General features: G+C 67.7%; 42 protein-coding genes (1 of these 42 only partly in view). 28 read left to right on the forward strand and 14 right to left on the reverse strand.

Annotation, left to right across the window (positions count from 1 at the left end; translation table 11 throughout):
* On the reverse strand, window positions 1–731 hold the 5' portion of the coding sequence (gene kbl / locus AC3WON_RS01765; RefSeq protein ID WP_492319111.1) for a glycine C-acetyltransferase. 469 nt of this gene lie to the left of the window's left edge; the window shows 731 of its 1,200 coding nt (coding positions 1–731); its start codon is at window positions 729–731; the stop codon falls past the left edge of the window.
* Window positions 732–835: 104 nt separating this feature from the next.
* Here kbl and AC3WON_RS01770 point away from each other — a divergent pair, with 104 nt between their 5' ends.
* Window positions 836–1,432: a helix-turn-helix domain-containing protein gene (locus AC3WON_RS01770; RefSeq protein WP_010813494.1), complete on the forward strand. Its 597-nt coding sequence runs from the start codon at window positions 836–838 to the stop codon at window positions 1,430–1,432.
* Between the two features lie 35 nt (window positions 1,433–1,467).
* Here the strand turns inward: AC3WON_RS01770 and AC3WON_RS01775 are convergent, their stop codons facing one another.
* Genes AC3WON_RS01775 through AC3WON_RS01810 form a run of 8 tightly spaced genes read right to left on the reverse strand, consistent with a single transcriptional unit; the run spans window position 1,468 to window position 10,182 of the window.
* Window positions 1,468–2,637 (reverse strand): xanthine dehydrogenase family Fe-S subunit, encoded by a 1,170-nt coding sequence (locus tag AC3WON_RS01775; protein WP_492350982.1) that lies wholly within the window; start codon window positions 2,635–2,637, stop codon window positions 1,468–1,470.
* A gap of 9 nt (window positions 2,638–2,646) precedes the next feature.
* The gene (locus AC3WON_RS01780) at window positions 2,647–3,474 is read right to left on the reverse strand and encodes an FAD binding domain-containing protein (protein ID WP_492350983.1); all 828 of its coding nucleotides are present in this window, start codon (window positions 3,472–3,474) and stop codon (window positions 2,647–2,649) included.
* 3 nt (window positions 3,475–3,477) lie between these two features.
* On the reverse strand, window positions 3,478–5,874 hold the full coding sequence (locus AC3WON_RS01785) for a xanthine dehydrogenase family protein molybdopterin-binding subunit (protein WP_492350984.1): 2,397 nt from the start codon (window positions 5,872–5,874) through the stop codon (window positions 3,478–3,480).
* Between the two features lie 33 nt (window positions 5,875–5,907).
* A complete protein-coding gene (locus AC3WON_RS01790) occupies window positions 5,908–6,534 on the reverse strand; it encodes an N-carbamoylsarcosine amidohydrolase (RefSeq protein WP_492319107.1) in 627 nt (208 codons plus the stop codon).
* Between the two features lie 2 nt (window positions 6,535–6,536).
* On the reverse strand, window positions 6,537–7,592 hold the full coding sequence (locus AC3WON_RS01795; RefSeq protein WP_492319106.1) for a 2,5-dihydroxypyridine 5,6-dioxygenase NicX family protein: 1,056 nt from the start codon (window positions 7,590–7,592) through the stop codon (window positions 6,537–6,539).
* Between the two features lie 16 nt (window positions 7,593–7,608).
* Window positions 7,609–8,436, reverse strand: coding sequence for an alpha/beta fold hydrolase (locus tag AC3WON_RS01800; protein ID WP_492319105.1), 828 nt, complete (start codon window positions 8,434–8,436; stop codon window positions 7,609–7,611).
* Window positions 8,437–8,445: 9 nt separating this feature from the next.
* Window positions 8,446–9,198 (reverse strand): maleate cis-trans isomerase family protein, encoded by a 753-nt coding sequence (locus AC3WON_RS01805; protein ID WP_492319104.1) that lies wholly within the window; start codon window positions 9,196–9,198, stop codon window positions 8,446–8,448.
* A 21-nt stretch (window positions 9,199–9,219) separates the two neighbouring features.
* Window positions 9,220–10,182 (reverse strand): amidohydrolase family protein, encoded by a 963-nt coding sequence (locus AC3WON_RS01810; protein ID WP_492350985.1) that lies wholly within the window; start codon window positions 10,180–10,182, stop codon window positions 9,220–9,222.
* Window positions 10,183–10,621: 439 nt separating this feature from the next.
* Here AC3WON_RS01810 and AC3WON_RS01815 point away from each other — a divergent pair, with 439 nt between their 5' ends.
* From AC3WON_RS01815 to AC3WON_RS01860, 10 genes are all read left to right on the forward strand, one after another.
* On the forward strand, window positions 10,622–12,226 hold the full coding sequence (locus AC3WON_RS01815) for an MFS transporter (RefSeq protein WP_492350986.1): 1,605 nt from the start codon (window positions 10,622–10,624) through the stop codon (window positions 12,224–12,226).
* Window positions 12,227–12,397: 171 nt separating this feature from the next.
* Entirely contained in the window at window positions 12,398–13,615 is a 1,218-nt protein-coding gene (locus tag AC3WON_RS01820; RefSeq protein WP_492350987.1) for an ABC transporter substrate-binding protein, read from the forward strand.
* Window positions 13,616–13,622: 7 nt separating this feature from the next.
* On the forward strand, window positions 13,623–14,429 hold the full coding sequence (locus AC3WON_RS01825) for an ABC transporter ATP-binding protein (RefSeq protein WP_492350988.1): 807 nt from the start codon (window positions 13,623–13,625) through the stop codon (window positions 14,427–14,429).
* The gene (locus AC3WON_RS01830; RefSeq protein ID WP_492350989.1) at window positions 14,426–15,163 is read left to right on the forward strand and encodes an ABC transporter ATP-binding protein; all 738 of its coding nucleotides are present in this window, start codon (window positions 14,426–14,428) and stop codon (window positions 15,161–15,163) included. Before AC3WON_RS01825 ends, AC3WON_RS01830 begins: the two co-directional genes overlap by 4 nt.
* Before the next feature lie 11 nt (window positions 15,164–15,174).
* The gene (locus AC3WON_RS01835; protein ID WP_492319098.1) at window positions 15,175–16,059 is read left to right on the forward strand and encodes a branched-chain amino acid ABC transporter permease; all 885 of its coding nucleotides are present in this window, start codon (window positions 15,175–15,177) and stop codon (window positions 16,057–16,059) included.
* The gene (locus AC3WON_RS01840; protein ID WP_492351005.1) at window positions 16,059–17,105 is read left to right on the forward strand and encodes a branched-chain amino acid ABC transporter permease; all 1,047 of its coding nucleotides are present in this window, start codon (window positions 16,059–16,061) and stop codon (window positions 17,103–17,105) included. Before AC3WON_RS01835 ends, AC3WON_RS01840 begins: the two co-directional genes overlap by 1 nt.
* 82 nt (window positions 17,106–17,187) lie before the next feature.
* Complete coding sequence (locus AC3WON_RS01845) at window positions 17,188–17,493, forward strand: non-heme iron oxygenase ferredoxin subunit (protein ID WP_013952434.1); 306 nt, start codon at window positions 17,188–17,190, stop codon at window positions 17,491–17,493.
* A gap of 11 nt (window positions 17,494–17,504) precedes the next feature.
* Window positions 17,505–18,785 (forward strand): NAD(P)/FAD-dependent oxidoreductase, encoded by a 1,281-nt coding sequence (locus tag AC3WON_RS01850; protein WP_492319097.1) that lies wholly within the window; start codon window positions 17,505–17,507, stop codon window positions 18,783–18,785.
* A 12-nt stretch (window positions 18,786–18,797) separates the two neighbouring features.
* Window positions 18,798–20,087 (forward strand): aromatic ring-hydroxylating dioxygenase subunit alpha, encoded by a 1,290-nt coding sequence (locus AC3WON_RS01855; RefSeq protein WP_492350990.1) that lies wholly within the window; start codon window positions 18,798–18,800, stop codon window positions 20,085–20,087.
* A gap of 36 nt (window positions 20,088–20,123) precedes the next feature.
* Window positions 20,124–20,639 carry an aromatic-ring-hydroxylating dioxygenase subunit beta gene (locus AC3WON_RS01860; RefSeq protein ID WP_492350991.1) on the forward strand — a complete coding sequence of 172 codons (516 nt, stop codon included), beginning with the start codon at window positions 20,124–20,126 and terminating at the stop codon, window positions 20,637–20,639.
* 37 nt (window positions 20,640–20,676) lie between these two features.
* Here the strand turns inward: AC3WON_RS01860 and AC3WON_RS01865 are convergent, their stop codons facing one another.
* Window positions 20,677–21,207, reverse strand: a complete 531-nt coding sequence (locus AC3WON_RS01865) for a MarR family winged helix-turn-helix transcriptional regulator (protein ID WP_492350992.1) — start codon at window positions 21,205–21,207, stop codon at window positions 20,677–20,679.
* Window positions 21,208–21,282: 75 nt separating this feature from the next.
* On the reverse strand, window positions 21,283–21,954 hold the full coding sequence (locus tag AC3WON_RS01870) for an ankyrin repeat domain-containing protein (protein ID WP_492319094.1): 672 nt from the start codon (window positions 21,952–21,954) through the stop codon (window positions 21,283–21,285).
* 265 nt (window positions 21,955–22,219) lie between these two features.
* Here AC3WON_RS01870 and AC3WON_RS01875 point away from each other — a divergent pair, with 265 nt between their 5' ends.
* From AC3WON_RS01875 to AC3WON_RS01925, 11 genes are all read left to right on the forward strand, one after another.
* Window positions 22,220–22,687 (forward strand): nucleoside deaminase, encoded by a 468-nt coding sequence (locus AC3WON_RS01875; protein ID WP_492319093.1) that lies wholly within the window; start codon window positions 22,220–22,222, stop codon window positions 22,685–22,687.
* Window positions 22,688–23,052: 365 nt separating this feature from the next.
* Entirely contained in the window at window positions 23,053–23,262 is a 210-nt protein-coding gene (locus AC3WON_RS01880; RefSeq protein ID WP_035819482.1) for a hypothetical protein, read from the forward strand.
* A 66-nt stretch (window positions 23,263–23,328) separates the two neighbouring features.
* Window positions 23,329–24,024, forward strand: coding sequence for an intradiol ring-cleavage dioxygenase (locus AC3WON_RS01885; protein ID WP_492319092.1), 696 nt, complete (start codon window positions 23,329–23,331; stop codon window positions 24,022–24,024).
* 387 nt (window positions 24,025–24,411) lie between these two features.
* Entirely contained in the window at window positions 24,412–25,455 is a 1,044-nt protein-coding gene (locus AC3WON_RS01890) for a TRAP transporter substrate-binding protein (protein WP_200872559.1), read from the forward strand.
* 25 nt (window positions 25,456–25,480) lie between these two features.
* Window positions 25,481–26,110, forward strand: coding sequence for a TRAP transporter small permease subunit (locus AC3WON_RS01895; RefSeq protein ID WP_492319091.1), 630 nt, complete (start codon window positions 25,481–25,483; stop codon window positions 26,108–26,110).
* Window positions 26,107–28,020, forward strand: a complete 1,914-nt coding sequence (locus AC3WON_RS01900) for a TRAP transporter large permease (RefSeq protein WP_492350993.1) — start codon at window positions 26,107–26,109, stop codon at window positions 28,018–28,020. Before AC3WON_RS01895 ends, AC3WON_RS01900 begins: the two co-directional genes overlap by 4 nt.
* Window positions 28,021–28,064: 44 nt before the next feature.
* Window positions 28,065–29,531, forward strand: coding sequence for an MFS transporter (locus tag AC3WON_RS01905; protein WP_492319089.1), 1,467 nt, complete (start codon window positions 28,065–28,067; stop codon window positions 29,529–29,531).
* 515 nt (window positions 29,532–30,046) lie between these two features.
* Window positions 30,047–31,426 carry an HlyD family secretion protein gene (locus AC3WON_RS01910; protein WP_492319088.1) on the forward strand — a complete coding sequence of 460 codons (1,380 nt, stop codon included), beginning with the start codon at window positions 30,047–30,049 and terminating at the stop codon, window positions 31,424–31,426.
* A gap of 27 nt (window positions 31,427–31,453) precedes the next feature.
* Entirely contained in the window at window positions 31,454–32,806 is a 1,353-nt protein-coding gene (locus AC3WON_RS01915) for a hypothetical protein (protein ID WP_492350994.1), read from the forward strand.
* Between the two features lie 2 nt (window positions 32,807–32,808).
* Window positions 32,809–34,770: a glycosyltransferase gene (locus AC3WON_RS01920; RefSeq protein ID WP_492319086.1), complete on the forward strand. Its 1,962-nt coding sequence runs from the start codon at window positions 32,809–32,811 to the stop codon at window positions 34,768–34,770.
* Between the two features lie 39 nt (window positions 34,771–34,809).
* Window positions 34,810–36,597: an efflux transporter outer membrane subunit gene (locus AC3WON_RS01925; RefSeq protein WP_492350995.1), complete on the forward strand. Its 1,788-nt coding sequence runs from the start codon at window positions 34,810–34,812 to the stop codon at window positions 36,595–36,597.
* Window positions 36,598–36,626: 29 nt separating this feature from the next.
* Here the strand turns inward: AC3WON_RS01925 and AC3WON_RS01930 are convergent, their stop codons facing one another.
* A complete protein-coding gene (locus AC3WON_RS01930; RefSeq protein WP_492319084.1) occupies window positions 36,627–37,844 on the reverse strand; it encodes an acetyltransferase domain-containing protein in 1,218 nt (405 codons plus the stop codon).
* 2 nt (window positions 37,845–37,846) lie between these two features.
* Entirely contained in the window at window positions 37,847–40,030 is a 2,184-nt protein-coding gene (locus AC3WON_RS01935) for a TonB-dependent siderophore receptor (RefSeq protein ID WP_492350996.1), read from the reverse strand.
* Between the two features lie 99 nt (window positions 40,031–40,129).
* Here AC3WON_RS01935 and AC3WON_RS01940 point away from each other — a divergent pair, with 99 nt between their 5' ends.
* Together AC3WON_RS01940 and AC3WON_RS01945 are read left to right on the forward strand one after the other, a co-directional pair.
* Window positions 40,130–40,552, forward strand: a complete 423-nt coding sequence (locus AC3WON_RS01940; protein WP_010814233.1) for a Fur family transcriptional regulator — start codon at window positions 40,130–40,132, stop codon at window positions 40,550–40,552.
* Window positions 40,553–40,684: 132 nt separating this feature from the next.
* Window positions 40,685–41,560 carry an EamA family transporter gene (locus tag AC3WON_RS01945; protein ID WP_492319082.1) on the forward strand — a complete coding sequence of 292 codons (876 nt, stop codon included), beginning with the start codon at window positions 40,685–40,687 and terminating at the stop codon, window positions 41,558–41,560.
* On the opposite strand, the gene AC3WON_RS01950 is transcribed toward AC3WON_RS01945, so the two are convergent.
* Window positions 41,561–42,142: a GNAT family N-acetyltransferase gene (locus AC3WON_RS01950; protein ID WP_492350997.1), complete on the reverse strand. Its 582-nt coding sequence runs from the start codon at window positions 42,140–42,142 to the stop codon at window positions 41,561–41,563.
* 78 nt (window positions 42,143–42,220) lie between these two features.
* On the opposite strand from AC3WON_RS01950, the gene AC3WON_RS01955 reads away from it, so the two are divergent.
* The 4 genes from AC3WON_RS01955 to nirD all read left to right on the forward strand — a co-directional run bounded on the left by AC3WON_RS01955 (window position 42,221) and on the right by nirD (window position 47,382).
* Complete coding sequence (locus tag AC3WON_RS01955; protein WP_492319080.1) at window positions 42,221–42,706, forward strand: winged helix-turn-helix transcriptional regulator; 486 nt, start codon at window positions 42,221–42,223, stop codon at window positions 42,704–42,706.
* Between the two features lie 319 nt (window positions 42,707–43,025).
* Window positions 43,026–44,345 (forward strand): MFS transporter, encoded by a 1,320-nt coding sequence (locus AC3WON_RS01960; protein ID WP_492350998.1) that lies wholly within the window; start codon window positions 43,026–43,028, stop codon window positions 44,343–44,345.
* Between the two features lie 65 nt (window positions 44,346–44,410).
* Entirely contained in the window at window positions 44,411–46,972 is a 2,562-nt protein-coding gene (nirB, locus tag AC3WON_RS01965; RefSeq protein ID WP_492350999.1) for a nitrite reductase large subunit NirB, read from the forward strand.
* 26 nt (window positions 46,973–46,998) lie between these two features.
* Entirely contained in the window at window positions 46,999–47,382 is a 384-nt protein-coding gene (gene nirD, locus AC3WON_RS01970; RefSeq protein ID WP_492319077.1) for a nitrite reductase small subunit NirD, read from the forward strand.
* The last annotated feature ends 65 nt before the right edge of the window (window positions 47,383–47,447 follow it).

Raw genomic sequence — 47,447 nt, forward strand, 5'->3', positions numbered from 1 at the left:
AGCGTGCCGGTGATGATGTCGATCTTGCCGAACACGCCGCGCGCCTCGTGCGTGCCGCGCCCGCGCTGGCCCATGAAACCGGTGGCATGGCATTCGTCGATGCCCAGCAGCGCGCCGTACTCGTCGCAGATCGCGCGCATCTCATCGAGCCGCGCCACGGTGCCGTCCATCGAGAACACGCCGTCGGAAAACACCAGCATGTAGCGCGCGCCGTCGGCCCGCGCCTGCTCCAGCTGCACGCGCAGGTCGTCCATGTCGTTGTGCTGGTAGCGGTAGCGGCGCGCCTTGGACAGGCGGATGCCGTCGATGATCGAGGCATGGTTGAGCGCATCGCTGATGACCGCGTCTTCCGCGCCCAGCAGCGTTTCGAACAAACCGCCATTGGCATCGAAGGCCGAGCCATAGAGGATGGTGTCCTCGGTGCCGAGGAAGGCCGACAGCCGCGTCTCCAGCGTCTTGTGCAGGTCTTGCGTGCCGCAGATAAAGCGCACCGAGCTCAGCCCGAAGCCATGCGTGCGCAGCGCTTCATGCGCGGCCTCGATCACCTGCGGGTGCGATGACAAGCCAAGGTAGTTGTTGGCGCACAGGTTGATGACCTCGCGGCCGTCGGTGGTGCGCACCCGCGCACCCTGCGGCGTGGCGATCACGCGCTCGTTCTTGAACAGCCCCGCCGCGCGGATGCTTTCGAGTTCGGTACGGATGGATGCATAGAATGCCTCGGCATTCGACATGGCTTGGCTCCCGTTGGTGTGCGAGGGATGTGCTAGGATTCGATCGATAAATCGAACACGTTCTGTATATCGAACATTTTGCGCAATATAGCGAACATTAATCCATGACGCAAGCCCTCGCCCAGACCCCGCAGGCCGATGGCCCGCCCGCCGTCGGCATGGCGCTGCAGGCGCTGCGCCAGCAGCAACGGCTGTCGCTCGATGAACTGTCGCGCCGTGCCGGGGTTTCCAAGTCGATGCTGTCGCAGATCGAACGCAACCTGGCCAACCCCACCGTGGCGGTGCTGTGGCGCCTGGCCAATGCGCTCGGCGTGAACCTGACGGACTTCCTCGCCGGAGGCGCCGCTGAGCGCCCCGCCGGCGGCATCACCGTGGTCCAGCCGCACGCGATCCCGTCGCTGAAAAGCCCCGATACCCGCTGCGACCTGCGCATCCTGGGCCCGATCGACCTGGCCGGGCGCTTCGAGTGGTATGAGCTGACCATCCAGGCCGGCGGCGTGCTGGCCTCCGAGCCGCACGAGGCCGGCACCCAGGAACACCTGTCGGTGCTGAGCGGATCGATGACGGTGCGCGCGGGCGCCGATGAGAAGAAGCTGAGGCACGGCGAGACCGCGCGCTATGCGGCCGATGTCGCACATGCGATCTCCAATGGCGGCAAGACCACTGCCACCGCACTACTGGTTGTAGTGCATCCGGGCTGACGCGGGCAAGGGGCGCAGCAGCCCGGCGGGCGGGTTCAGCGGGCGCCGAACCACCGTTTGACCCGCTCCCACAGCACGCCGAAGAACATCGCCACGGGATTGAGGCGTACCGCCTGGTTGCGTTCGGCATCGCTCAGCGTCGGGTCCATCCGGCGCGCCACCGACTTGCCGAAATCCGCAATCATGCGCCGCACGAAATCGCGCACCAGCCCCGACCGCGAGAACTGCGCCAGCGGCCCCTGCAGCGAATACTGCAGGTCGACCGCGACTTCGGTCTCGTGCCCGGCAAGCGCCTTCAGCTGGTAGGCGATGTCGCCCGCGGCTTTGGAATTGCTGAGCGAGTCCTGCCCCGCCCCCTTCAGCACGCCGCGCTTGTTCGCGTCGTCGCGCTGCAGGCGCGCGGCGCCTTCGAACCTGGCGGACATCGGGCCGAACTTGATGGCGATATGGCCCTTGACCTTCTCCCCCTCCATTTCAGTCAGCACGGCGCCCGGCAGGCAGCCCGCCACGGCCGGCAGGTCGGCCATGAAGGCCCATACCGCGTCGAGCGCGTAGGGAACGGTGAAGCCGCCTTCGATGCGCGACCAGCCCTTGCGGTCGGCTGACCGTTCCGCCTCGGCGCCGGTGCCGGCGGCCAGGTGCGGCAGCGTGCCGAGCGCTTCGTCGGCAACCGCAAAACCGGTGAACGGCGCTTCGGCCGGTGCCGCGCCCGCGGCGTGCCGCGCAATCACGCCGGCTGCGGCGCGGCGTGCGTCCAGTACCGAGCGAATGGCGGCGACGATCCCCATATAGCCAGTGCAGCGGCACAGGTTGCCCGACAGCTCGTGACGGATGGTGGCGTCGTCGGCGTCGGGCACGCGCAGCACGATGTCGCGCGCGGTCGCCAGCATGCCCGGCGTGCAGAAGCCGCACTGCAGCGCGTGGTGCTGGTTGAAGGCCGCGCGCAGGTCGGCCATCACGGCATCGTCCTGGTAGCCTTCGACGGTGACGATGTCGGCGCCCTGGCAGGCAGCCGCGAAGGTGATGCACGAGCGCACCGGCTTATCGTCGAGCAGCACGGTGCAGGCGCCGCACACGCCGTGCTCGCAGCCGAGGTGGGTGCCGGTCAGCCGGTGCGTGTCGCGCAGGAAGTCGCCCAGGTGCGTCCGGTCCGCGCACGCGCCGGAAACCCGGCGGCCGTTGACATTGAATTCGATGGTCTGCACGGGCGCTCCTCAGTTCAGCATTTGCGTGACGCAGCGCATCACGACGGTACGGTAAAGCTTGCGGTCGATGGCGTCCTTGCCGGGCGCGGCCTGCGCCACCGCTTCGTCCACGGCACCTGCGGTGAGCGCCGCGGCGCCTTGCGCGGCGACCGCGCGCGTGAGGCCGCGCAGCACCACCGGCGGCCCGTCCAGCGCGCCGAGCACAATGCGTGCGAAGCGGCGGCTGGCATCGAAGTACGCGGCGCAGCTGGCTTCGGCAAACTCGCCGGTCTTGCGGCACAGCTTCTGGTAGCCCCAGCGGCTGTGCGCCGTGGCATGCGGCACGCGCACGGCGGCGATCAGCTCGCCATCGGCCAGCACCGTGGTGTAGGCGCCGATCATGAAGGCTTCCATGGGCACCTCGCGCGTGCCGGTGCCGGACGCGATCTCGATGCGCGCACCCAGCGCGGTCATCGCCACTACCCAGTCCGCGGCCGGGTCCGCATGGGCCAGGCTGCCGCCCACGGTGCCGCGGTTGCGGATCGCACGATAGGCAATGCCGCCCGCCACGGCCTGCAGCATGGTGCCGCGCAGCGGCGCGAACACGCCGTCCTCGATCTGCGCATGGGTCACGCAGGCGCCGATGCGGATGCCATCGGGGGTGGATGCGACTTGCCGCAGTTCGGCCAGCCCCGACACATCGACCACCGTGTCGGGACGGGTCAGCCGCAGGTTCAGCATCGGGCCGAGCGACTGGCCTCCGCCCATGGTCTTGGCCACGTCGGTGCCCGCGCCAAGGCGGGCCAGCGCGTCCGGCAGCGAGCCGGGCGCATGATAGGAAAAAGCGACGGCTTTCATCGGTCAGGCTGCCTTCTTGCTTTGTGCGCCGGCCACTGCCGCATCCAGCGCTTCAAGGATCTTTCTCGGGGTCAGCGGCGTTTCCTGAAGTTCGACGCCGAAGTCGCGCAAGGCGTCGTTCACCGCATTGAAGATCGCCGCCGGCGGTGCGATGGCACCGCCCTCGCCCATCCCCTTGGCGCCGAATTCCGTATGCAGCGACGGCGTCTCGAAATGATGGATGCGGATCGACGGAATCTCGGTCGGCCCGGGCAGCATGTAGTCCGCCAGCGTGGAGGCCAGCGGCTGGCCGTTGCCGTCATAGCGCATCTCCTCGAACATCGCGGTGCCGATGCCCTGCGCCACGCCGCCATAGGTCTGGCCCTCGACCACCATCGGATTGATCATGGTGCCGCAGTCTTCCACCACCACGTAGTCCAGGATCTCGACATGGCCGGAATCGATATCGACTTCCACCGCGACCGCGTGGGTTGCATAGGTGAAGCTGCCGGTATCGACCGCGGGCTTGAAGCCCATGGTGACCTCTAGCCCTTGCGCATCCACATCGGGCGGCAGCAGGTGGGGATTGATGTACCAGGCGTCGGCAATGCGGCCGATATGGATGACGTTGGCATCGCCTGCACGCACTGCGCCGGCTGCGAACGTCACCGCCTCCACCGGCTGCCCCAGCATATGCGCGCCAATCTTCCGCAGCCGCGGCAGCAGCGCCTTGCACGCCCGCGACACCGCGCCGCCCGACATCACCAGCGAGCGCGAGGCATAGGTGCCGGTGGAGAACGGCGTCAGACCGGTATCGCCATGCACCAGCTTGATCCGTCCGATGTCAATGCCCAGGATCTCGTGGGCAATCTGCGCGAAGGTGGTCTCCATCCCCTGCCCGTGCGAATGCACGCCGACGCGCACTTCGAGGCCGCCGTCCGGCGTGATGCGCACCGTGGCCGAGTCGAAGCCCGGGATCACCGGCGTGCCCCAGGCCGCGAACACGGAAGTGCCATGCGCCGACTGCTCGGTGTAGGTGCCGAAGCCCACGCCGACATAGCGGCTGCCCTGCGGACCCGCCTGCTGCCGCGCGCGGATCGCGGGCAGGTCGATCATCTCCATCGCCTGGCGCACGCTGGCCGGGTAGTCGCCGCCGTCGAAGTGCTTGTTGGTCACGTTGACGTAAGGCATGGCCTGCGGCGGCACCAGGTTTTCGCAGCGCACTTCCCACGGCTCGCGCCCCACCTCGCGCGCGATCGCATCCATCATCAGTTCCATGGCGAAGCAGACGCCGGTCCGGGCCACGCCGCGATACGGCACGAAACCCGGCTTGTTGGTGGCCACGCAGGTAGTCTCGCAGCGGTATCCGTCGAAGGCATAGGGACCGGGCAGGTTGCCGATCGCCTGCCCCGGCTCCAGCCCGATGGTGAAGGGCCAGACCGAATAGGCACCGCCGTCGATGGCGATGTTCGCGTCCAGCGCCAGCAGGCGGCCGCGCTTGTCGGCATAGGCGGTAAGCGCGTAGTGATGCTCACGCGAGTTGGCGCCGGCGGTCAGGTGCTCGCGCCGGTCCTCGATAAAGCGGAACGGCCGCTTGTAGGTCAGCGCCAGCCAGGCGATACAGAGCTCTTCCTGCTGCAGCACGCATTTGTAGCCAAAGGCGCCGCCAACGTCCGGCGAGATCACGCGAACGCGCGCCTGGTCCAGGCCCAGGCAATGGCTCAGGATGGTCCGGATCATATGCGGCACCTGGGTGGCGCTGTACACCACCAGCTGGTCGAACTGGTGGTCCCAGTAGGCCAGCACCGCCTTGCCCTCCATCGGCACCATGCACTGGCGCGCCAGGTTGACCTTGCGGTGGACGACGACGGAGGCCTCGCGCTGGCGCGCCTCGAAGTTCTTGTCGATATTCAGCGTCAGGAAGGTGTTGTCGCGCCAGTGTTCGTGCACGCGCACCTCGCCTGCGAGCTGGCGGGCCTGTGCCACGTCGGTCAGCGCGGGCAGCTCGTCGAACTCGGCCACCACCTGCTCGGCGATGTCCTCGGCTTCGGCGCGCGTGGGGGCAAAGGCCATGGCAACGGGCTCGCCGACAAAGCGCACCTTGCCGCTGGCCAGCGGCGCCTGAGCCGACGGCTGGTAGGACGGGAACGCCGAATCCGCGACGATGTCCCGCGCCGCCGCCATGTCCTCGCGCACGATCACCGCTTGCGCGTGGCGCGCGGGCTTGGTCACGGACAACAGCCTGGCATGCGCCACGGGGCTGCGCAGGAAGGCCACCTCCTGCAGGTCCGGCATGGCGATGTCCGCGACAAAGCGGCCCTTGCCGTGCAGGTGCCTGGCGTCTTCCTTGCGCGCCACCCGGGCCCCCACGCCCTGGCCGCGCCCTCCTTCCGAATGATCCGGTTCCATCGACGATGTCATTGTCTTATCCGTCCCGATGATTCATGCAAGCGCTCATTCGCGCACCCCGATGGCCGCCAGCCCTTCCGCGCGGGTGGTGACCTTGGCATATTTCTGTTCCATGTCGAACAGGTTGGCCTGGTGCGGTCCAAGCGCGCGGTCGCCGACGCAATCCGACAGCACCAGCGGCCGGAAGCCGTATTGCATGGCGTCCACCACGCTGGCGCGCACGCAGCCGCTGGTCACCGCGCCGGCCACCACCAGCGTGCGCACGCCGCGCTGCGTCAGCCAGGCGGCCAGCGACGTACCGAAGAACGCCGACGGCACGGTCTTGCGCACCACCAGCTCGCCGGCCCGCGGCGCCAGTTCTTCGACGATGGCGCTGTTGCGCTCGCGCTCCTTCAGCGACAGCATGTTCGGCACCTTCATGGAGAAGATGTTGTGGTCCGAACCATCGTCTGCAAAAACGATGCGGCTGTGTGCAATCGCCCAGCCCTCGCGCCGTGCCACGGCCAGCAGCGGCACGGTGTTGGCGATGGCCTCGCGGATATTGCCGCCGCCGAACACCTCCGGATCGGCAAAGCCGTTGACGAAATCGACCACCAGCAGCCCGATCGGGCCCGCCAGTTCCAGGTCGTTGCCGAAGCCCTGGCGCTGGTACGCGCCGATCTCCTTGTGCATGGCTACTTCTCCTCCGGATAGCGGAATCCGTCCGTGACCTTGCCGCGGCTCACCACATCCACGCCGTCCAGGCGGACGGTACAGTTACGCACGGGAATATCGATATGGCAGGCTGTGGTGCGGCTGCCGCCGGCTTCGTTATTGGGGCCGAGCGAGAACAGGAAGTTGCCCTCGAACGCGCGCGCGTCCATACCGATGGTGGCCTCGCGATCGTACAGCCCCAGCGTGGACCAGTGCGCGCGCGGCTGCAGCCCCCAGCCGATATGCGAGATGGCATAGGCCTGCGGGTCGTTGAAGGAGGCCATGTACTCGCTCAGCAGTTCGGCGTGCAGGCCGCCTTCGATGCGCGTGGCAAAGCCGCCCTCGACCGTCAGCATGACCGGCTCGGTGACGTAGGTCTTCTGCGGCAGCAGGATGTCGCCGCGCTCCAGCACGATGGTGCCGTTGGCAGCGCCCTCGTTGGGCCAGGTCAGCGCGAAGCCGCTGGGCCAGTGGTCCCAGCGCCCGGGCTCGTCGACAAAGCCATACTCGCTGATGGCCGGGAACTCGCCCAGCGGGCAGCGCAGGTCGGTGCCGGCCGGCGACACCACATGCATTTCCTTGGCGCGGGCCAGCCGCTCGGAGGCGGCCTTGACGCGCTCGCGGTCGGCCTCGCAAGGCACCAGGCGCGCCAGCACCTCGGGCGGCTCGACGGCCAGCAGGATTTTGGTGCCGCCCTTCAGGATGTCGTGCTGCTCGGGGGAGAACAGCAGCGTCATCAGGTCCAGCACCAGGTCGCTTTCCCTGAGCGCGGCAATCGCGGCACGGTTGCCCGTGAGCGGAGTCGTGCCCAGGTAGGCCAGCGCGTCGCGGCTCAGCGCCTTTTCACCGTTGACCGGCGGCAGGTCGAGCCGGTTGACGATGGCACCCATCGCCTGCGTGGCGATCAGCGCGGTGGACAGCGTCTGCGGGTGGGTCGCAGCGCTGGTCAGGATGGTGACGGTCTGGCCCGGCTCCAGCCGCGACAGCTTCAGCACCTTGCGCCAGGCCTCGATCATCTGGTGGTCACTTACCGGCATGTCGCCTCCTTGCTTGTCATTGCGTCAGCGGCGCGCCGAGGAAATCCCCCAGCGCCGCGTAAAAGCCCGCTTCGTCATCCCACGGGATCATGTGGCCGGCACTGGCAACGTGGCTGACCAGCACCCCCGGCAGCAGCGTGCGGATCTGCGCCACGTCTTCAGCGCGCACCACGTCGCCACGCCCGGCGGTCATCAGCAGCGTCGGCACCTTGACCCGGGGCAGGTCCGCATGGATGTCGTCGCGATGGAAATCCTCGAAGCTGCGCACCACGGCGTCTTCGTTGCAGGTATGCAGCCATTCGGCGCGCAGGCGCAGCTGCTCGTCGGTCCAGGTCGGGCAGAAACGGCGCATGCCCTCCACGTCGGTGCCCTGGCGCGACAGGCGGATGGAGTCCACATACCACGGCAGGTGCGCGGGATATGCGCGGCGCCCGGGCCCCGACACCGGCGGATCCACCAGCACCAGCCTGGCCAGGCCGCCAGGCCGGCCCGCCGCGGCGCGCACGCCGATGCGTGCGCCCATCGAATGGCCAACCACGCTGTAGCGGCGCAGGCCAAGCGCCTCGGCAAAGGCCACTACGTCGCGGGCCTGGGCGTCGAGGCTGTAGTCCAGCCCGGCCTCGGCCGACGACAGGCCACGCCCGCGCACGTCCAGCACATAGGTATCGAAGCTGGCGCCAAAGCGCTCGCCGACGAAGCCCCAGGTGATTGCCGGGCTGGTGATGCCCGGCACGATGATCACGGGATCGCGCGCGGCGCGTGCACCGTCACTTCCGCCATAGCGCAGGTAGTGCTGGCGAATGCCGTTGGCATGGACATGCCCGCCATAAAGGAAAGTGGTCATGGCATGCCCTCAGTAGGCGCCCGACAGCAGCGCGCCGGCGCCCGGCACGACCGGCTCCAGGTCCAGCGCCTTGAGCATAGCGTAGGTGGTGGCGATGGCCGCGGTGATGACCGGCTTGCCCGTCATCGCCTCCACTTTTGCCACTGCCGGCAGCGACGGCATCTGCACGCAGGCCGACAGCACGATGGCATCGACATCCGCCAGCTTCATCTGCGACACGATGCCCGGCAGCCGCGACGGATCGTGGCGGCCGACCTCAAGGTTGTCCGGAATCTCCAGCGCGCGGTAGTCCACCACCTCATAGCCTTCGTTGCGGATGTAGTCCACCACCAGCTCGGTCAGCGGCTTCATGTACGGCGCCACCACGGCGATGCGGCGCGCGCCGATCACGCGCAGCGCATCCACCAGCGCACCGGCGCTGGTGATCACCGGCGCGTCGCCGCCATTCTCGATGGTGTGGGCCTTCAGGCGCTGCTCCGACTTGCGGTGATAGCCGTGGCCCATGGCCATGATGGCGACCAGGCAGGCGTAGCCGAGCACGTCGACGCGGGCGTCGCTGAGCTCCACCGCGCAGCGGTCGGATTCGGCATCCATGGCGGCCAGCTCTTCCTTGACCACCTTCTTCATGCGCATGCGGCTGGAGTGGAAGGTAAAGCGCTCCGGGCGGATCTGCTGGCGCGCCAGCAGCATCGCGGGAATCTCGGTTTCCATGGTCGTGTTCGAGCTGGGAACGATCTGGCCGATGCGAAAGACTTTTTGCATGAGGGTCCTCGGGTTGTACGGTTACAGCTTGAGCAGGCGTTGCGCGTTGCCGTGGCAGACCAGCGCGCGCGTGGTGTCGTCGAGCGGCGCGTCCTCGATGAACTTCGCCGCGACTTCGGTCGATTCGTAGGGGTAGTCGACCGAGAACATCACGGCCTCCGCGCCGAGCTCGGCAATGGCACCGGCCAGCGCACCGTGCGAGCACACCCCCGAAGTGGTGATGACGATATTGGTGCCGATGTATTCCGAAGGCGCGCGCGCCAGCCGGACGCCGTGCGAATAGACCGCAAAGCGGCTGTCGAAGCGCCAGCGCTGGTACGGCAGGCCCTCGCCCATATGGCCGAGGATGAGCTTCAGGCGCGGGAAGCGGTCGAACACGCCGCCGAACAGCAGCCGCAGCGCATGCGATGCGGTCTCTACGCCCCAGCCCCACGCCGCGCCGGTCAGTTCGGGGTGGCCCGCCAGGACCTGCGGCTGAACCAGCGCATCGGTCGGGTGCAGGTACATGGGCACGTCCAGCGCCTGCATGCGTTCCCAGAAAGCATCGTATGCCGGGTCGTCGTAGTAGCGCCCGTGGGTATGGCCGTTCACCAGCGAGCCCTTGAAGCCAAGCTCGCGCACGGCGCGTTCCAGCTCGCGCGCGGCCTGTTCCGGGTCGTGCATGGGCAGCGCGGCAAAGCCGGCAAAGCGCGTCGGGTGGCGTGCGATCTGCGCGGCCAGGAAGTCATTGCTCTCGCGCGCCCGCGCCAGGGCAAGGCCGGTGTCGGACTCGCCCTGCACGCCCGGGCCAGTCTGCGACAGCACCGTGATGTCGATGCCGGCACGGTCCATCTCGGCGAGGCGGTCCTCGTCGAAATCGGCGAGGCGGCGGTCCAGCTCGGCAAACACCGCCGGATCGATATGCTGCGTGAACGCCTTGGAATAGGCCTGGAATCCCGGCGTCATGAAATGCTCTTCGAGGGCGATCTTCTTCACTTTGGTCATGCTGGTGGGGGCTCCTGATTGGTGAAATCGCTTCGCTGCGGGCGCGTCCTGCATGGCATGCGGCGTGCGCCGATGCAATTGCTCAGTACACTGATTAGTTTCGGATTCTAGTCAGCGAATTTCCAAAAGTCTAGAAGCGGCGCGGAGGGTTAACACCTATAACGATGGCCATAGGCCCTCAGTACACTGAGCCCAGATGCTCAGTATGCTGATGATATTAAAAGACCATTTAAGCAGGCGATTTCGGGCATTCCGGCACATTGTGGACTGGCCCACATTTTGCTCAGCATACTGCGTTTCTCATCAGCATACTGACTGATGCACCGGAAGGATGCGGCGCTGCACTGCGCGAGGGGCCGACAGGCCCTGGCCAGCGGCGCCGGCACCGCCGGGACGAGCAGACATATAGAGACAACAGCTAGACCAAAGGACCCCCGCCATGACGATCAGCCTGACTCGCAGCGAGACACGCGCCCCCGCCTCCGGCATGACAGCCGAGGAGCGCAAGGTCATCCTTGCCTCTTCCTTCGGCGCCCTGATGGAGTGGTACGACTTCTACATCTACGCCGCACTGGCGGTGTACTTCGGCGCACTGTTCTTCCCCAAGGGCAATGAGACTGCCGCCTTCCTGGCCAGCCTGGCCACCTTCGGCGCAGGCTTCCTGATACGGCCGGTGGGCGCGCTGCTGTTCGGCCGCCTGGGCGACCTGATCGGGCGCAAGTACACCTTCCTGGTCACCATCCTGCTGATGGGTGTTGCCACCGTCGGCGTCGGCGTGCTGCCCACGTATGAGCAGATCGGCATCACCGCCACGGTGCTGCTGGTGTTGCTGCGGCTGCTGCAAGGCCTGGCGCTGGGCGGCGAGGTCGGCGGCGCGGTCACCTACGTGGCCGAGCACTCCCCCGTGCACAAGCGCGGGCTGTACACCAGTTCGCTGCAGACCACGGCAACGCTGGGCCTGCTGTCCTCGTTGCTGGTCGTCTACCTGCTCAAGACCTTCCTGACCGAGGCCGAGTTCCGTGACTGGGGCTGGCGCATTCCCTTCATCGTGTCGCTGGTGATGCTGGTGATCTCGGTCTACATCCGCGGCAAGCTGCATGAATCGCCGGTCTTTGCCCGGATGAAGGCTGCCAACACCACCTCCAGGGCGCCGATCCGCGAAAGCTTCACCAACTGGAAGAACCTCAGGTCGGTGCTGCTGCTGTTCGTGGTGGCGGCGGGCCTGGGCGCCATCTTCGGCACCGGCCACTTCTACTCGATGTTCTTCCTCAACAAGACGCTGCATGTGCCGCTCGAAACGGTCCACATGCTGATCGGGATCGCGCTGGTGGTGGCCACGCCCTGCTACCTGCTGTTCGGCTGGCTGTCCGACCGCATCGGCCGCAAGTACATCATGATGGCCGCCTGCCTGCTGGCGGCGGTGTGCATCCAGCCGGTGTTCAAGGGCCTGACCCACTATGCCAATCCGGCGCTCGAACAGTTCCAGCAGCAAGGCGCCGTGCGGGTGACGGCCGGCGACTGCAAGGCGCGCCTGTTCGGCGAGCCGGTGTCCGCCTGCGACAAGATCCGCGGCTACCTGACCGACCTGGGCGTGGGCTACACCTTCGTGCCGGCCAGCAATCCGGCGCAGGCGGAAGTACGCATCGCGGATCGCACGCTGCAGGGCTTTGACCGCGACGCCATCAAGAGCGCGCTGGTGGCGGCCGGCTGGCCCGAGCGCGCGGACCCCGCGAAGATCAACACGCCGATGGTATTCGTGCTGCTGCTGGTCCCGATCCTGTTCCTGGCGATGGTGTACGGGCCGATGGCGGCCTTCATGGTGGAACTGTTCCCGGCCCGGGTGCGCTACACCTCGCTGTCGCTGCCCTTCCACCTCGGCGCGGGCTGGGTCGGCGGCATGCTGTCCTTCGTGGTCACGGCCATGAACGTGGCCAGCGGCGACGTCTACTTCGGCCTGTGGTACCCGGTGATCATCGCCGGCCTGGCCTTCGTCATTGGCATGCTGTTCGTGCCGGAGACGCGCGGCCGCGACCTGGCTACCTGAGCGGCACTACGGGTGAAGCTGAAGGGCGGATCTCTCCGCCCTTTCTTCCGGTCAACTATTCAGCATACTGAGTTTATCCGCGCTACCCGCGGCGCAGCGATGGCGCCGCGGTCTGCCGACGCAGCCATCGCAACCATTCCAATCTTTCGCGTAGACAACCTGGAGCCCCTGATGTCCACCTCTCGCATCCTCCGCACCCTCGCTGCGTCCTCCGCCCTGCTGGGCCTGGCCGCCGCCACGCCCGCACTGGCCGACGCCAATGGCGTGAAGATCGGCGTCATCACCGACATGTCCGGCTCCTACGCCGACCTCTCCGGCAAGGGCTCCGTGCTTGCCGCGCAGATGGCGGTGGAAGAGTTCGGCGGCAAGGCCCTCGGCAAACCCGTGACGGTGCTTTCCGCCGATCACCAGAACAAGGCCGATATCGCCTCGTCGCTGGCGCGCCGCTGGTTCGATACCGATGGCGTCGACATGGTGATCGACTTCCCCAACTCGTCGACCGCGCTGGCGGTGCAGGAGGTGGCGCGGCAGAAGCAGAAGATCGACATCGTCTCGACCGGCGGCGCCATGGCACTGACCAACCAGAACTGCTCGCCCACCGGCTTCCACTGGGCCTGGGACACGTATTCGGTGTCTTACCCGCTGGTGCGGCGCATGATCGAACAGGGCCGCAACAGCTGGTACTACATCACCGTGGACTACGCCTTCGGCCAGTCGCTGGAGGCGGATTTCCGCAAGGCCGTGGACGCCGGCGGCGGCAAGAACGTGGGTGCCACCCGGCATCCGCTCAACGCCAGCGATTTCAGCAGCCCGGTGGTGGCCGCCTCGGCTTCCAAGGCGAAGGTGGTGGTGCTGGCCAATGCCGGCAACGACATGATCAACGGGGTCAAGGCAGCCGGCGAGTTCGGCCTGATCAAGGCAGGCCAGACGGTGATCACGCCCTCCACCTTCATCACCGATATCAAGAGCCTGGGCCTGAACGCCGCGCAGGGGCTGACCTATGTCGACCCGTTCAAGCTCGACCTGGATGGCAAGTCGAAGGACTTCGTCGAGCGCTACTACAAGCGCCACAAGGCCTATCCCACGCATGGCCAGATCGGCGTCTATTCAGGCGTGTTGCATTACCTGAAGGGGGTGGAAGCCGCCAAGACCGTGGAAGGCCCGGCCGTGGCGGAGAAGATGCGCGCGCTGCCCGTCAACGATGCCTTCGTGCGCAACGGCAAGGTGCGTGTCGACGGCCGCATGGTGCATGACATGTACCTGGCCCAGGCCAAGACCCCGGCCGAGTCCAAGGGCCCGTGGGACCTGGTCAGGTACATCGGCACGATCCCCGGCGACGAAGCCTTCCGGCCGCTGTCCGCCAGCGAATGCCCCCTGGTGAAGAAGTGAGCGCGCCATGCCTGACACTGATGTAATCCTGCAGACGCAGAGACTGACCAAGGCCTTCAAGGGCTTTACCGCAGTCAGCGATGTCAGCCTGTCCGTGCGGCGGGGCTCGATCCATGCGCTGATCGGCCCCAACGGCGCCGGCAAGACCACCTGCTTCAATCTGCTGACGAAGTTCCATGCGCCCTCGTCCGGCTCGATCCACTTCAACGGCACCGACATCACCGCGCTGCGGCCGGCCCAGATCGCCCGCATGGGGGTGATCCGCTCGTTCCAGATCTCGGCGGTGTTTCCGCAACTGACGGTGCTGGAGAACGTGCGCATCGCGCTGCAGCGCCGGCTCGGGACCTCCTGGCATTTCTGGCGCGGCAGGCGCTCCCTGTCGCGGCTGGACGGCCGCGCCATGGAACTGCTGGATGCGGTCGGCCTGGCCGGCTTCGCGCACCTGGGCACGGCGGAGCTGGCCTACGGGCGCAAGCGCGCGCTGGAACTCGCCACCACGCTCGCGACCGACCCGGAGCTGATGCTGCTGGACGAACCGACGCAAGGCATGGGGCATGAAGACGTGGAGACCGTCACCGCCCTGATCAAGCGCGTTTCGGCGGGGCGGACAGTGCTGATGGTGGAGCACAACATGAGCGTGGTGTCGTCCATCGTGGACCGCATCACGGTGCTGCAGCGCGGCGCGGTGCTGGCAGAAGGGACCTATGACGAGATCTCACGCAATCCGCAGGTAAGGGAAGCCTATATGGGAACCACCGACGAACCCGAAGACCGCCCCGCAGCCGCGGCGGCGCTGAACGCGGAGGCATCATGACCAGGACGGCCTCCCCTGCCCTCGAACTCCGCGGCCTGCACGCCTGGTACGGCGAGTCGCACATCCTTCACGGCGTGGACCTGACCGTCAACCCGGGCGAGGTGGTGACGCTGCTCGGCCGCAACGGCGCCGGACGCACCACCACGCTGCGGGCCATCATGGGCCTGGTCGGCATGCGCAAGGGTTCGGTGCGCGTGCACGGCCAGGAAACCATCGACATGAAGACGCACCGCATCGCGCCGCTGGGCCTGGGCTACTGCCCGGAAGAGCGCGCCATCTTCGCCAGCCTGTCCTGCGAGGAGAACCTGCTGCTGCCGCCGCAATTCGCCTGCACCCCGGGCGCGGTCGGACTGCGCGAGCCCATGACGCTGGGCGAGATCTACGAGATGTTCCCCAACCTGCACGAGCGGCGCAAGAGCCAGGGCACGCGCATGTCGGGCGGCGAGCAGCAGATGCTGGCGGTGGCCCGCATCCTGCGCACTGGCGCCAGCGTGCTGCTGCTCGACGAGATCTCGGAAGGCCTGGCGCCCGTGATCGTGCAAAAGCTGGCGAAGATGATCGCCATGCTGCGCAGCCGCGGCTACACCATCGTCATGGTGGAGCAGAACTTCCGTTTTGCCGCGCCGCTGGCGGACCGCTTCTTCGTGATGGAGCACGGCCGCATCGTCGAGGCGTTCGGCGCCGATGAGCTCGAACGAAAGATGCCCACGCTCAGCGCCTTGCTGGGCGTTTAAGGAGACTTTTCATGGAATTGTTTGGAGTGCCCCTGCCCGCGCTGCTGAGCCAGTTGCTGCTGGGACTGGTCAACGGCTCGTTCTACGCGATCCTGAGCCTGGGGCTGGCCGTGATCTTCGGCCTGCTCAACGTGATCAACTTTGCGCACGGCGCGCTGTTCATGCTTGGCGCGGTGCTGGCCTGGATGGGCCTGAACTACCTCGGGCTCAACTACTGGCTGATGCTGGTGCTGGCACCGGTGCTGGCCGGGACCCTCGGCGTGGTGCTTGAGCGCACCATGCTGCGCCACCTCTACCGCTTCGACCACCTGTACGGGCTGCTGCTGACGCTGGGCATCTGCCTGCTGATCGAAGGCGCGCTGCGCTCGGTCTACGGCGTCTCAGGCCTGCCCTACCCCACGCCGGAAGCCTTGTCTGGCGTGAGCCAGCTGGGCTTCATGGTGCTGCCCAACTACCGTGCATGGGTGGTGCTGGCGTCGCTGGCGGTGTGCTTTGCCACCTGGTTCATGATCGAGAAGACGCGGCTGGGCGCCTATCTGCGCGCCGGCACCGAGAATCCGCGCATGGTCGAGGCCTTCGGCGTCAATGTGCCGCTGCTGGTGACGCTGACCTACGCGTTCGGCGTGGGCCTGGCCGCGCTGGCGGGCGTGCTGGCCGCGCCGGTGATGCAGGTCTCGCCGCTGATGGGCCAGAACCTGATCATCACGGTCTTCGCCGTGGTGGTGATCGGCGGCATGGGTTCGATCCTTGGCTCGATCTTCACCGGACTTGGCCTGGGTGTCTTCGAGGGCATCACCAAGGTCTACTACCCCGAAGCCTCCGCGACGGTGGTCTTCGTCGCCATGGTGTGCGTGCTGCTGGTGCGCCCCGCCGGGCTCTTTGGAAAGGAAAAATGATGGCAAGCGGAAAGCGTGCAACCTTCGCCTACGGACTGCTGCTGGCGGTCCTGCTGCTTGCGCCCTGGCTGGGCGCCTACCCGGTGCTGGTGATGAAGCTGCTGTGCTTCGCGCTCTTTGCCTGCGCCTTCAACCTGCTGCTGGGCTACACCGGCCTGGTGTCGTTCGGCCACGCGGCCTTCTTCGGCGGCGCCGCCTATGCCTGCGGCTATGCGATGAAGTTCCTGCAGCTGACGCCGGAGCTGGGCCTGCTCGCAGGCACCGCCTTCGGTGCCCTGCTCGGCCTGGTGTTTGGTGCACTGGCAATACGCAGGCAGGGCATCTACTTCGCCATGATCACGCTGGCGCTGGCGCAGATGTTCTATTTCTTCTGCCTGCAGACGCCCGCGACCGGTGGCGAAGACGGCCTCCAGGCGGTGCCGCGGGGCGACCTGTTCGGCGTGCTGCCGCTGGCGTCGGACCACACCATGTACTACGTCGTGCTGCTGATCACCGCAGCGGCCTTTCTCGGCATCATGCGCATCGTCAACTCGCCGTTCGGGCAGATCCTGCGCGCGATCAAGGAGAACGAGCCGCGTGCCATCTCGCTGGGCTATGACGCGGACCGCTTCAAGCTGCTGGCGTTCGTGCTGTCGTCGGCGCTGGCCGGGCTGGCGGGCGCGCTCAAGACCCTGGTGCTGGGCTTTGCCACGCTCACCGACGTGCACTGGATGATGTCGGGCACGGTCATCCTGATGACCCTGGTCGGCGGCATGGGCACGTTGTCGGGCCCGCTGGTCGGCGCCCTGGTGATCGTGGCGCTGGAAAACAAGCTGGGCGACGCCGGCAATGCGCTCGCGGCCATGACCGGCATCAGCTGGTTCGAAACGCTGGGCGAATCGGTCAGCATGGTGACGGGGCTGATCTTCGTGGTGTGCGTGCTGACGTTCCGCCGCGGCATCATGGGCGAGATCCTGGCGCGCTGGCAGGCCCGCCCGTCGCTGCAGGCCGGCGCGCCCGCGGTGGGGTCAGCACGATCCGGCGCGGCCAACCCGGTCCAGGGTTAACCAGAATACTGCGAGCAACAAACATCAGTACACTGATCTTATATATTCAGCATACTGACAAATTAAATTCACGGAGATCGCCATGGCATGGATTGAAATCGACGCCGCCCACGGCCTGCAGAACGACGAGGTAATGCCGCTCACGCTGGGGGACCGCCAGCTCGCCGTCTATCGCAGCGACGACCAGTACTTCGTCACCGACAACGTCTGCACGCACCAGTACGCGCTGCTGTCCGACGGCTACCTGGAAGACGGCTGCATCGAGTGCCCGCTGCACCAGGCCCGCTTCGACATCCGCTCCGGCAAGGCGATGTGCGCGCCTGCCACCAGCGACATCCGCACCTACCCGGTCAAGTTCGAAGACAGCCGGGTGTGGGTCGAGCTTTGAAGGAGCCGAGCATGCCACAAGACACGCCCATCCTGATTGTCGGCGCCGGCCAGGCAGGCGCGATGGCCGCTGCCGAACTGCGCAGGCTCGGCCATCGTGGCCGCATCGTCATGGCCGGCGGCGAGCGCCATGCACCGTACGAACGCCCGCCGCTGTCCAAGTCCGTGCTCGCCGATGCCGCGCAGGACGGCAAGATCGGCGTGCACCCCGCCGGCTTCTATGCCGGGCAGGAGATCGAGCTGCGGCTTGGCACCACGGTCACCGCGCTGGACCCCGCGCACAGCGTGGCGCACTGCGCCGACGGCGAGGCCATTCGCTACGCCGCCTGCCTGCTCGCCACAGGCGGCAATGCGCGCGTCCTGCCTACGCTTCCCCCGGGCACGCCCCACGTGCACTACCTGCGCACGCTCGACGACGCCGCCCGCCTGCGCGATGCCATGCAGCGCGCGCGTGAGGTGATCGTGATCGGCGGCGGCTTCCTTGGCCTGGAGACGGCCTCGACCGCGGCCGGACTCGGCCTCCGGCTCACGCTGATCGAAAGCGCCGACCGGCTGCTCGGCCGCGCGCTGCCGCCTGAGCTTGGCAGCTGGCTGGCGCAGCGCGTGCTTGCGCAAGGCGTCGAGCTGCGGCTCGGCTGCGGCATCGCGGCCCTGGTGCCGCGGGCCGATGGCGTGCTGGTCAGGCTTGCGGACGGCGCGGCGTTGCAGGCGCCGCTGGTGGTGGTCGCGATCGGGCTGACGCCCGAGGTTGCGCTCGGCGCCGCCGCCGGCCTGGCGCTGGACCCAGCCAACGGCGGCATCCAGGTCGACCAGCAGGGCCGCACCAGCGCGGCCGGCATCTATGCCGCGGGCGACTGCTGCAGTCAGTACCAGCCTCGGTTCGGCGCCCACATGCGGCTGGAATCCTGGCAAAGCGCCAACGAGCAGGCGCGCATCGCCGCCGCGGCCATGCTGGGCGTGCAGGCCGAACCCGCGGCGATGCCGTGGTTCTGGACCGACCAGTTCGGCTGCAACGTGCAGATGCTCGGCGCGGCCACTCCCGATACCCGCTATGCCTGGCGCGGCATCGCCGCCAGCGACGCGCCCTGCCCCAGGTTCATGCTGCTCGGCACCCGGCACGGCCGGCTCAGCCACGCCATCGCCATCAATGCCGGCGGCGACCTGCGGCCGCTGCGCGCGCTCTTCGGCCATGCCGTCGAAGACCTGCTGCCACGGTTGTGCGATGACGCCTTGCCGCTGCGACAGCTGGTGCGCGAGCTCCCGACGGCAGCGGCCAGCCCCACTACACTCTGAAAGGACTCCCACATGTACCAGACACAAGCGGTGATCCAGCACACGCTGGGCAAGAAAGACGCCGGCCTGGCCGACTGCCGTTGGCCCGAAGACAGCCTGCACTACATCCCGGACTGGGTCTACACCAGCAAGGAAGTGCATGACCTCGAGCTGCAGAAGATCTTTCGCGGACGCTCCTGGAACTACGTCGCGCTCGAAGCGGAAATCCCCAACGCCGGCGACTACAAGCGCTCCTATGTCGGCGCGACGCCGGTGGTGGTGTCGCGCGCCGAAGACGGCTCGGTCAACGTCTTCGAAAATCGCTGCGCGCACCGCGGCGCCGAATTCTGCCGCCACAGCCAGGGCAATGCGAAGGAATTCGTCTGCCCCTATCACCAGTGGTCCTACGACCTCAAGGGCAACCTGCAGGGCGTTCCGTTCAAGCGCGGCGTCAATCGCGCGGGCGGCATGCCCAGGGACTTCCGCAACGAGGACCACGGCCTGGTCAAGCTGAACGTGGCCACGCGCAACGGCGTGGTCTTCGCCTCGTACGCGGCGGACATGGAAGGCCTGGAAGACTACCTGACGCCGGAGATCCTCAAGGACTTCGACATCGTCTTCAACGGCAAGCCGCTCAAGGTGCTCGGGTACTACAAGAACGAACTCCCGTGCAACTGGAAGATGTACCACGAGAACCTCAAGGACCCGTACCACGCCACGTTGCTGCACTCCTTCCTGGTGGTGTTCGGACTGCTGGTGGCGGGCAATGAAAGCGCCATGATCGCCGATCCTGTGCACGGGCGGCACGGCACCATGGCGTCGGCGAAAAAGGAGGACAAGTACGCGGCGGTCAGCGACGAGAACAAGAAGGAGATGCGCTCATACCATGAAGGCATGCGCCTGGAGGACGAACGCTTCCTGGAGTATGTGAAAGAGTTCGATTCGCCGTGGTCGGTGACGATGCAGACGATCTGGCCGAACCTGATCGTGCAGCGCGAAATGAACACCCTCGGCGTGCGCCAGATCGTGCCCAACGGGCCGGACAGCATGCTGATGCTGTGGACCATGTTCGGCTACGAGGACGATACCGAGGAGATGACGCAACACCGCCTGCGCCAGGGCAACCTGATGGGCCCCGCAGGCTTCCTGGGTCTGGAGGACAACGAGGCGATGAAGTTCGTGCAGGAAGGCGTGCGCCGCTCCAGCAGCGACCTCAATGTGCTCAAGCTGGATCCGGACCAGGTCGGCACCTCCAACTCCCTGATCTCCGAATCCGCCATCCGTGCGATGTACCAGTACTACCGCGGCGTGATGGGATTCTGAACGGCGGCTAACGGGATTCCCCAGAACATGAAACCGATGAACTATTCCCTCTATCGCGAGAGCGTCCTCGGCACCGCGCGCGCCATTGAACTGCGGCTGGAGATCGAGGCCTTCCACGCGGAATACTGCGCGGTGCTCGACGCCGGCCTGGTCGAGCAATGGCCCCGCTTCTTCACCGAGGACGCGCTCTACCGGATCACCGCGCGCGAGAATGCCGAGCGCAACCTGCCGGTGGGGCTGGTCTACGCCGAAGGGGTGGGCATGATGCGCGACCGCGCCGCTGCGATTGCCAATACCCAGATGTTCGCGCCGCGCTACAACCTGCACCTGGTGACCAACACGCGTGTCAGCGACGAAACCGCGGTCGGCGATATCGTGGCACAGGCCAACTACATGCTGCTGCAGACGCTGGTGGAGGGCCCCACCACGATCCACCTGGCGGGGACCTACTACGACCGCTTCCGCCGCCAGGGTGGCAGGCTGCTGCTGCGCGAGCGGCAGGTTGTCTACGACACCACCATCATCGCCAACGACCTGGTCTACCCGGTCTAGCGCGTGGGCGCGGCGGGCCTTGCGCCCGCCGTCGGGCCTACATGCTGCGCAGCACGGTGCGGCTGTACTGGTTGTTGGCTTCCACCAGCGTCGCCAGCAGGTCCATGAACACTTCGCGCTGGGCGGGCTTCAGCGGCGCCAGCATGCGCTCCTGCGCACGCGCCATGTCGCCACGCAGCGCCGTGACCACGCTCTTGCCTTCCCGCGTCAGGTGGACATGGCGGGTGCGCCGGTCGGCGGGGTTGTCGCGGCGCTCTACCAGCCCGCGCTCCTCGAGCCGGCGCACGACGTCGGCGGTCGTGGTCCGGTCCAGGCCGACCTCCTGCCCGAGCGAAGTCTGGTCCAATCCCGGCAGCACCGACAGCACCGTCAGGATGGCATATTGCACGGGCGTGATATTGGGCGACTTGCACTCCTCGAAGAACATCGCGACGTGGATCTGGTGCAAGCGCCGCACCAGGAACCCCGGGCGGGCCCAGAGCAACTCCTTTGCCGGATCGGCTTCCGGCACGGCATCCGCCACCTCATGACTGCCGCTCGTTGCGTTGCGTTTCGCTCTCGCAGACATCGCTCTCACCATTTTGTATGCACACTGACAGTATATATGAGGCAGGCGAGAGCGAGCCGCCTTGCGGCGCAAGGTTCAGCGTGCGCCGGCGGCGCTCAGAATCTGCTCGATCTGCGTATAGCCGCGCTGGCGCGCATGCTGCAGCGGCGAGACGCCGTCGCCGTCGGCCAGGTTCACGTCGGCGCCCGCCTTGACCAGCAGGCGCACGATCTCGGTATGGGCCTGCCCGCCGTTGCCAAGGATGATGGCCTCCAGCAAGGCGGTCCACTTGAGCTTGTTGACATGATTCACCGCCACGCCGGCCGCGATCAGCGTGCGCACGGTCTCGACATGGCCGCGCTCGGCGGCGGGAATCAGCGCGGTGCCGCCGTAGCGGTTGGTGCTGCGCAGGTCCGCGCCGTGGGCCAGCGTCAGGCGCAGGATCTCGTTGTAGCCGCGCGCGCCGGCGTACAGGTAGGGGCTGTCGTGGATGGCATCTTTCGCGTTCACGTCGGCGCCGGCATCGATCAGGACCCTGGCCGCCTGCACGCGGTTGTGGTGCGTGGCCAGCAGCAGCGCCGTGCGTCCCTGCGCATCGCGGTCATCGATGCTGGCGCCCTGGCCTAGCAGTGCGGTGACCTGCGCGGCGTTGCCGCTGGCCGCGGCCTCGCGCAGCTGTTGTTCGGGCGGGCCGCCGGCGGCGGCTGGGATGGATGTCAGCATGGCAATGACCAGGGCAAGGCAGATGGACAGGCGCGCCGCCAGCATGTTCTTTCCTCCGTGCGGATGCGTCGGGTGTGAGTGGTATGGGGGTATCGATGCGGTCTGGCGCATTCTGTCATGCGGGCCACGCCACGCGAAGTTAAGGATTCGAATGCGCGCCAGTGCCATCGCCAATAACCGGCGCGGCTCGCGCGCGGCCCAAATACGCCCTATAACAGCCCACGCCACCATGCCGGCGCACGCTGGCCTATAGTCCCGAGGCCCGAACCATCGTCCGCCTGCACGGGCCAGGCCTCAACGGAGACAACGCGTGTCCACGACAGAAGCCTATCTGCTTGATTCCATCCGCCTCGCCATGGGGAACGTGCGCGAACGCAATACCTGGCCCTTTGGCGCCGTGGTCGTCAGGGACGGCGAGGTGCTGGCCCGCGCGGTGAACGAGGTAGACGCCACCTGCGACCCGAGCGCACACGCCGAAATGCAGGCCGTGCGCGCCGCCAGCCGGGCGCTGGGCAAGCCGGACCTGAGCGGCTGCACGGTGTACGCCAGCGGCTACCCCTGCTCGATGTGCCTGTCGGCAATGTACCTGGCCGGCGTGAAGGCGGTCTACTACGCCTACTCCAATGAAGACGGCGAACCCTATGACCTGTCCGCGGAGCGCGGCTATATCGAGCTGGCCCGGCCGCTGGAGCAACGGGAGATGACGCTGGCCTACGTGCCGGCGCGTGACGAGGGCATCGACCTGTACGAGGCGTGGCGCGAGCAGCAGGGCCGATAGACGCCGCGATGCGGCGCAAGCTGTGCAAGGGCGGTAGGCTGCCGCCCAATTCCACAGTATCGGCATGGCCATCACATTGTCATCGTGACAGGCTGATAATGAACGACGGATGACGATGACGGCGGTGCGACGCCCGGTCACATGTAACCGTCGAGCGGTTGCACGGAACCGCGTGCTGCCGGCCTCGTCAAACCAGTTAGTCGCCGGAGACAGGATGCCGCGCCGCAGCATTTCACCGCGGCGCAGCACGCATGGGCGGCATGTGCCGCATCGTCTCCAGGGCTTCTTGACAATCTTCCCGCGCCTGGCGCTGCTGCGCCGCGCAGACTCCCAGCAAACGCCCCCCTCTAGCCAAGGAGACGAACGTGCTGAGCCCGCATGAACTTGCCACGCTGCTATTGCTGAGCGACGGCCCCGATTCCCTCGATTCCAGCGATTCCCGCCAGATCGACCCCATCGACCTGAAGGCACTGGTCGAAAAGCAACTCGTACAACTTGAGATCCTGCACGGCCGCCGGCAGGAGCCGCGCATCACCAGCCACGGCTACTCGATGCTCAAGGCGATGGGACGCTGACGTCCCGGCGCCAGCGCGGCAGCACCACGCGCCGCAAGGCGCACGCGGATCACCTCGGAGCCCACCATGACAGTGCGCCCGGCAATTGGCGCCGATAGCGCGGCAGCCACCGACGCGGCGCGCCGCCGCTTCCTGCATGAGTTGGGCGGCCTGCTTGCCGCTGCCGGCATTGCGCCCGGGGCGGCAGCAGCCACTCCTGCCGCCTGCCTGCTGACGCCCGCCGCCACCGAAGGCCCCTTCTACCTTGACGATGCCCTGGTGCGCACCGACATCCGCGACGACCGGCCCGGCCAGCCCTTGCGGCTGCGCATCCGGGTGGTGGATGCCGGGCGCGGCTGCGGGCCGGTGCCGGGTGCGCTGGTCAGCATCTGGCACTGCGATGCCGACGGCAACTACAGCGGCGAGGGCCGCGGCAACCGCCAGGCGCGTTTCCTGCGTGGCGTCCAGCCTACCAGCCAGGACGGCGTGGCCACGTTCACGTCGATCTATCCCGGCTGGTACGCGCCACGCGCCATCCATATCCACTTCAAGGTGCTGCTGGGGCGGTCGGAAGCCCTGACCAGCCAGCTGTACTTCAGCGATACCCTGAACCGCGAGGTGCTGGGCAGCCACCCGGCCTACCGCGCGCGCGGCGTGCCGTCTCGCGCCACCACGCAGGACCCGATCGCGGGGTCGCACCCGAACCAGATGCGCGTGCGCCAGGCTGCCGATACAGCGGGGCTGCTGGAGGCCGAGTTCACGGTCGGCATCGCCCGCACCTGAGCGCCCAGCCCCAGGTCCGCGGCATCGGCCGGCCCCGCCAAAGTGCGCGGGCCCCCACCGCGCGGGTAATCCCTAGATTGTGGTTCCCTGTCCCTTTCCTACCATGAAGGGAATCACGGGCCACCTGCACGCCCGCCCCTGCCGCGCGGCCACTGGCCCGGCATGCTCCAGATTTCCCGACTTTTCCGATGTTCGCGTCAGTGGCGAGTTGTCTCGGCCCCCATGGCCGGCGCTCGCGGGTAATCCAACACATAGCAAATGGAGGCGGTCATGGCATCCAGGACAAGGAAAGCAGGCGCAGCAAAACCTGAAGCGGAAACCAAGCCAGGCGTTTCCCGGCGCGGCTTCCTTGGGGGGGCCGCCGGTGCGGCCGCGGGCGCCGCGGCAATGGGCTTCCCGGCCATCGTCAAGGCGCAAGGCCCGGTCACGATGCGCTGGCAGAGCACCTGGCCCACCAAGGACATCTTCCATGAGTTCGCCGGCGACTTCGTCACCAAGGTAAACAATATGTCGGGCGGCGACCTGAAGATCGAGCTGCTGCCCGCGGGCGCGGTGGTCAAGGCCTTCGACCTGATCGACGCGGTCAGCAAGGGCACGCTGGACGGCGGCCATGGCGTGATCGCGTACTGGTATGGCAAGAACTCGGCGCTGGCGCTGTGGGGCTCGGGCCCGGCCTGGGGCATGGACCCGAACATGCTGCTGGCCTGGCACAAGTACGGCGGCGGCAAGGAGCTGCAGCAGGAGATCTACCGCAGCCTGAACCTGGACGTGGTGTCGTTCCTGTATGGCCCGATGCCGACCCAGCCGCTGGGCTGGTTCAAGAAGCCCATCACCAAGCCGGAAGACTTCAAGGGGCTGAAGTTCCGCACGGTCGGGCTGTCGATCGACATCTTCACCGGCCTGGGCGCCGCGGTGAATGCGCTGCCGGGCGCGGAGATCGTGCCGGCGCTGGACCGCGGGCTGCTCGATGCAGCCGAGTTCAACAACGCCAGCTCCGACCGCGCGCTGGGCTTCCAGGACGTGTCCAAGGTCTGCATGCTGCGCAGCTTCCACCAGCCCTCGGAGCAGTTCGAGATCCTGTTCAACCGCAAACGCTATGACGCGCTGCCGGCCAAGCTCAAGGCGCTGATCGCCAACGCGGTGGAGGCGGCGTCCGCGGATATGTCGATCAAGGCGATCGACCGCTATTCCAAGGACTACCAGGCGCTGCAGAAGCAAGGCGTGAAGTTCTACGCGACCCCCAACTCGGTGCTGCAGGCGCAGTTGAAGGTATGGGATGAGATCGTGGCGCGCAAGGAAAAAGAAAACCCGATGTTCAAGAAGGTCAACGATTCGATGAAGGCCTTCGCCGAGCGCGCCACGCGCTGGCAGAACGACACTAACGTCGATTTCCGGCTGGCAACGAGCCACTACTTCTCCAAACGCACCTGAGCCGCGCCACTCCGGGGGCCAAACCGTGCAACGCCTGCTGCTTGGCATCGACCGCATCAGCACCTTCGTCGGCCAGGCCGGCGCGTGGCTGATCATCGGGCTCACGCTGATGATCAGCTACGAGGTGTTCTCGCGCTATGTCCTAGGCACGCCGCACGCCTGGGTGTTCGACGCCAGCAATATGCTGTACGGAACGCTGTTCATGCTGGCCGGCGCCTATACCCTGGCCAAGCGCGGCCACGTGCGCGGCGACATCCTCTACGGCTTCCTGTCGCCGCGGATGCAGGCGTCAATCGACCTGGTGCTCTACCTGGCCTTCTTCTTCCCCGGGGTGATTGCGCTGGCCTGGGCCGGCATCGATTTCTTCGAGGTCTCGCTGGCACAGGACGAACACTCTTCCATCGCCGCCGACGGCCCGCCGATCTATCCGTTCAAGGCAGTGATTCCCGTGGCCGGCGCGCTGCTTTTGCTGCAAGGCGTGGCCGAGACCATCCGCTGCATCCTGTGCCTGGCGAACGGCAGCTGGCCGCTGCGCGAAGGCGATGTCGAGGAAGTCGATGTCGAGCAGCTCAAGGAGATGGTGCAAGGCACCCCTACCGCTGAGCTGGCCGAGTCACCGCCGCCGCGCGACGACCAGCCTGGAGCCGGCCGATGAGGAAGGAACTGTGGTTCGGCGTTTCCCTGATGGTGCTGATCGTCGGCGCCGTGGCGTGGTTCATGCCCGCGCCGGCGGACTGGACCAACGGGCATCTCGGCCTGCTGATGCTGGCGCTGATCGTGGTGGCGATCATGCTGGGCTTCCCCACCGCGTTCACGCTGATGGGCATGGGCGTGCTGTTCTCCTGGCTGGCCTACCGCCACGCCGACCCCTCGATCGCGGTGCAGCAGACGCTGGACCTGATGGTGCAGCGGGCCTATGCGGTCATGACCAACGACGTGCTGATCTCGATCCCGTTGTTCGTGTTCATGGGCTACCTGGTCGAGCGCTCCAACCTGATCGAAAAGCTCTTCCGCAGCCTGCACCTTGCGCTGGCATGGATTCCCGGCTCGCTCGCGGTGGCCACGCTGGTGACCTGCGCGATCTTCGCGACCGCCACCGGCATCGTCGGCGCCGTGGTTACGCTGATGGGCCTGCTCGCCTTCCCCGCCATGCTGCGCGCGGGTTACAACACCTCGCTGTCGGCCGGCGCGGTCACCGCGGGCGGTTGCCTGGGCATCCTGATCCCGCCGTCGGTGCTGCTGATCGTCTACGGCGCCACCGCGGGCGTGTCGGTGGTGCAGCTCTATGCGGGCGCGTTCTTCCCGGGCCTGATGCTGACCGGGCTCTATATCCTCTACATCCTGATCCTGGCCAAGCTCAAGCCCGCGCTCGCGCCGCCGCTGCCGGAAGCCGAGCGGGTGGTGCCGCTGCCGCCGGTGGCGCGCACGCTGGAAGCCGGCGGCGCCACCCATGCCTTGCCTGCGCTCGGTGCCGGCCTGATGCGCGCGCTCAAGGGCCCGCGCAATGCCGACCTGCCGACGGCAGTGTTCGCGCGCCAGCTGGGCATCGTGCTGCTGCCGGCGATCGCCGTGGTGTTGGTGATGGGAACGATATACAGCGCGGTCACCGCGCCCGCCGCCAGCGTCGCGGTGGAGGCACCGCTGTCGATGGGAGGCGCCGAGGAAAGCAGCGCATCACTCGACGACCTGCAGGCGCCGCCAGTGGAAGCTGCGCCCGCAGCGCCGGCCGCTCCCGCCGCAACCACTCCTGCACCCACGACCGCAGCGCAAGCCGGGGCGCAGCCAGCGCCAGTGCCGGCGGCAGCTGCGGTATCTGCGCCCCGCTGGTTCTGGATCACGCTGGCGGCCGTGGCGGCGGTGCTGGTGTACTTCTACTGGCGCTTCAGCTTGGCGCGGCTGGAAATCTTCAAGATGCTGCTGTCGTCGTTCTTCCCGCTGGCGCTGCTGATCCTAGCGGTGCTGGGCTCGATCGTGTTCGGGCTGGCCACGCCGACCGAAGCCGCGGCGGTGGGCTCGCTCGGCGGCGCGCTGCTGGCGGCAGCGTACCGGCAGCTGAACTTCCGCGTGGTCAAGGAATCGGTGCTGCTGACGGCCAAGACCAGCGCCATGGTGTGCTGGCTGTTCGTGGGCTCGTCGATCTTCTCTGCGGCGTTCGCGCTGCTGGGCGGACAGGCGCTGGTCGAGCAATGGGTGCTGTCGCTGAACCTGTCGCCGGTGCAGTTCATGATCCTGGCGCAGCTGATCATCTTCCTGCTCGGCTGGCCGCTGGAATGGACCGAGATCATCATCATCTTCATGCCGATCTTTATCCCGCTGCTGGACAACTTCGGCATCGACCCGCTGTTCTTCGGGCTGCTGGTGGCGCTGAACCTGCAGACCGCCTTCCTGTCGCCGCCGGTGGCCATGGCCGCGTTCTACCTGAAGGGCGTGGCGCCGCCGCATGTCACGCTGAACCAGATCTTCCTGGGCATGCTGCCGTTCATGGGCATCCAGCTGATTGCGCTGGTGCTGCTCTACGTCTTCCCCGGCATCGGCCTCTGGCTGCCCACGGTGCTGTACCGCTGAACGCTGCGGCACCCGTTTGCCCCCGTTTCCTATACTGGTTGGCAATGCCAACCGATACCGCCCTCGCCAGCCTTCCCGTCGACACCGCATTCCGCACCGACATTCCGGGGCGGCTGGACCGCCTGCCATGGTCGCGCTGGCACTGGCGCGTGGCGATTGCGCTGGGCGTTGCCTGGGTCCTCGATGGCCTGGAAGTCACGCTGGTGGGCTCGGTCGGCGCCGTGCTGGAGCGCCCCGATACGCTGGGCCTGACCGCGACGCAGGTGGGCTGGTCGGGCTCGCTCTATATCGCCGGCGCGGTGCTGGGGGCGCTGGTGTTCGGGCGCATGGCCGACCGGCTCGGGCGCAAGCGGCTGTTCCTGGCCACGCTCGCGGTCTACATGGTGGCGACGCTGGCCACCGCGTTCTCACCCGGCTTTGCCTTCTTTGCGGCCTGCCGCTTCTTCACCGGCCTTGGCATCGGCGGCGAATACGCGGCCATCAATTCCGCCATCGACGAACTGATCCCGGCGCGCGTGCGCGGGCGCGTCAACCTGGCCATCAACGGCAGCTTCTGGCTGGGCGCGGCACTCGGCGCCGGGTTGAGCCTGGTGCTGCTCGATGCGCGCGTGTTCGGCCCGGTCTGGGGCTGGCGCGTCTGCTTCGCGCTGGGCGCTGTACTGGCCGTGGCCATCGTGCTGGTGCGCAAGCATGTGCCGGAAAGCCCGCGCTGGCTTGCCACCCACGGCCGGCTGGAAGAGGCCGAGCGCGTGATCGCCGCGATCGAGGCCGAGGTGCGCGCCCGCCACGGCCCGCTGCCGCCGGTGGCACCCGATTGCGTCGCGGTGGCGATGCGCCGGCGCGCCGCGCCGGGCGTGGGCGAAGTCATGCGCCTGCTGTTGCGGCGCTTCCGCCGCCGCAGCATGATCACGCTGGCGCTGATGGTGGCGCAGGCCTTTTTCTACAACGCGATCTTCTTCACTTATGCGCTGGTGCTGACACGCTTCTATGCCGTGCCGGAAGCGCGCGTGGCAATGTATATCTTCCCCTTTGCGCTGGGCAACGCCCTGGGGCCGCTGCTGCTTGGCCCGCTGTTCGACCACATCGGGCGCCGGCGCATGATTGCCGCCACCTATGTACTGTCCGGCATCGGGCTGGCACTGACCGGCTGGGCCTTCGTTGAAGGCTGGCTCGATGCGCGCGGCCAGGCGCTGTGCTGGTCGGCGGTATTCTTCCTGGCCTCGGCCGCGGCCAGCTCCGCCTACCTGACCGCCAGCGAAGTCTTCCCGCTGGAAATGCGCGCGCTGGCGATCTCGGTGTTCTATGCCGTGGGCACCGGCACCGGCGGCTTTATCGCGCCAGTGCTGCTGGGCGCGTTGATTGAAAGCGGCAGCCGCGAAGCCGTGGCGGCAGGCTACGGCTTCGGCGCGGTGCTGGTGATCGTCGCCGGGCTGCTGGCGTTGCGCTTCGGCATCGACGCCGAACGCCGGCCGCTGGAGCACATCGCGCCGCCACTCGCCGCCGACGATTAGCCGCGTGACCGCAGCGCGCGCCAACTGCCATCGCTGCCGGATTCAATTTCTTCACCTGCGTCAAAGCCCCGTCAATTTGTGCTCCATTCGTCGTTCGTCGCATGCCATGTTACTGCCGTGTTAAGCAGTGCTACAGCCTCCCCTTACACATTTTTACAGCAAGGGACGGGGCAACTGACTAGCCTTTAACTCACACACGGCGGCCTGAGTGCATGAATCTTTGCGTCAGCGGGCTGCCACTTCTTGGCCATTGACTGGCCATTGTTCAACTCTGCCCGGATGAAGCCGGGCAAATCCACGGGCCGCTTGTCGGCCCGATTGCAAGGCGCACCGATACGGCCTGGCCACATCGAGCGCGCTGCAGACAACAAGCTGAATTGGGGACATGCAAGCCGGGCACCGCGCGACAGTCCTAGCGCGACGGTACCCGCTTGCCTGGAATTTCGCTCATCCGGCATGCACCTGTGCATGCCGGCGGGGACGCTTTTTGACTTTGCTTGCCGGAGAACACCACCATGGCCGACCAGCGCAATAATCCGCCACCCAGACAACACCCGCTGACCCCGGCTCCGCTGCGCCAGCCCCACGGCGACGGCCTGGTGCAACGCCCGCAGCCCGTTACCGTGCCGCTCTGGCACATCGTGCCGCGCATGGCGGGCTACGGCGTGGTGCTGTTCATCATCTGGGCCGTGCTGACAATCATGTTTCCAAATGTGTTTACGCGCTCGTCGGAGCGGGCCGTGGTGAACAGCCCGGTCAGCCTGGTGACTTCTCCCGTGGAAGGCATCGTGATGAAGCAGATGGTGGCCGCGGGCCAGCCGTTCTCGGCCAACCAGGCGCTGATGGTCGTGCAGAACCCGAACATCGACCGTTCGCTGCTGGTCGACCTGACCGGCAAGAAGCTCGACAACCAGCAGCGCCATGACTCCGCCCGCGCTCGGCTGGAAAGCAACCGCCGGCTGATGGCCGCCACCGAGCAGGACCTGCAGCGCTACAACAGCGCTGCGCAACGCGAGCACGGGGCGCGCGTGCGCGCCCTGGAGGCGCGCCTGGCATCGGCCAGGGCGCAGGAAGACCAGCAGCAGGAAGTGGTCAACCGCAACCAGAGCATGCAGTGGGCCGGGGCCGTCAGCGAGGCCTACACCAATGCCTCGCGCTACCAGCTGTCGATGCTCACCAATGCCAAGGCGGCGGCCAAGGCCGAGCTCGATAACGCAGTCAGCGTGAGCGAGGCCGCGCGCAACAAGGTCTATGCCTCATCCACCGATGGCCCCAGCGCCACGCTGGCCCAGCGGCGCCAGGTGCTGGGCGCGGAATCGGCACAGCTGACGGCAGAGCTGGAACAACTGGAGGCCTATGGCAAGTCGGTCGACGAGATGATCGCCACGGAACAGGAACGTCTCGACCGGCTCTCGAACCTGGAGATCCGCTCGGCCGAACCCGGCACCATCGAAGACCTGATCGCGCAGCCCGGCATGCGCGTGGCCGCCGGCGCCACCCTGGCGCGCGCCAGCAACTGCGCGCAGACGCGCGTGGTGGCGGTGTTCCCGCGCAGCCTCAGCGACAACCTGCTGCCCGGTGCACGGCTGAACGTGAATGTCGACGGCGTGCCCACGGCGTTGCCGGCATCGGTGGCAGAGGTGCTGCCGCGCGCGCCGGACGGCGACCAGGCGCGTTACTTCGTGCCCTTCCCGCCGATCGAGAAGAACGAGATTTATGTGATCGCCAAGCTCGACCGCCCGCTGGACAACGTGCCGGGCAAGGCGGCTGCCTCAGCGACAGCAACACGGGCAGCGGCAGGGCCAAGCCAGTCGGGCCATTGCGGCATGGGCCGCTGGGCGCGCGTGACGCTGAACCAGAGCTGGCTGGGCCAGCTGCGGGCATCGCTGATATAACCGCCGACGCAGGCAAAGGAGACCCGGATGCGACTGCCGATCCCGACGACACGCCTGCCCCGCCTGGTTGCCGGCGCGCTGCTGCCCGCCGTGCTCGTGCTGGCGCCAGGCGCGGCGCGCGCTGCCGAGCCTGCCCAGCAGACGCTGCTGGCCGACGGCTGCAAGACACTGGCCGAGCGCGTCAGCCGTGAAAGCGGCAACGGCCCCGTCTTCCTCGCCAGCTATGAACCCGCGCCGGGCGGCGAGCCGCTGGCCCCGGCGCTGCGCAATGCCGCCTTCGTCTACGACAACGCGCTGGCCGGCATCGCGCTGGTGGCGTGCAAGCGTCCCGCCGAAGCGCGCCGCATTGCCGACGCCGTGCTGCAGGCAACCCGCCAGGACCGTCACTTCCGCGATGCGCGCCTGCGCAACGCCTATCGCGCCGGCCCGCTGCCGGCCGGCCCGGTGCCCCTGCCAGGCTGGTGGGACGAGCCCAGCAAGCGCTGGTTTGAAGATGCCTACCAGGCCGGCACCGCCACCGGCAACGTCGCCTGGGCCGCGCTGCTGCTGCTGGCCGTGCATGACGCCACGCGCGATGCGCGCTACCTCGATGGCGCCGCCGCGCTGATGGGCTGGGTGCATGCCATCGTGCCCGACTCGGGCGCGCCCGCCGGCTATATCGGCGGCTTCTTCGGCCATGAGCCGAAACAGACCCGCCAGGGCTGGAAGTCGACCGAGCACAACGTCGATACCTATGCCGCCTTCAGCTGGCTCGCGAGCCAGCGCAACGATGCGCGCTGGCGCGATGGCGCGGCGCGCTCGCGCGGCTTTGTCAGCGCCATGTGGCAGGCGCGCGAGGGCCGCTTCATCATCGGCACGCGCGACGATGGGCGCGCGCCAAACGCCGGCCCGTCCGCGCTGGACGCAGTGCTGTGGCCGCTGATCGCGATCCCGGACCCGCCGCAGGACTGGCGCCGCAACCTGGCGTGGGTGGAGGCCAAGCATCGCGCCGGCGCAGGCTACGGCTTCAAGGGCGGCCCCGACGGCATCTGGACCGAAGGCACCGGGCAGGCCGCGCTGGTGCTGCAGGCCGCCGGGCAGGCGCAACAGGCGCAGCCGCTGTGGCAGCTGCTGCTGTCGCAGCGGGCGCCGTCCGGGATGCTCTACGCCACGCCCGAGGCGCGCATCAGCACCGGGCTGTCGATCGGGCCCACCTCGACCACGGAAGACTTCCACTACTTCCACCTGCCCCACCTGGGCGCCACCGCATGGGCCGTGCTGGCCGCGGCGCGCTGGAACCCCTTCCGTCCGGGCGGATGCCTGGAACCGTCCTGCCCGCCGCCGGCCATTGCGGCCGCGGCACCTGCAACCGCCCCTGTCAACACCGCCGCCAAGGAGTGACGATGTTCGCCCTGTTTCTGGAAAACCAGACGCTGCTGGTCATCAACGGCGGCGTGCTGCTGGCGATGGTGCTGCTCTCGATGCTGTGCCGGCAAGACCGGCCGGCGGACCGCGTGCTGTTCGGCGGCGTCACCGCCTTGCTGCTGGCGGTGTACCTGACCTGGCGCATCCGCGAAACACTGCCGGACTGGCAGATGACCTTCGCCAGCGTGTGGGCCCATGTGTTCTTTGCCTTCGAATGCATGACGCTGGCCTATACGCTGCTGTCGATCGTGGTGCTGGCGCGCACCAGCAACCACACCCCCGACGCCGATGCGGGCGAGGCCGCCTTGCGCCGCGCGAAGCAGGTGCCGCCGGTGGACATCTTCATCGCCACCTACAACGAAGGCCTGGACATCCTGGAGAAGACCATTGTCTCGGCGCTGGCGATAGACTATCCCGACTTCCGCGTCTGGGTGCTGGACGACACCCGCCGCGACTGGCTGCGCGAGTTCTGCGAACGCGTCGGCGCGCACTACGTGACGCGCCCGGACAACGCCCACGCCAAGGCCGGCAATCTCAACAACGGCCTGCGCCACAGCGCCGCGGCCGGCGGCGCGCCCTACATCCTGGTGCTGGACGCCGACTTCGCACCGCATCGCAATATCCTGCTGCGCACCGTGGGCCTGTTCAGCGATGCGCGCGTGGGCGTGGTGCAGACACCCCAGTTCTACTACAACGCGGATCCGATCCAGTACAACCTGCGCGCCACCGAATGCTGGGTCGATGAACAGCGCGCCTTCTTCGACGTGATGCAGCCGGCCAAGGACGCCTGGGGCGCGGCGTTCTGCATCGGCACCTCGTTCGTGGTGCGGCGCGACCTGATCGACCTGATCGGCGGCTTCCCCACCGGCACGGTGACCGAGGACATCCACCTGACCTACCGGCTGCTGCCGCACGGCTATATCACGCGCTGGCTCAATGAGCGCCTGAGCGTGGGCCTGTCAGCCGAAGGCCTGCCCGAGTACATCAGCCAGCGCAGCCGCTGGGGGCTGGGCACGATCCAGGTGGCGCTGACCGCGGACGGGCCGCTGCGCGGGCGCGGCTACACCGGGATGCAGCGGCTGCACTACGTGCACGGCCTGCTGCACTGGCTGTCGCGGCCATTCACGCTGATGCTGCTGGCAGGGCCGCTGCTGTACTGGTACCTCGGCGTCTCCACGCTTTACGGCGAGCCGCTGCAGTTCCTCGCCTACGGCCTGCCGGCGCTGGTGGCGTACTGGGCGTACAGCATCTGGATCACCGGCCAGCGCGCGCTGCCGATCTTCACCGAAGTCACGCAGATCGTGGCGGCTCTGGCCGTCACCGCATCGCTGGTGAGCGCGATGTTCAAGCCGTTCGGGCGGCCGTTCAAGGTCACGAACAAGGGGCTGGACCGCTCCAAGCTGGTAATCCACGGCAAGTTCGCGGCGCTGTACGCGGGGCTGCTGGGCTTCTCCGCGCTGGGACTGGGCCGCGCCCTGGTGGTGGACCCCGATGCGCAAGGGCTCGCCTTCAACACCATCTGGACCGGGGTGGCGCTGATGCTGTACCTGGCCTCGCTGCTGGTCTGCGTGGAACTGCCGCGCCCGCGCAAGGAAGAGCGCTTCCCGCACCGCGCGGCAGCGCTGCTGCGCGTGCATGGCAAGGAATACCGCGTCACCACCAGGGATCTTTCCTGCAACGGCGTGGCCGTCACCACGCCGCTGGCGCCGGCCATTCCCGCCGGCACCGAGGGCGCGCTGTGGCTGGCGCAGACCGGCTGGATCCCGTGCCGCGTGGTGCGCCGCGACGGCCAGTTGCTGGGCATCGCCCTGAACGCCGGCATGGCGGCGCGCCACGCGCTGATCCGGCTGCTGTTCACCGATCCCGCACACAACATTGCCCGGCAGGGGCAGCCCAAGCTGGCGCTGTCGCGCTTTGTGCGGCGCGCGCTGCTGGGCTGAACCATGCCAGATAACAATCCCCACTCTCCGGAACCATCCATGCGAAGCCTGCCACGCCCCCGTACCCTGCCCCCGCCGCGCCTGCTGCTGCCCGGCGCACTCGTGCTGGCCCTTGCGGCCTGCACGCTCGAGCCGCAGTACCAGCGCCCCGACGCGCCGGTCCCGTCAGCGTGGCCGGAAGGCGCTGCCTACCGCACCCCGCAGGCCGGCGCGGCACAGCCGGGCCAGCCGGCCCGACCCGCCGGCCCTTCGGCCGCGGACCTGGGCTGGCGCGATGTTTTCGTCGACCCGCAACTGCGCCAGCTGATCGAACTGGCGCTGGCCAACAACCGCGACCTGCGCATGGCCACGCTTGCCATCGACGAAGCGCGCGCGCTGTACCAGATCGAGCGCGCGGCGCAATTCCCCACGGTGGATGGCAATGCCGGCATGGTCTCGCAGCGGCTGCCGCAACGGCTGCGCGCGGCGGGCCAGTCGCCGCAGATCACCACCTACAACGCGGGCATCGGCTTCACCGCGTTCGAGCTTGATTTCTTCGGCCGGGTGCGCAGCCTCAAGCATGCCGCGCTCGAGGAATACATGGCTACGGAAGAAGCGCGCCGCAGTGCGCAGATCAGCCTGGTGTCCGAGGTGGCCAACGCCTACCTGACGCTGCTGGCCGACCGCGCACTGCTGAAGCTGTCGCAGGACACGCTGAAGACACAGCAGGACGCGGCAGAGATGGTGCGGCGCGGGCGGCAGGTCGGTGCGATGGCGCAACTGGACCAGCATCGCGCGCAAACCCAGGTGCAGACCTCGCAGGTGGGCGTTGAGCAATACACGCGGCAGGTGGCCCAGGATGAGAACGCGCTGTCTTTGCTGATCGGCGGCCCGTTGCCGAAATCCGTGACCGATGCCGGCGCGGCAACTGCCAACGCCAACGCGGCCGCGCGAGATCCGCTGGACGCGCGCGCCTTGGTGAGCGAGTTCCCCGAAGGGCTGCCGTCCAGCGTGCTGGTGCGCCGCCCCGACATCCTCAACGCCGAGCACCGCCTCAAGGCGGCCAACGCCAATATCGGCGCGGCGCGCGCGGCGTTCTTCCCGCGCATCTCGCTGACCGGCGCGCTGGGCGTAGCTAGCAGCAGCCTGGCGGGGCTGTTCTCCGGCGGCATGGCATGGGTGTTCGCGCCGCAGCTGACCGTGCCGATCTTCGACGCCGGGCGCAACCGGGCCGGGCTGGATGCGGCCAACGTGCGCAAGGACATCAACATCGCCAACTACGAGAAGACCATCCAGACCGCGTTCCGCGAGGTCGCCGACAGCATGGCGGCACGCGCCACCTACGAGCGCCAGGTGCAGGCGCAGGAAGCCCTGGTGCGCGAAGGCAGCGAGACCCGGCGGCTGTCGGAAATGCGTTTCAAGAACGGCGTGGACGACTACTTCGGTGTGTTCGACGCCCAGCGCCAGCTCTACACCGCGCAGCAGGCGCTGATCACGTACAAGCTGGCCGGCCTGACCAGCCGCGTATCGCTGTACAAGTCGCTGGGCGGCGGCTGGCGCGAGGTGACCGAGGCTGCGCCGGCGGCCAATGGCGGCGCACGCCAGGCACCCGCCGCGCGGCCGCAAGCCGCGGCACAGCCCCAGGCGGTGGCACGGCCTCAAGCCGTGGCACAACCTCAGGCCGTAGCGCGGCCCCAGGCCGTGGCGCAGCCTCAAGCCGCCGCACAGCCTCAAACCGTGGCACCGGCCCAGGCAGCAGCCCAGCCCCAGGCTGTAGCGCAACCCCAGGCTCCGGCGCAATCCCCGGCGGCGGCACAGCCGGCACCCGTCGCGGCTACGCCGCGCTAAGCTAGGGGCGTGCGGGACCCAGGCGCTGATCAGAAGTACTTCAGCCAGCGCCAGTCCCGCCGCCTTGCCTTCAGCGCCGCGAACCAGCGCACCGCCGGCCACAGCGCCAGGGCCAGCACGGCCGCCCCCAGCCACAGCTGCCAGACGTGGTCGAGGCCGAACACCCTGCCCTGGTTCAGGCCCCAGCGGTGCACGCAGGCCTGGTACAGCCCCTGCAGCACGTAGAGGTGCAGCAGGTAGAAGAACATCGGCACGGCGCCGAACACGGCCAGGCGCCGCGCGATCCAGCCGCCCTGCGCTCGCTCCAGCCACGCCAGCAGCAACCAGCCCACGCCCAGTGTCAGCAGCAGGAACAGCAGCGACGGCGGGTATTTGGTGACGTTGAGGAAGCTCATCGCGGTATGCAAGGCATCGCTGCCCGCCAGCCATTTCTGCTCCTGCCCGTAGCCGTTCAGCGCGCGCAGCACCGCAAAGCCTGCCAGCGCCGCCAGCCCGCGACCAGCCAGCCGCTGCTGCCGTACCGCGGCAGGCACCGTGGCGGCAAACCACGGCCCCGCCGCATAGCCCAGCGCGATCACGCCGATCCACGGCAGCACCGGGTATGAGGTACGCACCCTGAAGCCGTCAGCCACCTCGATCCAGGTGCGGTCGTGCAGGATGGCCCAGGGCACGTGCCAGGCGCTGTCAACCGGGAAATGCAGCGGACTCAGCAGGTTGTGGCCGGCAACAAGCGCAATGCCCGCGGCAATCAGCACCGCCCGCGGCAGCCACACCAGTGCCGCCAGCGCCATCATGCTCAGGCCGATGGCCCAGATCACCTGCAGGTAGATCACCTGCGGCGGCAAGGTCCCGGTCCAGGCAAAGCCGACCAGCGTCACCTCCAGCAGCACCAGGAACACGCCGCGCCTGAGCAGGAAGCCGCTGACGGCGCGCCGGTCGTGGCCGGCGGCACCGTAGAGCCACGCCGATACGCCGGCCAGCCAGATGAAAACCGGTGCGCACAGATGCGCGGCGAGCCTGCTGAAGAAAAGTGCCGGAGAGGTCGTGGCGACATCCATGGGATCGGCCACCTGGACGTGCAGGAAGAACATGTCCCGCACGTGGTCCAGCAGCATGATCAGGATCACCAGTCCGCGCAGAGCGTCGATGGACAGCAGCCGGCCGCCGGCCGGCCGCGCGACCGCGGCAGAAGGGAAGACTGTCGGAGAAGACTGGGGCGCGGCAGTGCGCACCTTGGCTGGCAGCATCGTCAATAGCTCAGTTGCACGCCCAGCCGCACGCTGCGGCCCGCGCCCGGCGCAATCCACAGGCTGCTGTACGAACTGGCGTAATAGGTCTTGTCGAACAGGTTGCCCACGTTGAGCGACACGCGCACATTGCGGCTGTATTGCCAGTAGCCATGCAGGTCCACCAGCACATAGGCCGGCAGCGAGAAGCTGTCCTGCACATCGCCCGGACGCCGCCCCACGTAGCGCAGGCCGGCCCCGACGCCATAGCGCTGGCCCACCGGCGCGGCATCCTCATACACCGCCAGCACGCTGCCGCTGGTGCGCGGCACGTTGGACAGCGGCGTGCCGGCGGCAAGTCGCGTGTCCTGCGTGATCTCGGCATCGGTCAGCGCAAAGCTGCCCGACACGCGCCAGTGCGTGCCAAGCTGCCCGGCCACGTCCAGCTCCAGGCCGCGGCTGCGCGCTTCGCCGGCGGCGATATAGAAGGACGGATCGGACGGGTCGGTGGCCAGCACATTGCGCTTGCGGATCTCAAAGATAGCCAGCGTGGCGCCGGTGCGGCGGTCCTCGCTGTCGAACTTGATGCCGGCCTCCACCGCGCGGCCGCGCTCGGGGTCGAACGGCTGGCCCGCGGCGTCGGCGCCGGCATTGGGACGGAATGACTGGCTGGCATTGGCAAACAGCGACACGTTCCGGCTGGCCAGGTAGCTCACGCCCACGCGCGGCGACACCGCGCTCTGGTGCTGCGTGGTGCGTGTGCCGCGCAGGTGGTTGTCCAGCGACTGGTCGAAGGCGTCGAAGCGCACGCCGGCCAGCACGCGCCAGCGCTCGCCCAGGCTCAGCTGGTCCTGCGCGTAGGCGCCGAGATTGCGCTGGCGCTCGTACGTGTCCATGTTCCACGGCATCGGCGGCGCCGGCTGGCCATAGGCCGGGTCGTAGATGTCGATCGCGTACGGCGCCGCGGCGCTGGGGTTCTTGCGCAGGATCGCCATGGTATTGCCGAAGCGGTAGGCATCCACCCCCATCAGCAGTTCATGCCCGACCGGGCCGGTGCTGAACTTGCCGGTCACGCTGGCCTGCAGCGAGACATCGTCCGACTGGAAGTCGCGGTAGCGGCGCTGGCGCCAGAGCGTGCGGCCGTCGGCGGCCAGTGAAGTCGCCTCGCTGCTATGCCCCGTCAGCGCGCCGCCGCGATACGACAGGCCGAGCCTGCCCTTCCAGTTCTGATTGAACTGGTGCTCGACGCTGAACTGGTGCGACTGGCTGTCCAGCCGCATGTCGCCGTCGCCGGGCTCGCCCAGGTAGCGCGAGCGCGGGATGCGGCCCAGCTGGCCGTTGACGGCCACCACGCCGCGGTCCATCGGCGTGGTGTAGCGCTGGAATTCGGCCGCGTACTGCAGCACGGTGTCGTTGCCCAGCGTCCAGGTAAACGACGGCGCCACCAGGGAGCGCTGGCTGTTGATGTAGTCGCGCGTGCTGCCCTGGTGGTCGGCCACGGCGATCAGCCGGCCGGCCACGTTCTCGCCGAGCGGGCCGGTGACATCGGCCGTGGCACGATAGCCGTCGCGCGGGCCAAGCTCGAAGCCATAGCGCTGCGCGGGCCGGAACTGCGGCTGGCGCGTGACCACGTTGAAGGTGCCGCCCGGCTCGCTGGTGCCGTACAGCGATGACGTCGGGCCCTTGAGCACTTCCACGCGTTCGATCGTGGCCGCATCCATCGGCGCGGTATAGCCGCGGTTGGCAGCAAAGCCGTTCACCAGGTAGCCCGCGCCGGTGTTCTCATGGCCGGTGAAGCCGCGCATGGCAAAGTTGTCCCAAAGGCCGCCGAAATTGTTCTGGCGTGCGATGCCGCTGACATAGTCGAAGGTCTGGTCGAAACGGGTCGCGGCGATATCGTCCAGCATGGCACGTGGCACCACGCGCACCGACTGTGGAATTTCGCGCAGCGGCGTGTCGGTGCGGGTCGCGCCGGAGGCGTCGGGCGGGTTGTATGATGCGGAGGCCGTGCCGACCACCGACACCGCCGGCAGCGTAATATCGGAGGCCTCGGCGGTATCCGCCGCCTCGGCCAGGCCGGACATCGCCAGCATCAGGGCGGCCACCGGCCGCAATGAACGCGCCTGGACCGGGCGCAAGTCTGGCACAACAGGCAGGAACGAAAACGGCGCGCGGCGCCGGGCACGGCTGAGCTGCGCAAGCAGCATAAGGAACACCCCAATAAAAACGAGTCGCGGCGGCGGCCATCCGACTGGCAAACCGCAGCGACCCACTAATGATAATATTTTCTCATTAAGATTCTAGTCATGGAACGCATGACCCGTCAACGCGGCGCCGTCATCGACGCGCTGCGCGAAGCCGGCCGGCCCCTGAGCCCGGCCGAGATCCTGGCCGCGGCCCAGCACCAGGTGCCCTCACTAGGACTGGCCACGGTCTATCGCAACATCCGTGCCCTGGTGGAAGGCGAGCAGGTGCATGCAGTCGAACTGCCGGGCCAGCCGGACCGCTATGAATTGTCGGAAGTGCCGGGTGCCGCGACCCACCGGCACTATTTCCAGTGCCTGTCGTGCGACCGCGTCTTCCCGCTGGAAGGGTGCCCCGGGCATCTGGAAGAGATCACGCCACCGGGTTTCGAAGTGGAGCACCACGAGCTGACGCTACTGGGGCGTTGCCCGGACTGCGCCAGCAAGCCCGGCAAGCGGCGCAAGGCGGCAGCTCGGGACCACTGAACGGCGGGCGTACTCGGGGCACGGCCAACTGTACTGAGCCACTGGTCCACACCTGTATATGGCGCCCGCGCCGTGCTTGCCGCATGATGCGGCAGCATTGCACAGGCCACGCCAAAAAACGGGATCCCCAAATTGCCGCAAACCGCCGCCCACCGTCGCTCGACCCTGCTCGCCGTGCTGGCCCTGACCGGCTCGATGGCCTCGCTGTGCATCGGCACCTCTTTTGCCAAGAGCCTGTTCTCGGCGCTCGGGGCGCAGGGCACCACGGCGCTGCGGGTGAGCTTCTCCGCGCTGATCCTGCTGTGCGTCTGGCGCCCGTGGCGCATTCCGCTGACACGAACCAACGCGCGCGCGATCGCGCTGTACGGCGCGGCGCTGGGCGCGACCAACCTGCTGTTCTACATGTCGCTGCGCACCATCCCGCTGGGGCTGGCGATCGCGATCGAGTTCACCGGGCCGCTGGCGGTCGCGGTGCTGTCGTCGCGGCGCGCGATCGATTTCCTGTGGATCGCCTTTGCGGTGGCCGGGCTGCTGCTGTTGCTGCCGGTCGGCGATGCCGCCGGTACGCTCGATCCGGTGGGCATCGGCTATGCGCTGGCCGCGGGCGTAGGCTGGGCGCTGTATATCGTGTTCGGGCAGATGGCAGGCAACGCCCACGGCGGGCAGGCCACCTCGCTGGGGCTGACCATGGCGGCGCTGGTGGTGCTGCCGTTCGGGCTGGCGCATGCGGGCACCGCGATGTTCAGCCCGACGCTGCTGCTGTTCGGGCTGGCGGTGGGCATCCTGTCGAGCGCGATTCCCTATTCGCTGGAGATGGTGGCGCTCAAGCGCCTGCACCGGCGCACCTTCGGCATCCTGCTGAGCATGGAGCCGGCCATGGGCGCGCTGGCCGGGCTGGCATTCCTGCATGAACAGCTGAGCGCGCTGCAATGGCTGGCGATCGCCAGCATCATCACGGCCTCGGTAGGTTGCACCATGACCTCGCGCGGCAAGCGCGACGCCAGTTGATCAGCGCGCGCCGAACCAGTCCGCCGGCAGCCGCTGCGGGCTGCGCGCCGGCTGGCCAAGCGCCAGCGTGACTTCATGCAGGTAGCTGTCCTCCGGATTGCGGCGGCTGGCAAAGCCGAGGCCGCGCAGGATGGCCAGCATGCGGCGGTTCTCGCTAAGCACGTCGCCGCGCAGGGTGCGCAGGCCGGCCGCGCGCGCCAGTTCGCACAGCCTGGCGATCAGGCGCCGCCCCAGTCCCTGCCCTTGCCAGCCGTCGGCAACCACCACGGCAAATTCCCCGACCTGCCCGGACACCACGTATTCCGCGCTGGCGACAATGGCTAATACACCAGCTTCGTCGGGCGCCTCTACCACCAGCGCCACGCCGCCCGGCCCGGGTGCGGCCAGACCCTCGACAGTCTCGTCCACCACGCGCCCGCCGCTCAGGAAGCGGAAGTAGCGGCTTTCACGCGAGAGCCCGTCCACCAGCGCACGCAGTGCCCCGCCGTCCTGCGGCCGCGTATGGCGCAGCGTGACCTGCACGCCCCGTCCCACCGTCCAGCTTTCCGCCTTGCCCGTGCGGGTCTTGCCCTGATCATCCATGCCGGCACCATCTGGATTCAAAATTCGTAGTCAGAGTATAGGAGATAACCTGACTTTTGCAAATGAAGTCAGCGTGCTATGCTTGCCGGCATCATGACCCTCAATGCGTCCGACCTCCGCCACTGCTCGATTGCCGCGACGCTGTCGCTGATCGGCGAAAAGTGGACGATCCTGATCCTGCGCGATGTCTTCCATGGCGTGACGCGCTTCGACGACTTCCTGCGCCGGCTCGAATGCTCGCCCGCGGTGCTGTCCGCGCGTCTCAAGACGCTGACCGACGCCGGCCTGCTGCGCAAGGTCGGCTACCGCGAGCCCGGCGAGCGCGAACGCTTCGAATACCGCCCCACCCGCGCCGCCGTGGAGTTGCTGCCGGTGCTGGTCGGCCTGATGCAGTGGGGCGACAGCCACATGGCCCCGTCCGGCGAAGGCCCGGTGCAGATACGCTCGAGCGCCAGCGGCAAGCTGGTGCGCGCGGCATTGGTCGACGAGGATGGCGCGGAAGTATCGCCGCGCGATATGCGGATCGTCCCCGTCAACGCCCAGCCCCCGGCTTCGGACCAGTAGCACCGAGCGCGCTGCTGCATCGCACCAGCGCAGCCCACCGCACTGCACCATGAGTGTGCCGCCAGCCCGGCGGCCGCCCCACCACAGCGCATCCCGGCATCACTCCGCCGTACCCCGGCGCAACAAGCCCCCATTCATCGTCACATACCGGCCTGGCACACCCCTTGCGTAACAGGGTACGGGCCCGTCAACGGCGACCGGCCCACCCCACATACGCAGCCCCTATCCCATGTAGTGGCTGTCAGGACAACGGCGTCCCCTGAACTGGCCTGAGCGGCCTGGTCTGCGGGACGCCATTTGTTTTTTGGAGCCAAGGACGATGACCGCCAAAGCCACCCGCATCGAGCTGCTGAGCTTTAGGACCCCGCAGATGCGCGCCTTCCACCTGACCTGGATGGCGTTCTTCGTCTGCTTCTTTGCGTGGTTTGCCTGCGCGCCGCTGATGCCGGTGCTCAAGGGCGAGTTCGGCCTGACCCCGGGCCAGATCGCCAACATCAATATCGCGGCGGTGGCGGTGACCATCCTGGTGCGCCTGGTGATCGGCCCGATGTGCGACCGCTTCGGCCCGCGCAAGACCTATACCGGCCTGCTGGCGCTGGGCGCGCTGCCGGTGCTGGGCGTGGCGCTGGCACAGAACTACGAGACCTTCCTGACCTTCCGGCTGCTGATCGGCGCAGTCGGCGCCAGCTTTGTGATCACGCAGTACCACACCTCGGTGATGTTCGCGCCCAACGTGGTCGGCACCGCCAACGCAGCCGCGGCCGGCTGGGGCAATGCCGGCGGCGGCGCCGCGCAGGCCATCATGCCGCTGCTGCTGGCCGCCGTGCTGATGCTCGGCGCCGACCAGGCGTTCGGCTGGCGCTTCGCCCTGCTGGTGCCGGGCGTGCTGATGCTGATCATGGCCGTCATCTACTGGCGCTTCACCCAGGACTGCCCGGACGGCAACTACTCGGACCTGCGCGCCCGCGGCATCGCCATCACCGGCAAGGACGGTGGCAAGGGCGGCGGCTGGGCCAGCTTCCGCGCCGCCAGCGCCAACTATCGCGTGTGGCTGCTGTTCATCACCTACGGCGCCTGCTTCGGCGTTGAGATCTTCATCCACAACATCGCCGCGTCGTATTACGTCGACCGCTTCGGCCTGAGCCTGAAGGCCGCCGGCATGGCCGCCGCGAGCTTCGGCCTGCTGGCGCTGTTTGCCCGCGCCCTGGGTGGCTGGCTGTCGGACAAGGCGGCGCGCCGCCGCGGCCTGGACGCACGCGCCACGCTGCTGTTCGTGCTGATCCTGGGCGAAGGCCTGGGCCTGCTGTGGTTCGCGCAGGCCGGCAGCGTGACGCTGGCGGTGGTCGCGATGCTGCTGTTCGGCCTGTTCACCCACATGGCCTGCGGCGCGACCTACGCGCTGGTGCCCTTTATCGACCGCAAGGCGCTGGGCGGCGTGGCCGGGATCATCGGCGCGGGCGGCAACGTTGGCGCCGTCGCCGCGGGCTTCCTGCTCAAGGGCCTGGGCGACCTGCAGCACACGCTGACGGTGCTGGGCGTGCTTGCCACCATCGCCGCACTGTGCGCCATCGCCATCCGCTTCAGCGCCGAGCACAAGGCCCAGGAGCAGGCGCTGTACGACAGCGCGCTGGCCAACTGATTTTGAAGCATCGCCCCCACAGCACAACAAGCAGCAAAGACTGACTACCGGACAAGGAAAGCATCATGAAACTGATCATCGTCGGCCACGGCATGGTGGGTCACAAGTTCCTGGAATGCCTGGCGGAAGCCGGCGCGCAGAACGTGGAAGTGACCGTGCTGTGCGAAGAACCGCGTCCCGCCTACGATCGCGTGCACCTGTCCGAATTCTTCGCCGGCAAGTCGGCCGAGGACCTGTCGCTGGTGCCCGCCGGCTTCTTCGAGCAGCACAACAACATGCTGCTGCGCCTGAACGCGCGTGCGGTGGAGATCGACCGCGCCGCGCGCATGGTGAAGGTGTCGACCGGCGAGACCCTGTCCTATGACAAGCTGATCCTCGCCACCGGCTCCTACCCCTTCGTGCCGCCGGTGCCGGGCAAGGACCGCAAGGACTGCTTTGTCTATCGCACCATCGAAGACCTGGAAGCGATGCGCGAATGCGGTGCGCGCTCGAAGACCGGCGTGGTGGTCGGCGGTGGCCTGCTTGGCCTGGAGTGCGCCAAGGCGCTGCGCGACATGGACCTGCGGACGCACGTGGTCGAGTTTGCGCCGCGCCTGATGGCGGTGCAGGTCGACGAAGGCGGCGGCCGCATGCTGCGCCAGAAGATCCATGGCCTGGGCGTGACCGCGCACACCGGCAAGAACACGGTGGAGATCATCGACGGCGAAGACGGCACCCACCGCATGGTGTTTGCCGACGGCACCCACCTCGACACCGACATGATCGTGTTCTCGGCCGGCATCCGCCCGCGCGACGAACTGGCCCGCACCAGCGGCCTGGCGGTGGGCGAGCGCGGCGGCATCGTGGTGGACAACCAGTGCCTCACCTCGGACCCCGACATCTACGCCATCGGTGAATGCGCGCTGTGGCAAGGCAAGATCTACGGCCTGGTGGCGCCGGGCTATGACATGGCCCGCGTCGCCGCGCGCCACCTGCAGGGCGAAGCCGCCGAGTTTGCCGGCGCCGACATGAGCACCAAGCTCAAGCTGATGGGCGTGGACGTGGCCAGCATCGGCGACCCGCACGGCACCGTCCCGGGCGCGCGCTTCTACCAGTTCTGCGACGACCGCAAAGAGGTCTACAAGAAGCTGGTGGTGTCCGACTGCGGCAAGTACCTGCTGGGCGGCGTGCTGATCGGCGACGCCAGCGAGTACGGCACGCTGCTGCAGATGATGCTGAACAAGATCGAGCTGCCCGAGTCGCCCGAATTCCTGATCCTGCCCGACAGCAGCGGCAAGGCCAAGCCCGCGCTGGGCGCCGATGCCCTGCCCGACACCGCCCAGATCTGCTCGTGCAACAACGTCTCCAAGGGCGAGATCTGCGGCGCGGTGTGCGACGGCGCCACCAGCATCGGCGCTCTCAAGACCTGCACCAAGGCCGGCACCGCCTGCGGCGGCTGCGTGCCGCTGGTCACGCAGATCATGAAGGCCGAGATGAAGAAGCAGGGCATGGCCGTCAACAACCACCTCTGCGAGCACTTCCCGTACTCGCGCCAGGAGCTGTACCACTTGGTGCGCGTGGGCAAGTTCAAGACCTTCGATGCGCTGCTGGAAGCGCATGGCAAGGGTATGGGCTGCGACATCTGCAAGCCCGCGGTGGGCAGCATCCTGGCCTCGTGCTGGAATGAATTCGTGCTCAAGGAAGAGCACGCCAGCCTGCAGGACTCCAACGACTACTACCTGGCCAACATCCAGAAGGACGGCACCTACTCGGTGGTACCGCGCATGCCGGGCGGCGAAGTCACGCCCGAGGGCCTGATCGCGGTCGGCCAGGTGGCCAAGAAGTACGGCCTGTACACCAAGATCACCGGCGGCCAGCGCGTGGACCTTTTTGGTGCACGCGCCGAGGAACTGCCCTTCATCTGGGAAGAACTGATCGCCGCCGGCTTTGAATCGGGCCATGCCTACGGCAAGGCGCTGCGCACGGTGAAGTCGTGCGTGGGCTCCACCTGGTGCCGCTATGGCGTCGGCGATTCGGTGGGCCTGGCGATCGAGCTGGAGAACCGCTACAAGGGCCTGCGCGCGCCGCACAAGATCAAGTTCGGCGTGTCCGGCTGCACCCGCGAATGCGCCGAGGCGCAGGGCAAGGATGTCGGCGTGATCGCCACGGACAAGGGCTGGAACCTGTACGTGTGCGGCAACGGCGGCATGAAGCCGCGCCATGCAGAACTGCTGGCCAGCGACCTGGACCACGACACCCTGGTGCGCTACATCGACCGCTTCCTGATGTTCTACGTGCGCACCGCCGACCGCCTGCAGCGCACCAGCGTCTGGCGCGACAACCTCGAAGGCGGCCTGGACTACCTCAAGGCCGTGGTGCTGGACGACAAGCTGGGCCTCGCCGCCGAACTGGAAGCCGAGATGCAGCACGTGGTCGACACCTACGAAGACGAATGGAAGAAGGCCGTGACCGATCCCGAGACGCGCAAGCGCTTCCGCCATTTCGTCAACAGCGACCGCCGCGACGACAACGTCGCCTTCATCGAAGAGCGCGGGCAGATCCGCCCGGCCACGCCGGAGGAACGGAAATTGCATCGTTCCCGCCTGAGCCAGATTCCCGTGGTTGCCATGCCCGCAAAAGCAGCCTGACCGTGCCCGCAAACAAGGAGAACGTGATGAGCCATCCCCACCATCCTGAGACCTGGACCGCCGTCTGCACCGTACGCGATATCGTGCCCAATACTGGTGTGTGCGCGCTGGTCGACGACAAGCAGGTCGCTGTGTTCCGCATCGGCCGTGGCGACGAGGTCTACGCCATCGACAACTTCGATCCCAACTCGCAGGCCGCGGTGCTGTCGCGCGGGCTGGTCGGCAACCTGGGCGAGCGCCTGGTGGTGGCTTCGCCGATCTACAAGCATCACTTCGACCTGCGCACCGGCGAATGCCTGGAAGCGCCCGAGCAGTCCGTCAATGCCTACGCCGCACGCGTCTATGACGGCAAGGTCTGGATTGCCGCCGGCGTGGCCGTGAGCGAGGCCGAGGAAGAACTCGCAGCCTGACACCGGCGGCCATTTGATGTTCCCCCTGTCCTCAAGCCACGCCAACGGAGATGCCGGCATGACGC

This window comes from Cupriavidus sp. FW305-46 (genome assembly GCF_058787075.1).

What these genes read in the sequence shown, in the direction of transcription:
- AC3WON_RS01800 (WP_492319105.1), bottom strand. Translation starts at nt 8,436, where the DNA reads ATGACCACTTTCCTTTATGGCGGGCATGTCCATGCCAACGGCATTCGC.
- AC3WON_RS01825 (WP_492350988.1), top strand. Translation starts at nt 13,623, where the DNA reads ATGCCTGACACTGATGTAATCCTGCAGACGCAGAGACTGACCAAGGCC.
- AC3WON_RS01900 (WP_492350993.1), top strand. Translation starts at nt 26,107, where the DNA reads ATGAGGAAGGAACTGTGGTTCGGCGTTTCCCTGATGGTGCTGATCGTC.
- AC3WON_RS01935 (WP_492350996.1), bottom strand. Translation starts at nt 40,030, where the DNA reads ATGCTGCTTGCGCAGCTCAGCCGTGCCCGGCGCCGCGCGCCGTTTTCG.
- AC3WON_RS01810 (WP_492350985.1), bottom strand. Translation starts at nt 10,182, where the DNA reads ATGACCAAAGTGAAGAAGATCGCCCTCGAAGAGCATTTCATGACGCCG.
- AC3WON_RS01870 (WP_492319094.1), bottom strand. Translation starts at nt 21,954, where the DNA reads ATGCTGGCGGCGCGCCTGTCCATCTGCCTTGCCCTGGTCATTGCCATG.
- AC3WON_RS01805 (WP_492319104.1), bottom strand. Translation starts at nt 9,198, where the DNA reads ATGCAAAAAGTCTTTCGCATCGGCCAGATCGTTCCCAGCTCGAACACG.
- AC3WON_RS01815 (WP_492350986.1), top strand. Translation starts at nt 10,622, where the DNA reads ATGACGATCAGCCTGACTCGCAGCGAGACACGCGCCCCCGCCTCCGGC.
- AC3WON_RS01885 (WP_492319092.1), top strand. Translation starts at nt 23,329, where the DNA reads ATGACAGTGCGCCCGGCAATTGGCGCCGATAGCGCGGCAGCCACCGAC.
- AC3WON_RS01950 (WP_492350997.1), bottom strand. Translation starts at nt 42,142, where the DNA reads ATGGATGATCAGGGCAAGACCCGCACGGGCAAGGCGGAAAGCTGGACG.
- AC3WON_RS01865 (WP_492350992.1), bottom strand. Translation starts at nt 21,207, where the DNA reads ATGTCTGCGAGAGCGAAACGCAACGCAACGAGCGGCAGTCATGAGGTG.
- AC3WON_RS01940 (WP_010814233.1), top strand. Translation starts at nt 40,130, where the DNA reads ATGGAACGCATGACCCGTCAACGCGGCGCCGTCATCGACGCGCTGCGC.
- AC3WON_RS01925 (WP_492350995.1), top strand. Translation starts at nt 34,810, where the DNA reads ATGCGAAGCCTGCCACGCCCCCGTACCCTGCCCCCGCCGCGCCTGCTG.
- nirB (WP_492350999.1), top strand. Translation starts at nt 44,411, where the DNA reads ATGAAACTGATCATCGTCGGCCACGGCATGGTGGGTCACAAGTTCCTG.
- AC3WON_RS01790 (WP_492319107.1), bottom strand. Translation starts at nt 6,534, where the DNA reads ATGCACAAGGAGATCGGCGCGTACCAGCGCCAGGGCTTCGGCAACGAC.
- AC3WON_RS01915 (WP_492350994.1), top strand. Translation starts at nt 31,454, where the DNA reads ATGCGACTGCCGATCCCGACGACACGCCTGCCCCGCCTGGTTGCCGGC.
- AC3WON_RS01830 (WP_492350989.1), top strand. Translation starts at nt 14,426, where the DNA reads ATGACCAGGACGGCCTCCCCTGCCCTCGAACTCCGCGGCCTGCACGCC.
- AC3WON_RS01920 (WP_492319086.1), top strand. Translation starts at nt 32,809, where the DNA reads ATGTTCGCCCTGTTTCTGGAAAACCAGACGCTGCTGGTCATCAACGGC.
- AC3WON_RS01905 (WP_492319089.1), top strand. Translation starts at nt 28,065, where the DNA reads ATGCCAACCGATACCGCCCTCGCCAGCCTTCCCGTCGACACCGCATTC.
- AC3WON_RS01780 (WP_492350983.1), bottom strand. Translation starts at nt 3,474, where the DNA reads ATGAAAGCCGTCGCTTTTTCCTATCATGCGCCCGGCTCGCTGCCGGAC.
- AC3WON_RS01835 (WP_492319098.1), top strand. Translation starts at nt 15,175, where the DNA reads ATGGAATTGTTTGGAGTGCCCCTGCCCGCGCTGCTGAGCCAGTTGCTG.
- nirD (WP_492319077.1), top strand. Translation starts at nt 46,999, where the DNA reads ATGAGCCATCCCCACCATCCTGAGACCTGGACCGCCGTCTGCACCGTA.
- AC3WON_RS01910 (WP_492319088.1), top strand. Translation starts at nt 30,047, where the DNA reads ATGGCCGACCAGCGCAATAATCCGCCACCCAGACAACACCCGCTGACC.
- AC3WON_RS01960 (WP_492350998.1), top strand. Translation starts at nt 43,026, where the DNA reads ATGACCGCCAAAGCCACCCGCATCGAGCTGCTGAGCTTTAGGACCCCG.
- AC3WON_RS01845 (WP_013952434.1), top strand. Translation starts at nt 17,188, where the DNA reads ATGGCATGGATTGAAATCGACGCCGCCCACGGCCTGCAGAACGACGAG.
- AC3WON_RS01930 (WP_492319084.1), bottom strand. Translation starts at nt 37,844, where the DNA reads ATGCTGCCAGCCAAGGTGCGCACTGCCGCGCCCCAGTCTTCTCCGACA.
- AC3WON_RS01955 (WP_492319080.1), top strand. Translation starts at nt 42,221, where the DNA reads ATGCTTGCCGGCATCATGACCCTCAATGCGTCCGACCTCCGCCACTGC.
- AC3WON_RS01785 (WP_492350984.1), bottom strand. Translation starts at nt 5,874, where the DNA reads ATGACATCGTCGATGGAACCGGATCATTCGGAAGGAGGGCGCGGCCAG.
- AC3WON_RS01855 (WP_492350990.1), top strand. Translation starts at nt 18,798, where the DNA reads ATGTACCAGACACAAGCGGTGATCCAGCACACGCTGGGCAAGAAAGAC.
- AC3WON_RS01820 (WP_492350987.1), top strand. Translation starts at nt 12,398, where the DNA reads ATGTCCACCTCTCGCATCCTCCGCACCCTCGCTGCGTCCTCCGCCCTG.
- AC3WON_RS01850 (WP_492319097.1), top strand. Translation starts at nt 17,505, where the DNA reads ATGCCACAAGACACGCCCATCCTGATTGTCGGCGCCGGCCAGGCAGGC.
- AC3WON_RS01860 (WP_492350991.1), top strand. Translation starts at nt 20,124, where the DNA reads ATGAACTATTCCCTCTATCGCGAGAGCGTCCTCGGCACCGCGCGCGCC.
- AC3WON_RS01795 (WP_492319106.1), bottom strand. Translation starts at nt 7,592, where the DNA reads ATGCCGGTAAGTGACCACCAGATGATCGAGGCCTGGCGCAAGGTGCTG.
- AC3WON_RS01840 (WP_492351005.1), top strand. Translation starts at nt 16,059, where the DNA reads ATGGCAAGCGGAAAGCGTGCAACCTTCGCCTACGGACTGCTGCTGGCG.
- AC3WON_RS01770 (WP_010813494.1), top strand. Translation starts at nt 836, where the DNA reads ATGACGCAAGCCCTCGCCCAGACCCCGCAGGCCGATGGCCCGCCCGCC.
- AC3WON_RS01890 (WP_200872559.1), top strand. Translation starts at nt 24,412, where the DNA reads ATGGGCTTCCCGGCCATCGTCAAGGCGCAAGGCCCGGTCACGATGCGC.